We start from the raw sequence: 57,671 nt of genomic DNA on the forward strand, positions 1-57,671 counted from the left end.
TTGGAGAACATTGCAGATCTCTGGAACAACGCTCTCGCTAAAATCGAGAAAAAGATCAGCAAGCCAAGTTTCGATACATGGCTCAAATCAACGAAGGCACATTCCTTGCAGGGAGACGTCCTTACGATTACAGCCCCGAATGAGTTTGCCCGTGACTGGCTGGAGGAACGCTATTCCCAGTTAATCAGCGGTATTTTGTATGAAATCACTGGTGAAGAGCTTTCTGTAAAATTTATCATTCCCCAGAACCAGAACGAAGAAGATCTCGACATTCCATTGCCGCCAAAAAGAGTGAAGAAAGACGATGATATTCCTGATTTGCCTGTCAGCATGCTCAACCCGAAGTATACATTTGATACTTTTGTCATTGGTTCGGGCAACCGTTTCGCACACGCAGCTTCGCTTGCAGTAGCTGAAGCGCCGGCAAAAGCCTATAATCCTTTATTCATTTATGGGGGCGTAGGACTTGGTAAGACCCACTTGATGCATGCCATCGGACATTATGTCCAGGATCATAATCCGAATGCGAAAGTGGTTTATTTGTCATCCGAAAAATTCACGAATGAATTCATCAATTCCATCAGGGACAATAAAGCGGGAGATTTCCGCAATAAATACCGCAATGTCGATGTCCTGCTCATTGATGATATTCAATTTTTGGCTGGAAAAGAACAAACACAGGAAGAGTTTTTCCATACATTCAATACATTGCATGAGGAAAGCAAGCAGATTGTCATCTCCAGTGACCGTCCGCCAAAAGAAATTCCGACGCTTGAAGACAGGCTGAGATCCCGCTTTGAATGGGGATTGATTACGGATATCACTCCGCCAGATCTCGAGACCAGGATTGCGATTCTCCGTAAAAAGGCTAAAGCAGAAGGCCTAGATATTCCGAATGAGGTTATGCTTTATATCGCGAACCAAATCGACTCCAACATCCGCGAGCTTGAGGGAGCATTGATCCGTGTCGTCGCTTATTCTTCATTGATTAACAAGGATATCAATGCGGACCTTGCTGCTGAAGCGCTAAAGGATATAATTCCGAGCTCCAAGCCGAAGGTAATCACGATTCTCGACATCCAGAGGGTCGTAGGCCAGCATTTCAATGTGAAGCTAGAGGACTTTAAAGCGAAGAAAAGGACAAAATCTGTCGCATTCCCTAGGCAAATTGCTATGTACTTATCTAGAGAACTGACTGACTTCTCTCTGCCTAAAATTGGCGAAGAATTTGGAGGGCGTGACCACACAACGGTCATCCATGCCCATGAAAAAATTTCAAAGATGATTGCAGTTGATTCAAGTCTGCAAAAGCAGCTAAAAGAAATAAATGAGCAATTAAGGGTTTAGGAAAGTGTGAATAACTCTCCATTGGTTACGCACAGTCTGTCCACATGTGGATAGACTGTCTTTCCTTTGAAAAAATCCACTTATCCACAAATCCACAGGCCCTACTAGTACTTCTACTATTTTTTAAAACATATTAGTATATGCAATACAGAAAAAAAATATTCCTAACTGGAGGCTAAAAAATGAGATTTATTATCCAGCGCGATTCATTGCTTCAAAGCGTCCAAGACGTAATGAAGGCAGTGACGAGCAGAACAACAATCCCTATTTTGACAGGTATTAAGATTGTTGCGAATGAAGAGGGAGTAACTCTTACAGGCAGCGATTCTGATATTTCCATCGAATCATTCATTCCGAAAGAAGAAGCTGGGGATGAAATCGTCGAAATCAAACAACCAGGATCTATTGTTTTGCAGGCGCGTTTCTTTAGTGAAATCGTTAAGAAGCTTCCTACAGATTCAGTAGAAATCGAAGTCCACAATAATCTGCAGACCATTATTCGTTCTGGTAAATCAGAATTTAACCTAAATGGCCTGGATGCTGAGGAATATCCACATCTTCCGCAAATTTCGGAAGAGCATGTTTTTAAAATTCCTACAGACTTATTAAAAGGCCTGATTCGCCAGACTGTCTTTTCAGTGTCCACCTCAGAAACACGCCCAATCTTGACAGGTGTAAACTGGAAGGTCGAAAACAATGAATTAATCTGTATTGCTACAGATAGCCACAGGCTTGCATTACGAAAAGCGAAGCTCGAAGCAGAGAACACTGGAAGCTATAATGTGGTCATCCCGGGTAAAAGCTTGACAGAATTGAGCAAGATTCTAGATGACAGCTCAGAATCAGTGGATATTGTCATTACAGAAAACCAAGTATTGTTCAAAGCAAAGCACTTATTGTTCTTCTCAAGACTGCTGGAAGGAAATTATCCTGACACTGGAAGATTGATCCCGACTGAGAGCAAAACAGATGTAGTCGTTAACACGAAAGAATTCCTTCATGCAATCGACCGTGCATCTTTGCTTGCCAGAGAAGGAAGAAACAATGTGGTTAAGTTTTCTACAATCGAAGGCGGCGCTATCGAGGTTTCCTCCAACACGCCGGAAATCGGTACTGTTGTCGAAGAAATCCAAAGCCAATCAATCGATGGCGAGGATCTGAAAATTTCATTCAGCGCAAAATATATGATGGATGCCTTAAAAGCATTGGAAGGAACAGAGATCCAAATCAGCTTTACAGGCGCAATGAGACCATTCGTCATCCGACCGCTCCACGACGACTCCATCCTGCAGCTGATTCTGCCGGTACGAACTTACTAAAATCCATACTGCCACCAGTTTTATTGCTGGTGGTTTTTTTTATAAAAGGACAAGGGAAAGTCGATTTCAGAGTTGTCTAGCTACAGCGCCTAGACCCTCGAGACGCTTGTCTAGTTTCGCCTCCTAGAAACTTTGAAACTTCAACTCCGCCGGCAGAAGCAAAAACACTTCTTTGTCGGAGTCTCCAGTTTCTGCGTTTCTGGGCAGTCGGCTATACTTTTATTTCGGTCCGCCCAATGAAGTCAAAGAGCGACTTCACTGGTCGGCCCTCCAACGCTTGTCGGGTCTAATCGAGGCGCTTCCGCTTTTCTAATAAGAAAATTTGTTTCTATGGAAAAAATTTAGTAAAATAAAGTATTAAGTCCTTTTGGAAGAAAAGGGTGAGAAACGTGAATGAGGAAATAAAAATTGATACTGAATATATTACGCTTGGCCAATTCCTGAAACTTGCTGATGTAATCCAATCAGGCGGAATGGCAAAGTGGTTTTTAAGTGAACATGATGTTTTTATCAATGGTGAACAAGATCAGCGAAGAGGAAGGAAGCTTCGTTCCGGCGATCAGGTATCAATTCCTGGTTTAGGCGAGTTCAGCATAACGCAATAATCCAGAGGATGAACTGTTCATGTATATAGAGGAACTGCAATTAAGGAATTACCGCAATTACCAGGGATTAGAGGCGGCATTTGAAAATAAGGTAAATGTCATCCTCGGGGAGAATGCTCAGGGGAAAACGAATGTCATGGAGTCCATCTACGTGCTGGCAATGGCAAAATCGCACCGTACCTCCAATGATAAAGATTTAATTCGCTGGGATGAGGAATATGCTAAAATAGAGGGACGGATTAAAAAAAGCAACGGTTCATTGCCCATGCAGCTTGTCATTTCAAAAAAAGGCAAGAAGGCGAAGGTCAATCATCTTGAACAGCGGAAGCTAAGCCAGTATGTCGGCAATATGAATGTCGTCATGTTTGCTCCTGAGGATCTTAATCTTGTAAAAGGGAGCCCTCAAGTAAGACGACGATTTGTCGATATGGAAATTGGACAGGTATCGGCGATTTATTTGCATGACATGGGCCAGTACAACAAAATCCTTCAGCAGCGGAATCATTATCTCAAGCAGATGCAGATCAAAAAGGCTTCAGACCATACAATGCTCGATATTCTGACTGAACAATTTATCCAGGCAGCTGCAAGGATCAACGTGAAGCGGTTTGAATTCCTGAATTTGCTCGAACAGTGGGCATTGCCGATACACCAGGGAATATCGAGAGGGCTTGAGGATTTAAAAATAGTCTATAAACCCTCAGCAGAGGTATCAGAAGATGATGATTTGTCGAAAATGATAGCAGTGTATGAAGAAAAATTTGCTAAAATGAAGATGAGAGAAATTGACCGGGGGACCACTATGTTCGGGCCGCACCGGGATGATCTGCAATTTTTCGTGAATGGCCGTGATGTCCAGACATTCGGATCACAGGGTCAGCAGCGGACGACAGCACTTTCGGTGAAGCTGGCGGAAATTGAATTGATCAATTCAGAAATTGGCGAATATCCAATCCTGCTGCTTGATGATGTCCTGTCTGAGTTAGATGATTATCGCCAATCCCATTTATTAAATACCATCCAGGGGAAAGTTCAAACCTTCGTCACGACCACTAGTGTGGATGGGATTGACCATCAGACATTAAGAGAAGCTGCCACTTACAAAGTGAAAACCGGCGAAATGTCAAGAATCCAATGAGGTGGACTACATGTATTTGCATGTTGGTGAAGAAGTCCTAGTCAGGACAAAAGATATTATAGCGATATTAGATATTGAAAGCGCCAGTTCTTCTCCATTCATGGAGGAGTTCATAACGCGCCAGGACCAGCAGATTATCCATTTGGCCAAGGGAACGGTCAAATCAATCGTGGTAACAGGAAATCATATATATTATTCCCCACTTGCATCAGGAACATTAAAGAAACGCTCCCAAAAATTATCCGTTCAGGAATTTTAATAGATCGGCATCTTCGCAAAAAATGTCGAAAAACAACGATATATGCGAAAATAGCTAATAGATATTTTTTCAAAAAGTTGAGTCAAAATGAAAGTGTAGGTGATCGATATGGCTATGGAGGAACAATCCATGCAAGGACAAGCGTACGATGAAAACCAGATACAAGTGCTTGAGGGCCTGGAAGCTGTACGCAAACGTCCAGGGATGTATATCGGATCAACGAGTGGAAAAGGCTTGCACCATCTTGTATGGGAAATCGTTGATAATAGTATAGATGAAGCACTTGCCGGCTATTGTGACGAGATCAATGTCATTATCGAAGAGGATAACAGTATTACAGTTCAGGATAATGGCCGTGGAATCCCTGTCGGTATCCACGAAAAAATGGGAAGGCCAGCAGTCGAGGTCATCATGACAGTACTTCACGCCGGAGGGAAATTCGGCGGCGGAGGCTATAAGGTTTCCGGAGGCCTCCACGGTGTTGGTGCATCCGTTGTTAATGCCCTGTCTACGTATCTTGAAGTATTTGTCCATCGTGATGGCAAAGTCCATTATCAAAAGTTCGAACGAGGCGCTGTTGGTGACCCGTTGAAGGTCATTGACGAAACGGACCGTACAGGAACAACTGTCCACTTCAAGCCTGACCCAGAGATTTTCACCGAGACATTGGAATATGACTATGATACACTCGCAAACCGTCTGCGTGAGCTTGCCTTCCTGAACAGAGCAATCAAGATCACGATTGAGGATAAGCGCGGCGAAGGCAAAAAGAATGAGTATTATTACGAGGGTGGAATTAAATCCTATGTTGAGCATTTAAACCGTACTAGGGAAGTCCTTCACGAAGAACCGATTTATATTGAGGGTGAAAAAGAAGGCATCACAGTAGAGGTAGCTCTTCAATATAACGATAGCTTCACTGGCAACATTTACTCATTCGCTAACAATATCCACACTTATGAGGGTGGTACGCATGAGTTTGGCTTCAAAACAGCTTTGACTCGTGTAATTAACGATTATGCCCGTAAGCATGGAATCTTCAAGGAAAGTGATTCAAATCTCTCAGGTGAAGATGTACGTGAAGGCTTGACGGCTATCGTTTCGGTCAAGCATCCGGATCCACAGTTCGAGGGCCAGACAAAAACAAAGCTCGGAAATTCTGAGGTTCGTACGGTAACTGACACACTATTTTCCGACCACTTTGAAAAATTCATGCTCGAAAATCCGAATGTTGCGAGAAAGATTGTCGACAAAGGACTGATGGCAGCAAGAGCAAGACTTGCGGCGAAAAAGGCACGCGAACTGACAAGGAGAAAGAGTGCACTTGAAATTTCAAGCTTGCCGGGAAAACTGGCTGACTGTTCTTCAAAGGACCCATCCATCAGTGAAATCTATGTCGTTGAGGGTGACTCTGCGGGCGGATCTGCCAAGCAGGGCCGTGACCGCCACTTCCAGGCGATCCTGCCATTACGCGGTAAAATCCTGAACGTTGAAAAATCACGCCTGGATAAAATTTTATCCAATAATGAGGTAAGAGCGATCATTACGGCGATCGGCACAGGAATTGGCGAAGACTTCGACCTTTCAAAAGCTCGATACCAAAAAATCGTAATCATGACCGACGCCGATGTCGACGGCGCTCATATCCGTACTTTATTATTGACGTTTTTCTACCGTTATATGAGAAAGATCCTTGAAGCAGGGTACATTTATATTGCCCAGCCGCCTTTATACAAGATCCAGCAAGGTAAGAAAGTCGAGTATGCTTATAACGACAAGCAGCTTGAAGAGATTCTCGCGGAACTTCCACAGCAGCCGAAGCCAGGCATCCAGCGTTACAAGGGTCTTGGTGAGATGAATCCAGAGCAGCTATGGGAGACAACGATGAATCCTGAAACAAGGACACTGCTCCAGGTAAGCCTTGAAGATGCAATCGAATCGGATGAAACCTTTGAAATCCTGATGGGTGATAAGGTAGAGCCTCGACGCAATTTCATCGAGCAGAATGCGCTTTATGTAAAGAACCTGGATATTTAATAATATATGCTCAGGATAGAAGGTTCTGCCTCTATCCTGCTTTTTCTGAAATGGCCAAGGGGCCGCGCAAAGCGCTTTGCCCCTGTATGGCCGTGCTGAAAAGAGTTCCTAAAGGAGGTCTCTCTTAAATGGCTGAAACACCAAATCCACGTGTAAAAGAGATTAATATTAGCCAGGAAATGCGATCATCCTTCCTGGATTATGCGATGAGTGTTATCGTCGCACGTGCGCTTCCAGATGTCCGTGACGGCTTGAAGCCGGTACACAGAAGGATTCTGTACGCGATGCATGACCTTGGCATGCATTCAGATAAGGCCTACAAAAAATCGGCGAGGATCGTCGGTGAAGTTATCGGTAAGTATCACCCTCACGGTGACTCTGCTGTATACGACACAATGGTCCGTATGGCTCAGGATTTTAACTATCGTTATATGCTTGTTGATGGACATGGAAACTTTGGTTCTGTCGATGGCGACGCGGCTGCTGCGATGCGTTATACAGAAGCTCGTATGTCGAAAATCTCGATGGAGCTTCTGCGCGACATCAATAAAGATACAATTGATTATCAGGACAACTATGACGGTTCTGAAAGAGAACCCATTGTCATGCCTTCAAGGTTCCCGAACCTGCTCGTCAACGGTACGTCCGGTATCGCTGTCGGAATGGCGACAAACATCCCTCCTCACCAGCTTGGCGAGGTGATAGATGGGGTATTGGCAATCAGTAAGGATCCTGACATGACCATCATGGAATTGATGGAGATCATCACAGGACCTGACTTCCCGACAGCAGGATTGATATTAGGCCGCAGCGGCATCCGCAAGGCTTATGAGACTGGCCGCGGTTCAATTACCCTGCGTGCGAAGGTTGAAATCGAACAGAAATCAAACGGCAAGGAAGTCATCATTGTTAGAGAACTGCCTTACCAGGTTAACAAAGCCAAGCTGATTGAAAAAATCGCTGAATTAGTCCGCGACAAGAGGCTTGACGGCATCACAGACCTGCGAGATGAATCTGACCGGAAGGGTATGAGGATTGTAATTGAAGTTCGCAAGGATGCGAATGCCAATGTCCTTTTAAATAACCTTTATAAACAAACTGCATTGCAGACAAGCTTTGGTATCAACCTTCTCGCTTTAGTCGATGGACAGCCGAAGGTCCTTAACCTCAAACAATGTCTGACCTACTATCTCGATCATCAGGTAGTCGTCATTAGACGCCGCACAGAGTTTGAACTTAGGAAGGCTGAAGCACGTGCCCACATTCTCGAAGGTCTGCGAATCGCACTTGATAACCTTGATGCGGTCATTAGCCTGATCAGAAGCTCACGCACCACGGATATCGCAAGAGAAGGATTGATGACGCAGTTCAAGCTGTCCGAAAAACAAGCACAGGCAATCCTTGACATGCGTCTGCAGAGGCTTACTGGCTTGGAACGCGAAAAGATCGAAGAAGAGTTCCAAAACCTTATGCAGCTGATTTCTGAATTAAAAGCGATCCTTGCTGATAATGAAAAAGTGCTGGAAATCATCCGCGAAGAACTTACTGAAATCAAGGAGCGCTTCAACGATGAGCGCCGTACGGAAATCGTATCGGGCGGATTGGAAATGATCGAGGATGAAGACTTGATTCCTCGTGAAAATATCGTCATTACCCTGACACATAACGGCTACGTTAAGCGCCTGCCTGTATCCACATACAGAGCACAGCGTCGCGGGGGCCGAGGAATCCAGGGTATGGGAACGAATGAAGATGATTTTGTAGAACACCTGATCACTACTTCAACACACGATACGATTCTTTTCTTTACAAACAAGGGTAAGGTGTATCGTTCGAAGGGTTACGAAATCCCTGAATTCAGCCGTACAGCGAAGGGAATTCCAATTATCAACCTATTGGAAATCGAGAAAGGCGAGTGGGTCAACGCCATCATTCCTGTTTCAGAATTCGTGGATGACTGGTTCCTGTTCTTCACAACGAAAGAAGGGATCTCAAAACGTTCACCGCTTTCATCATTTGCGAATATCCGAAACAATGGACTAATTGCCCTGAACTTGCGTGAAGGCGATGAATTGATCTCAGTCCGGATGACAGATGGCAGCAAGGAAATGATCATCGGCACGAAGAATGGCTTATTGATTCGTTTCCCTGAAACCGATGTCCGCTCTATGGGACGTACTGCCACAGGTGTTAAAGGTATTACCCTATCTGATGATGATGAAGTTGTCGGCATGGAAGTCCTTGAAGAAACTACTGAAATCCTTGTTGTAACGAAGAACGGATACGGAAAAAGAACCCCTTCTGAAGAATACAGAAGGCAAGGCCGAGGCGGTAAAGGAATCAAGACATGTAACATCACTGATAAAAACGGCGACCTTGTGACGATGAAAGTCGTGACTGGAGAAGAAGACCTCATGCTGATCACAACAGGCGGTGTCCTGATTCGTATCCCGGTAAGTTCAATCTCCATGACAGGCCGTAATACACAGGGGGTAAAACTGATCAGCCTCAACAAAGCAGAAAACGAATATGTTGCGACAGTTGCGAAAGTCGATAAGGAAGAAGAAAAGCCTGAAGACGCCGAACTGGATGAAAATGCTGAAGGCACAGTTGATCCTGAAGAAGTTGCCAGTGAAGGAACAGAAACGCCTGAACAGCCAACTGAAGCGGATGAAGATTAAACTTTTGAGAGGAACACAAAATTGTGTTCCTCTTTTTTGGTAAAATAAAGTAAAATAAATTGTAAGAAAATTAAAATTCTGGGGTGGAAAGCCTTGCGCGTACTAGTAGACAACCTTAAAGAGGGCTGTATCCTTACTGATGATGTTCTTAGTAAAACGAATAGACCTATCATGAATAAAAAAACAGTATTATCAGATCATCTAATAGGAATCCTGAAAGTTTTTCTGGTTAAAGAAGTAGATGTGGAGAAAACATTAGTGAATGGTTTGCCTTTTCATGCACCTTCGACTGGCAGCGATAAGAAAGCGGGCTTGAAGTCTAATGAGGATGGAGAGACTTTTATCGATCAGTTTTTACAGGCCAGACAGAAATTCAGGAAAGAGTTTACCTCCTGGCAATCAGGAATGCAGATAGATATTGCTAAACTGAGAACGATTATTGTTCCTTTGATTGAGCAGGCAGAGATGACTTCTTCGGATATATTCAATCTTCATCATTATTCAACCAAGGTTGAATACATATATGATCATCCATTGGCCGTAGGGATCATCAGTGCTTTCATCGCCAAAAAGCTGAATTACAGCAAAGGGGATATCACCCAGATTGCACTGGCTGGATGTTTATCGGATTGTGGAATGGCGAAAATCAGTCCATCACTTCTTAATAAAAGCTCGACTTTAACTGTAGATGAATTTGAAGAGATTAAAAAGCATCCTACATACAGCTATCAGATGGTAAAAAACAGTCCATTGCTAAAGGACGCTTCAAAGATTGCCATTCTTCATCATCATGAAAGAATGGATGGGAGCGGCTATCCATTTGGTGAAAAGGCAAATAGGATTCATCCTTTTGCAAAAATCCTTGCTGTAGCTGATTCTTTCCATGCGATGACTTCGGAAAGGATTTATAAGCCAAAACACTCTCCATTCAAAGTAATTGAGATGATCAATGAGGAGCTATTTGGCGAATTCGACATTACCGCCCTGAAAGCATTGAGTTCTGCAATCATGAATTATTCTGTTGGAACAAAAATCCGTCTATCTGATGGACAGGCAGCAGAAATCATTTTTGTAGAAGAAAAGAATCCGGCAAGACCGCTGGTTAAGTTGCTTGAGTCAGAACAGATCCTTGCTTTGGAAAAGAACAGGTACTTGCATATCGAGGAAATCATTTAGTAAGCTGGCGTTCTATGCCGGCTTTTGTTTTTTAATAGAGAGCATGCCGATGTCTTTTGGGATCTGAAAAAGATATATGACTAAAAAACTATTTAGTTTTAAGAAAGTGGCTAAAAAGTATTGCATTAAAATAATTTGCCTGATATAATCTTCAAAGTCAGTAACGAGACAGCAACTTTCAAATCAATAGTTTTTGAAAAAAGTTATTGACTTATACAGTTAGTAAATGTTATATTATTAAAGTCGCTTCGGGGCGACAATGCAAGAGTTGCTCTTTGAAAACTAAACAAACAAGCGTCAACAAACAATAAATTTTCATGGCTTCTATTATAGAAGAACATGAGCCAACGTTTTAACTTATGAGCTAAACTCATAACTCTTTTTTGGAGAGTTTGATCCTGGCTCAGGACGAACGCTGGCGGCGTGCCTAATACATGCAAGTCGAGCGGATCTTCATTAGCTTGCTTTTGAAGATCAGCGGCGGACGGGTGAGTAACACGTGGGCAACCTGCCTGTAAGACTGGGATAACTTCGGGAAACCGGAGCTAATACCGGATAATCCTTTCCCTCACATGAGGGAAAGCTGAAAGACGGTTTCGGCTGTCACTTACAGATGGGCCCGCGGCGCATTAGCTAGTTGGTGAGGTAACGGCTCACCAAGGCAACGATGCGTAGCCGACCTGAGAGGGTGATCGGCCACACTGGGACTGAGACACGGCCCAGACTCCTACGGGAGGCAGCAGTAGGGAATCTTCCGCAATGGACGAAAGTCTGACGGAGCAACGCCGCGTGAACGATGAAGGCTTTCGGGTCGTAAAGTTCTGTTGTTAGGGAAGAACAAGTACCGGAGTAACTGCCGGTACCTTGACGGTACCTAACCAGAAAGCCACGGCTAACTACGTGCCAGCAGCCGCGGTAATACGTAGGTGGCAAGCGTTGTCCGGAATTATTGGGCGTAAAGCGCGCGCAGGCGGTTCCTTAAGTCTGATGTGAAAGCCCCCGGCTCAACCGGGGAGGGTCATTGGAAACTGGGGAACTTGAGTGCAGAAGAGGAGAGCGGAATTCCACGTGTAGCGGTGAAATGCGTAGAGATGTGGAGGAACACCAGTGGCGAAGGCGGCTCTCTGGTCTGTAACTGACGCTGAGGCGCGAAAGCGTGGGGAGCGAACAGGATTAGATACCCTGGTAGTCCACGCCGTAAACGATGAGTGCTAAGTGTTAGAGGGTTTCCGCCCTTTAGTGCTGCAGCAAACGCATTAAGCACTCCGCCTGGGGAGTACGGCCGCAAGGCTGAAACTCAAAGGAATTGACGGGGGCCCGCACAAGCGGTGGAGCATGTGGTTTAATTCGAAGCAACGCGAAGAACCTTACCAGGTCTTGACATCCTCTGACAACCCTAGAGATAGGGCGTTCCCCTTCGGGGGACAGAGTGACAGGTGGTGCATGGTTGTCGTCAGCTCGTGTCGTGAGATGTTGGGTTAAGTCCCGCAACGAGCGCAACCCTTGATCTTAGTTGCCAGCATTCAGTTGGGCACTCTAAGGTGACTGCCGGTGACAAACCGGAGGAAGGTGGGGATGACGTCAAATCATCATGCCCCTTATGACCTGGGCTACACACGTGCTACAATGGATGGAACAAAGGGCCGCAAAACCGCGAGGTCGAGCCAATCCCATAAATCCATTCTCAGTTCGGATTGCAGGCTGCAACTCGCCTGCATGAAGCCGGAATCGCTAGTAATCGCGGATCAGCATGCCGCGGTGAATACGTTCCCGGGCCTTGTACACACCGCCCGTCACACCACGAGAGTTTGTAACACCCGAAGTCGGTGGGGTAACCTTTTGGAGCCAGCCGCCTAAGGTGGGACAGATGATTGGGGTGAAGTCGTAACAAGGTAGCCGTATCGGAAGGTGCGGCTGGATCACCTCCTTTCTAAGGATATTGCCGTAATGGCAATCGGAATGCGAATCTTTCGATTCGTACTTGTTGATTAGCTTGTTTGTTTAGTTTTGAGGGAGCGATTCCTCTATATATGATATATGGGCCTATAGCTCAGCTGGTTAGAGCGCACGCCTGATAAGCGTGAGGTCGGTGGTTCGAGTCCACTTAGGCCCACCATATATCTTTCATAACGGGGCCTTAGCTCAGCTGGGAGAGCGCCTGCCTTGCACGCAGGAGGTCAGCGGTTCGATCCCGCTAGGCTCCACCATGTCGCTTTTAGAGCGCATGTTTTTTGTTCCTTGAAAACTAGATAATCGTAAGTAAGAAGAACCAAGAAAAAACCGAGTGATCGCCATTTTAGTTTTTCTCTCTATTTAATAGAGAAATGACCTTTTAGGTTAAGTTAGAAAGGGCGCACGGTGGATGCCTTGGCACTAGGAGCCGATGAAGGACGGGACTAACACCGATATGCTTCGGGGAGCTGTAAGTAAGCTTTGATCCGGAGATTTCCGAATGGGGAAACCCACTGTTCGTAATGGAACAGTATCTTTGCCTGAATACATAGGGCATTGAAGGCAGACCCGGGGAACTGAAACATCTAAGTACCCGGAGGAAGAGAAAGCAAACGCGATTCCCTGAGTAGCGGCGAGCGAAACGGGACATAGCCCAAACCAAGAGGCTTGCCTCTTGGGGTTGTAGGACACTCAACATGGAGTTACAAAGGAACGGGGTAGATGAAGTGGTCTGGAAAGGCCCGTCAGAGAAGGTAAAAACCCTGTAGTTGAAACTTCGTTCCCTCCTGAGTGGATCCTGAGTACGGCGGGACACGAGAAATCCCGTCGGAAGCTGGGAGGACCATCTCCCAAGGCTAAATACTCCCTAGTGACCGATAGTGAACCAGTACCGTGAGGGAAAGGTGAAAAGCACCCCGGAAGGGGAGTGAAAGAGATCCTGAAACCGTGTGCCTACAAGTAGTCAGAGCCCGTTCATGGGTGATGGCGTGCCTTTTGTAGAATGAACCGGCGAGTTACGATTACATGCAAGGTTAAGTTGATGAGACGGAGCCGCAGCGAAAGCGAGTCTGAATAGGGCGAATGAGTATGTGGTCGTAGACCCGAAACCAGGTGATCTACCCATGTCCAGGGTGAAGGTTGGGTAACACCAACTGGAGGCCCGAACCCACGCACGTTGAAAAGTGCGGGGATGAGGTGTGGGTAGCGGAGAAATTCCAATCGAACTTGGAGATAGCTGGTTCTCTCCGAAATAGCTTTAGGGCTAGCCTCACGTTGTAAGAGTCTTGGAGGTAGAGCACTGTTTGGACTAGGGGCCCTCATCGGGTTACCGAATTCAGACAAACTCCGAATGCCAAAGACTTATCCGTGGGAGTCAGACTGCGAGTGATAAGATCCGTAGTCAAAAGGGAAACAGCCCAGACCACCAGCTAAGGTCCCAAAGTATACGTTAAGTGGAAAAGGATGTGGAGTTGCTTAGACAACCAGGATGTTGGCTTAGAAGCAGCCACCATTTAAAGAGTGCGTAATAGCTCACTGGTCGAGTGACTCTGCGCCGAAAATGTACCGGGGCTAAACGTATCACCGAAGCTGTGGATTGACATCTTAGATGTCAGTGGTAGGAGAGCGTTCTAAGGGCGTTGAAGTCAGACCGTAAGGACTGGTGGAGCGCTTAGAAGTGAGAATGCCGGTATGAGTAGCGAAAGATGGGTGAGAATCCCATCCACCGAATGCCTAAGGTTTCCTGAGGAAGGCTCGTCCTCTCAGGGTTAGTCGGGACCTAAGCCGAGGCCGAAAGGCGTAGGCGATGGACAACAGGTTGATATTCCTGTACCACCTCTTTATCGTTTGAGCAATGGGGGGACGCAGGAGGATAGGGTAAGCGCGCTGTTGGATATGCGCGTCTAAGCAGTTAGGCTGCAAGTGAGGCAAATCCCGCTTGCGTGAAGGCTGAGCTGTGACAGCGAGGGAAATATAGTACCGAAGTTCCTGATTCCACACTGCCAAGAAAAGCCTCTAGCGAGATAAAAGGTGCCCGTACCGCAAACCGACACAGGTAGGCGAGGAGAGAATCCTAAGGTGAGCGAGAGAACTCTCGTTAAGGAACTCGGCAAAATGACCCCGTAACTTCGGGAGAAGGGGTGCTCATTTGGGTGAATAGCCCGGATGAGCCGCAGTGAATAGGCCCAGGCGACTGTTTAGCAAAAACACAGGTCTCTGCGAAGCCGCAAGGCGAAGTATAGGGGCTGACGCCTGCCCGGTGCTGGAAGGTTAAGAGGAGGGGTTAGCTCACGCGAAGCTCTGAATCGAAGCCCCAGTAAACGGCGGCCGTAACTATAACGGTCCTAAGGTAGCGAAATTCCTTGTCGGGTAAGTTCCGACCCGCACGAAAGGCGTAACGATCTGGGCACTGTCTCAACGAGAGACTCGGTGAAATTATAGTACCTGTGAAGATGCAGGTTACCCGCGACAGGACGGAAAGACCCCGTGGAGCTTTACTGTAGCCTGATATTGAATTTTGGTACAGCTTGTACAGGATAGGTAGGAGCCTGAGAAACCGGAGCGCCAGCTTCGGTGGAGGCGTCGGTGGGATACTACCCTGGCTGTATTGAAATTCTAACCCACGCCCCTGATCGGGGCGGGAGACAGTGTCAGGTGGGCAGTTTGACTGGGGCGGTCGCCTCCTAAAGAGTAACGGAGGCGCCCAAAGGTTCCCTCAGAATGGTTGGAAATCATTCGCAGAGTGTAAAGGCACAAGGGAGCTTGACTGCGAGACCTACAAGTCGAGCAGGGACGAAAGTCGGGCTTAGTGATCCGGTGGTTCCGCATGGAAGGGCCATCGCTCAACGGATAAAAGCTACCCCGGGGATAACAGGCTTATCTCCCCCAAGAGTCCACATCGACGGGGAGGTTTGGCACCTCGATGTCGGCTCATCGCATCCTGGGGCTGTAGTCGGTCCCAAGGGTTGGGCTGTTCGCCCATTAAAGCGGTACGCGAGCTGGGTTCAGAACGTCGTGAGACAGTTCGGTCCCTATCCGTCGTGGGCGCAGGAAATTTGAGAGGAGCTGTCCTTAGTACGAGAGGACCGGGATGGACGCACCGCTGGTGTACCAGTTGTCTTGCCAAAGGCATCGCTGGGTAGCTATGTGCGGACGGGATAAGTGCTGAAAGCATCTAAGCATGAAGCCCCCCTCAAGATGAGATTTCCCATAGCGCAAGCTAGTAAGAACCCTGAAAGATGATCAGGTTGATAGGTCAGAGGTGGAAGCGCGGTGACGTGTGGAGCTGACTGATACTAATCGTTCGAGGACTTAACCAAAATGATTACTCGTTCTTCTTGAATTCTTCTTACACATTATCTAGTTTTGAGGGAATAAAACCTCAAACCAAATAGTCTGGTGGCGATGGCGAGAAGGTCACACCCGTTCCCATACCGAACACGGAAGTTAAGCTTCTCAGCGCCGATGGTAGTTGGGGGTTTCCCCCTGTGAGAGTAGGACGCCGCCGGGCACACGAAAGAACAGCTGTAATGGCTGTTCCTTTTTTGTATGCAAATTTATAAAAGGTGTTGGAAATGTAGCAGCAAGTGAATATATTTAGTCTGACTTCGGACAAGTTTACAGGTAATGAATGAAAAGATGTCTGAATCAGATGCAACTTCAGACAGGTTTGCAGGAAAAGATCAAAAAGTTGTCTGAACCTGAGGCAACTTCAGACAGGTTTGCAGGAAAAGATCAAAAAGTTGTCTGAACTGGAGTCAACTTCAGACAGGTTTGGAGGAAAAAGCCGAAAAGTTGTCTGAACCTGGTGCAACTTCGGACAGGTTTGAAGGAAAAACACGAAAAGTTGTCTGAACCTGAAGCAACTTCAGACAGGTTTGGAGAAAGAAGTCAAAAAGCTGTCTGAACCTGAGTCAACTTCAGACAGGTTTGCAGGAAAAGATCGAAAAGCTGTCTGAATCTGGTGCAACTTCGGACAGGTTTGAAGGAAAAACACGAAAAGTTGTCTGAAACTTAAGCAACTTCAGACAGGTTTGGTGGAAAAGCACAAAAAGCTGTCTGAACCTGATGCAACTTCAGACAGGTTTTCAGGAAAAGATCGAAAAGTTGTCTGAACCTGATGCAACTTCAGACAGGTTTGAAGGAAAATTCGAAAAGCTGTCTAAACCTAAGCCATCTTCAGACAGGTTTGGAGGAAAAGCACAAAAAGCTGTCTGAACTTAAGGCAACTTTAGACAGGTTTCCAAGAAAAAATGAAAAGTTGTCAAAAGCATACTCCTCTTATTAGCCACATAACAAAGACCCCCTGAATTAATCAGAAGGTCTTATTATATGTTATTTCTTTTTCTTCCCAAGGGATTGCAATTGATCCATTACCTTCGCGCGTGACTTTTGGTCTTTTAGCAAGTATGCTGAACCTAGAGCTACAGCTGTCATCATTAGTTTTTTTCTATCCATATTAAAACCTCCTCGGTTATGCAAAGTTGATATAAGTGAAATTCCCGATATCGGCTTACCTAAACATATCTATCATCAGCTGTAATGCGTGTAGAAGTTCCAACCCTTGAGGTTATTACTTATTCATTAGGTACTGGTAAATTAAGTAAGGTCCTTTTCTTAATGTTGATTTTAAAAAGGACTGGATCAATGGATAGTCTTCATTGGGCATCATTTTGATTAACTCACTCCACCATTCTGTTTCATAGCGTGCAATCATTCCGAGATTATATAACAGTAAGTAGTGCAGCAGCAGTTCTGGAAATAGAAATAAGTCACCTTTATTTAAGGGAAATACATAATGCTGCTCTTCCAGATTGTATTTTAACGGAAGGGGTTCTTGTGTTTCCTTTAAGTTTGCTTCAAACCTGATTCGATTAGGGTCCTCTACAAAAGAGACAGGAATAGAGGATTTGGCCTGATAGAACTCCTTAAAGCGGTTCTCGGTCATATGAAAATGGTCGATTATGGTTTTAGACAGTGAAAAACTTGAGTCACTTGCTTTAACTACTTCAAATATTTGCTTGCCTCTTAAGTCAGAAAAGATGCCGGATAATTCCGGAATCAGTTCCATTACGTCACCCATTGTTGCTTTTTCACCTTCCAATTGTTTCATGTGGAACATTTTTTCTGCCATAAGTGAGAATAGCCCATTCTTTTGAAACTTCACTTCATCGTCTGTGAAGCTGTACTGTTGTTTTTTTCGTTTTCTTGTGGAGACGCCGTGAGCAAGAACGGAAGTGGTTTCAGGGTAATCAGGTTCGACTGTCAGGATGCATGCTTTTATTAGATGGACAAGTCCGTAAAAGAGCAGGATTGGCTGAATGGCCAGCGGAGACTTTTCTGCCTGTTCATAGTAAAGCTTCCCATGTTCGAGATAATACATGAAGGGATAACAGTTTTCGAAGCTTTTCATGTCAGGCTGGTCGATGTTGATTTTACGATAACATTTTTTCAGGTAGGCTTGTGAATACTCTGCTGAAAAGAAGAGTGTGTAACTGTTCCATTCCTTATAAAGCATAGACACATGAAAAACCTCCAAGTTATTTGAAAAATCGGACAAATAATAACCTTCTTGACAGTATTTTAACCAATTGATAACCTACAAATAATATTTTCTTAAAGGGGGTCATTTACTATGTGGGAAAGTAAATTTGCAAAAGAAGGATTAACGTTTGATGATGTGCTGTTGGTACCGGCCAAATCTGAGGTGCTGCCAAAGGATGTGAGCCTGAAGGTCAGCCTGACGGAGACTTTGAGGTTGAATATACCGATCATCAGTGCCGGCATGGATACTGTAACAGAATCTGAACTGGCCATTTCGATTGCCAGGCAGGGCGGACTTGGTATCATACATAAAAACATGTCCATAGAACAGCAGGCGGACCAGGTCGATAAAGTAAAGCGTTCTGAAAGTGGAGTCATTACTGATCCATTCTTTTTAACTCCTGAGCATCAAGTATTTGATGCTGAACATCTAATGGGTAAATACCGCATTTCAGGTGTCCCAATTGTTAATAATGAAGAAGAACAAAAGCTTGTTGGAATCATTACGAACCGTGATATGCGTTTTATCCAGGATTACTCTATTAAAATCGAAGAAGTTATGACGAAAAATGACTTGGTGACTGCTTCTGTGGGAACTACCCTTGAAGAAGCAGAGAAGATCCTTCAGCGCCATAAGATTGAAAAACTCCCACTAGTAAATGACGAAGGCGTACTGAAAGGGCTCATTACCATAAAAGATATTGAAAAAGTAATTGAGTTCCCGAACTCTTCTAAGGATTCGCAAGGCCGCTTGCTGTGCGGTGCTGCAGTCGGTGTTACAGCTGATACGATGAAACGTGTTGAGATGCTGGTAAAATCACATGTAGATGTCATCGTTGTCGATACTGCCCACGGACACTCGAGAGGGGTTATTGAAACGGTAAGGCAAATTCGTGAAAGCTACCCGGAACTGAATATTATTGCGGGGAACGTTGCGACTGCAGAAGCGACAAGAGAATTGATCGAAGCAGGTGCGGATATTGTCAAGGTCGGCATCGGGCCGGGTTCTATCTGTACGACGAGAGTTGTAGCAGGTGTAGGGGTTCCGCAAATTACTGCAGTATATGATTGTGCAACAGAAGCACGGAAGCACGGAAAGGCAATCATTGCAGATGGCGGGATCAAATATTCCGGGGATATCGTTAAGGCTCTTGCTGCCGGAGGGCATGCTGTCATGCTCGGCAGCTTGCTGGCGGGTGTCAGCGAAAGTCCGGGAGAAACTGAAATCTATCAGGGAAGACGCTTCAAAGTATACCGTGGAATGGGCTCTGTCGGAGCAATGGAAAAGGGATCTAAAGATCGTTACTTCCAGGAAGATAATAAGAAGTTCGTTCCTGAAGGTATAGAAGGCCGAATCCCATATAAAGGACCGCTTACAGATACAATCTATCAACTTGTTGGCGGCATTCGCTCAGGTATGGGATATTGCGGCACAGCTAATCTTGAGGAACTAAGGGAGAATGCCCAATTCATCAAGATGACAGGAGCGGGTCTGAGAGAGAGCCATCCGCATGATGTCCAGATCACGAAGGAAGCACCGAACTACTCCATGAGCTAATTTATAAAATGGAATCCAGCAGGAACTACGACTTTCTACCTGTATATCAGTCGTTTTTTCCTGATTTTACAATAGACAGAGTGACTATTCTCTGTCTATTTTTTTCATTTTTTTTATGGTAAACTATACGGGTGTGATTTTTTAGGGTCAACAAAAATGTAAGTTTCATAGATATTTTATAAAAATTTTGGAGGGAAAGTCGTCTTGAATCGTAAACAAAAACAGCTTTCAATGTTCTTTGCAGCATTCATTTTAACGATCACAACTATGTTTTCCGGATTTTCAATGGAGGCTGAAGCAGCAGAGGGACAGCTAGGCATCGATGCCGAAGCAGCCATGCTGATTGATGCAGATACGGGAAGAGTTTTATATGAGAAAAATTCAGATGTTGTCCTGGGCGTAGCTTCCATGGCAAAAATGATGACCGAATATATGGTTCTCGAAGCGGTAAAAGAAGGAAAGCTGAAATGGGACCAAAAGGTAAAGATCAATGAGTACGTCCATAAATTATCAGCTGCCCCTGGCCTTTCGAATGTAGGATTAACTCAAGGTGAAGATTATACGGTACAAGAATTGTATGAAGCAATGGCAATCCACTCTGGAAATGCAGCAACCGTCGCGCTTGCTGAGGTCCTTTCTGGAACAGAAAAGAACCATGTTGAAAAAATGAACAAAAAAGCTGCTGAGCTTGGTTTGAAGGATTATAAATTTGTTAACTCATCAGGGTTGAACAATAGCGATCTTTTAGGGCAACATCCTGCCGGCAGTCCGGAAGAAGAGAATGTCATGTCTGCACGCTCATTGGCCACACTTGCCTTCCGATTATTAAACGATTACCCGGAAGTGTTGGATACAGCAAGCATGCCTTCCTTGAAGTTCCGTGACGGACGTGAGTATAAAAACTTTAACTGGATGCTTCCAGGCCTAGTTTACCAATATGATGGTGTAGACGGTTTAAAAACTGGTTCGACTGATTTTGCTGGCTATGGCTTTACGGCTACTGCGATGAGAAATGATCAAAGATTCATTTCGGTAATCATGAAGGCAGATTCCAAGGACAGCCGTTTTTCTGAAACGCGTAAGATCCTTGACTTTGCTTTCAGTAATTTTACAGAAGAAGAGCTTGTGAAAAAGAATCACCAGGTAAAAGGTAAGAAAAACCTTCCGGTAACAAAAGGGAAGGAAGACAGTGTGAAGATCCAGTCTAAAGAGTCCATTACGATGACCATCAGGAATGGTGAAAAGGATCAATATGAACCAGTACTTGTATTGGATAAAAAGAAACTGAATGAAAATGGCGAATTGACTGCTCCTATCAAGAAGGGTGAGCAAGTCGGCTATATGACTGTTAAGTCCAAGAAGGATGAAAACATCAGCTTCTTATCTGAAGAAGGACAAAAGCAAGTCCAAGTACCAGTTGTTGCGGCTGAGAGTGTTGAAAAAGCGAACTGGTTCGTGCTTATGATGCGCGGAGTCGGCGGATTCTTTGGAGACCTTTTTGGCGGAATTGCTGATACTGTAAAAGGTTGGTTTTAATTAATAGTGAAAGGTTTCCTGTCTTGACAGGAAACCTTTTTTATTGTTTATTTTCAATAGGGGGTAGCTGTAATTCCGACTAATGAAGTCTGAATATCCAGTTATTTGCAATTGCTTACATAGTAACCCTTTTACAGGGACAAGGGGGAAAAAGAATGAAGACAGGTACTGATCGTGTTAAACGTGGTATGGCAGAGATGCAAAAAGGCGGCGTCATCATGGACGTTGTCAATGCTGAGCAGGCAAAGATTGCCGAAGAGGCCGGTGCAGTTGCAGTAATGGCATTGGAACGTGTCCCTTCGGATATCCGCGCAGCTGGCGGAGTGGCTAGAATGGCTGATCCAAGGATCGTTGAAGAGGTAATGGGTGCTGTCACAATTCCCGTTATGGCAAAAGCACGAATTGGCCATATCGTAGAAGCCCGCGTCCTCGAAGCTATGGGTGTTGATTATATAGATGAGAGTGAAGTCCTGACTCCGGCAGATGAAGAATTTCACCTGAATAAGAGAGATTATACAGTTCCTTTTGTATGCGGATGCCGTGACCTTGGTGAGGCAGCAAGAAGAATCGGCGAGGGAGCTTCGATGCTTCGTACAAAGGGAGAGCCAGGTACAGGAAATATTGTAGAAGCTGTCCGCCATATCCGCAAGGTAAATGCGCAGGTGCGTAAAGTAGTGGCAATGGATATGGATGAACTAATGACTGAAGCCAAGCTTCTGGGAGCCCCATATGAGCTTCTGCTGGAAATCAAGCAGCTCGGACGCCTTCCGGTTGTCAACTTTGCTGCAGGCGGTGTTGCTACTCCGGCAGACGCAGCATTAATGATGCAGCTGGGTGCTGACGGTGTGTTTGTAGGGTCTGGTATCTTCAAATCTGATAATCCTGCTAAGTTTGCAAAGGCAATTGTCGAAGCAACTACTCATTATCAGGATTATGAACTGATTGCGAGCATTTCGAAAGGCCTTGGCATCCCGATGAAGGGCATGGATATTTCATCATTGGCACCAGAAGCCCGTATGCAGGACCGCGGCTGGTAAGGGGATGCCTATGATAAAGATTGGAGTACTTGGCCTTCAAGGGGCTGTACGAGAGCATATATGGGCAATTGAGGCATCTGGAGCTGAAGGGGTTGTCATTAAGCGTCCCGATCAGCTGGCAGAAGTCGATGGCCTGATCATTCCTGGGGGAGAAAGCACCACGATCCGCCGTCTGATCGATCAATATGTCTTTATGGAAGAGTTAAAGAAATTCGCAGCCGATGGCAAACCAATGTTCGGAACATGTGCTGGCTTGATTTTATTAGCGAATGATCTGGTTGGGTACGATGCACCACATCTCGGTGTCATGGATGTAAAAGTAGAACGCAACTCATTCGGCCGCCAGCGAGAAAGCTTTGAAGCTGACATCAATATTGCTGGAGTGGCGGATAATTTCTCAGCAGTATTCATCCGGGCACCTCATATTGTGGAAGCTGGAGAAAATGTAGAGGTGCTGGCGAAGCATAATGGCAGAATTGTTGCTGCTCGTGATGGACAGTTCCTTGGCTGTTCTTTTCATCCGGAGTTAACGGATGATTATCGACTCATGAGCTACTTTGTGAAAATGGTCGAAGAGACAAAGAGTAAAAATTTTGCATAAACAGCTTGCATGGAGAACATAATTGTAGTAAATTATGAATTAAAATTCGATAGTAAAAAAGCGATGAGAGGGAATAGTAGCTTGTGTCCATTCCAAAGAGAGCCGGTGGTTGGTGAGAACCGGTGTCTGGAGCAAAGGAATCCGCCCTCGAGCAGAGTATGGAACGCCATTAATGGCCAGTAAATACTTTCGGTAAAAACCGTTATTTTATGAGTGGAAAGCATTTAATTGCTTTCAACTAGGGTGGCAACGCGGGTTAACTCTCGTCCCTTTTTGGGGACGGGAGTTTTTTATTTTATCAAAGGCTTTTTTACTTCAGGTAAAAGGGAGGAAATCGCAGTGTTAGACGTAAAATATTTAAGAGCAAATTTTGAAGAAGTTAAACAAAAACTGCAGCACCGTGGCGAAGACATGACCGACTTCGGCAAGTTTGAGGACCTGGATGTGAGACGCAGGGAGTTGATACTGGACGCTGAACAGCTGAAGAGCAGAAGGAATGAAGTATCCCAGCAGGTTGCGCAGTTGAAGCGTGAAAAGCAGGACGCTGACCACCTGATCGCTGAGATGCGTGAGGTAGGAGACAAAATCAAGGTTCTGGATGACCAGCTTCGTGAGGTAGAAGAAGAGCTAGAAAACCTGATGCTCAGCATTCCGAATATCCCTCATGAAAGTGTTCCAATCGGAGAAACAGAAGATGACAATGTAGAAGTTCGCAAATGGGGAGAAATCCGTGATTTTGAATTCGAAGCAAAGCCGCACTGGGATGTTGCAGACCACTTGAAAATTCTTGATTTTGAACGCGCTGGAAAAGTAACTGGCAGCCGTTTTGTCTTTTACAAGGGATTGGGAGCACGCCTTGAGCGAGCGTTGATTAGTTTCATGCTTGACCTTCATGTTGACGAGCATGGCTACAAAGAAGTTCTGCCTCCTTATATGGTCAATCGTGCCAGCATGACAGGGACAGGACAACTTCCTAAGTTTGAAGAGGATGCATTCCGAATCGAGAGCGAAGATTACTTCCTGATTCCGACTGCAGAGGTACCTGTTACGAATATGCACCGTGATGAGATCCTGACTGCAGATGAGCTTCCGGTCAATTATGCAGCATACAGCGCATGTTTCCGTTCTGAGGCAGGTTCTGCGGGACGCGATACGCGCGGTTTGATCCGTCAGCACCAGTTTAACAAGGTTGAATTAGTTAAGTTTGTTAAGCCTGAAGATTCTTATGAGGAACTTGAAAAGCTGACTGGACATGCTGAGAAAGTGCTTCAATTGCTTGGACTTCCTTACCGCGTGTTAAGCATGTGCTCTGCAGACCTCGGCTTCACAGCTGCTAAGAAATATGATATTGAAGTCTGGATCCCAAGCTACGGCATCTACAGGGAAATTTCTTCTTGCAGTAACTTTGAAGGATTCCAGGCAAGACGTGCGAATATCCGTTTCCGCCGCGAAGCAAAGGCGAAGCCAGAGCATGTGCATACACTGAATGGATCAGGCCTTGCGATCGGCCGCACAGTTGCCGCCATCCTCGAGAACTACCAGCAGGCTGACGGCAGTGTCATCATTCCTGAAGTATTGCGTCCATACATGGGCAACAGGGAAGTTATTGCTCCAGAATAATGGTCCTTTATAGGGGAATTTGAACTATCAGAACTTCTTTTTCGGACAGGATGTACTCCTGTCCGAAAAAACTTTTAAAGAAGTGTTGACTCGTTTTTAAATACATGATATTATATTTCTTGTCTCGGAGGTATACCCAAGTCTGGCTGAAGGGATCGGTCTTGAAAACCGACAGGCGGGTAACACCGCGCGGGGGTTCGAATCCCTCTACCTCCTCCATAAATTTTAATATTAAAGCATTAACGCATAAAAACAATTTGGAGATTGTGTAGAAAAACCCGTTACTATGTAGCGGGTTTTTTTATATGTATATTAATTTCTCTTGAATCAGTCGAGCCACGGCTTGTGGAATGATGTTACAAATGGTAACTAATAAGCAACATTTAAAATTTAGAAACGCTGTTGATTGGAGTGGAAGGCGTGTAGACTCCTCCGAAAATGCTAACGCATTTCCATCGTGCGTGGGCAGGTTCCAGGAAGCTTAATCAATGTCCTGCGGGATCAGCTGGACAGGTGAGACCCCGCAGACGCCAACGGCGACGAGGAGGCTCACCGCCAGCCCCGTGGAAAGCGAAGCGCCTGGAACGGAAATCAACAGCCCTGTTCACCCTCCAATCAAAAAAACCGCCAATCGGCGGTTTTATTTTTTCAATAATTGAGTTTGCTTGATATGTGTCGCGATTTTCTCAACGATTGGTTCGATTGATTCAGGATTATTAAACAAGTCGTAATCATTGATGTTCAGACGAAGGACTGGGCATGCGTTGAAGTTATTGATCCAGTTTTCATAGCGGCCGTGCATTTCTTCCCAATAGGTGATTGGTGTCTGCTGTTCCATTGGACGTCCTCTTAGCTTAATGCGCTCAAGAATATCATCTAGTGACCCTTCAAGGTAGATCAGTAAATCTGGATGCGGGAAGTATGGTGTCATGACCATTGCTTCGAACAGGCTCTTGTATGTTTCGTAATCCACAGGAGACATTGTGCCTTTTTCATAATGCATTTTTGCGAAGATGCCTGTATCTTCATAGATGGAACGGTCCTGGATAAAGCCGCCGCCGTATTCAAAAATCCTCTTCTGCTCCTTGAAGCGCTCAGCAAGGAAGTAGATTTGCAGGTGGAAGCTCCAGCGTTCGAAATCGGCATAGAACTTATCAAGGTATGGGTTGGTATCTACTTTTTCAAAGGATGTACGGAACCGAAGGGCATCCGCCAGGGCATTCGTCATAGTCGATTTGCCGACTCCAACTGTTCCGGCAATCGTTATGACCGCATTAGCCGGGATGTCATATTTTGTTCTTAGATTCATGGTTGTACGCTCCTTTTTCTTAATGATGCGGTTAGCTGGTCGATGATCAGCTGGAGATCTTCTTCATTTTTAACAAAATCCAGATCGTCGCCGCTGAAACGGAGGACTGGGATTTCAGGGTGGTCTTTTTCGAACTGAAGCATTGCTTGTTCATAATCTAGGGATAATTGCTCTAAATATAATGGACTGATGTTTTTTTCGACTTCGCGGCCGCGCATTTTGATCCGCTTCAGCAATGTATCGAGACTTGCATTCAAGTAAATGATGACATTTGGCTTAGGCATATCTTTTGTCAGGATTTGATAAATATCTAGGTATTTTTTATATTCCTGTTCATTCAATGTGCGCTGGGCGAAAATGAGGTTTTTCATGATATGATAATCAGCTACGACTGATTTGTCTTTGCTGAGGTAATGTTCATTAATATCTCCAAGCTGCTTATATCGATTGCAGAGGAAAAACATTTCTGTCTGGAAACTCCATTCTTCTATGTTATCGTAGAACTTCCCCAAAAATGGATTTTCATCGACAATTTCCTTTAAAAGTGCAAATTGAAACCGTTCGGAAATGGCGCGGGCAAGTGACGTTTTCCCGATCCCGATTGGTCCTTCAACCGTTATAAAAGGTGTTCCTTCCACAACATGTCCTCCCTCTCTGTTGTATCTATCTCTTTTTTACATTTCTGTCAGTTAAATCACGCAAAGTCCATTTTATCACACCATAGTATGGTATGGGTATGGAATATTAGGAGGCAATTTTAGCAAAAAAGAAGACAGCCGCAGAAATACTGCGCCTGTCATATATTATCGGAATTTGTAAAATTATTTTAACAGAAAATTTTATCTTTTTACGACGTTAAAATTATCCTGGATGAGAAGCCAGTTTTGCGGGAAGGAAAGTCCAAGCTTCCAGTAGCTCATTCCTCTCAAGTTCAATTCTTTGATGAGGTCGAATTTCGCCTGGATGGATCGGGCGTCCTCAAACCAGACTTCATGCTGTTTTCCATCTTGTGCTGTATATCTGAAGGTTGGCGCTTGAGATCTTGTATTGTACTGAATCGCTACATTATTATCGGCTGCAATCTGGATTGCCTGCTGAGGACTGACGGCCCTTGCGATTGTCCCCTGGACAAATGGGAGAGTCCAGTCATATCCATAAAGATTCTGGCCCATCATGACTTTTTGCGATGGCATTTCACTAATAGCATACTCTAAAACCTCACGAACAGGGCCAATTGGCGATACTGCCTGCGCAGGTCCGCCGCTGTATCCCCATTCATATGTCATGATGACCACGAAATCAACAATTTCTCCATGTGCTTTGTAGTCGTGTGCGGTATACCAGGGCCCTGTCTGTTCTGCACTCGTTTTTGGGGCGAGAGCAGTCGAGATGAACCAGCCTTCCTGTTTAAAACGGTCCCTTGCTTTGCGCAGGAAGGTGTTATAGGCTTCACGGTCTTCTGGACGAAGGAATTCAAAATCAAAATGGATATCGCGGAATCCGTACTTTTTTGCCGTCGTGACTATATTATTCAGGAATCTGTTCTGGACAGGAATATCATTCAGGATAATCCGCCCTAGCTCATCGCTGAACTGGTCGTTTTCCTGATTGGTGATCACCATCATCAATATATTATTGTTCGCCTCGGCAATCGCCGGGAAATTGTTCAGCAGCGGCTCCTTCAACGACCCATCGCGCAAAGCCTGGAAGCTGAATGGCGCAAGGTAGGTCAAATAAGGGGCAGCTTCCCGGGCAGCAGTTTCCAGTGCAGGTGCCACTGTGTTCCCGCGGGGTTCTACATATGCATTGAATTCTGCATTTGTTTTCGGCCGCTGTGGAATATATAAGCGGAATCCGACTGACAATGGCTGGTTGACCGAGATGCCGTTGATTCTAGCGAGTTCCTGCGGAGTGGTTCCGTACCTTCTCGAAATCGCCCATAAGGTGTCGCCTGGCTGGACAAAATAAAAGCTTCCGACAATCGGGATGACCATCGCCTGGCCTACGACTAGATTATTCGGGTTGGGCAGTTCGTTCGCCTCGGTTATATCCGTAACAGAAGACCCGTAAAGTTGAGCGATCTGTGTCAATGTCTGACCTTGCTGTACCACGTGAATTTGCATTTTCTTCCCTCCCTGGCATTTTTAGCGCTACAACCATTGTATGAAGGAAGAAAATGCAGTATGTTATAAATCAAGTTCGATTGATGGCATTGTTTCGGCTGAAAGGACGTTTTTCATCATTGTCAGTGCGTATTTATTATCCTCGTCATAATTGGAGGCAATGAAGTCCTCTGGTATGATCAGGTTGTATTCGCGCATGTAGGCATCATTCGCGGTGAAAAGGACGCAAATATTGCCAGCAATCCCTGACAGGACCAAGGTACCTACCTTCAATTGCTGAAGAAGGGTGTGAAGCGCAGTTCCATAAAAAGCGGAGTGCTTCGGCTTGATTAAGAAATAGTCCTGATTCTTCTCAGGAGCAATCTTTTTAATGATTTCACTGCTTGTTTCATTTGAGCAGTGATCCATGATTTTTTCAAAATCAGCCTGCCATAGATTATAATGGTCATTAATATAGATAACGGGCATGTCTTTTTCATTGAAAGATTTCTTTAACTTTAAAATGGGATCAATGATTTTTTCAGTATTTTTTGCAAGGTCTTCCCCTGCGTCAAAGTTAAAATCATTGATCATATCGATGATCAATAGAGCAGTCTTTGCCATGAATAATCCTCTCCTTATCCTTTATATTTTTACCGGCGGGGGATTATTAAACCACTTGGAAATATAAAACACTTTAATGGAGGAAAAGATGGAATATACTCCAGATGAACGATATATGTTAGAAGCAATTGAAGAAGCGAAAAAAGCAGGCCAGATAGATGAAGTGCCAATCGGTGCGGTCATCGTCCTGGATGGGGAAATCATTGCCCGTGCCCATAATCTCCGCGAAACGAAGCAAAGTTCTATTGCCCATGCAGAGGTGCTGGCGATTGACAAGGCGTGCCAGAAGCTCGGAACATGGAGGCTGGAGGATGCCATTCTCTATGTAACACTGGAGCCATGCCCGATGTGTGCCGGAGCGATCATGCTTTCCCGCGTGAAAAAAGTGGTCTATGGGGCAAAGGACCCTAAAGGCGGCTGCGCTGGTACCTTCATGAATATCCTCCAGGACGAACGCTTCAACCATCAAAGTGAGGTTGTGACTGGCGTGCTGGAAGCAGAATGCGGAGCACTGTTATCCGATTTTTTCAGGAATCTGCGGGAAAAGAAAAAGTTGAAAAAGAAGCAGGCGAAAGACGAATTGGAACAACAGACAGGAATTGACAGGGGATAAGCATTGCATTTTGGGCCGTGAGTTAGTATACTATGTATGTGTCCTTGAGACACACCTAAATAAGGTTTCAATTTTGCCGTGCTAGTCGGGGAGGTAGCGGTGCCCTGTACCCGCAATCCGCTCTAGCGGGGATGAATCCCTTCCTGAGGCTGATTTACTGTAGGGTCTGCCTTAAGCAAGTGGTGTTGACGCCCGGGTCCTGCGCAATGGGAATCCATGAACCATGTCAGGTCCGGAAGGAAGCAGCATTAAGTGGACGCTCCCATGTGCCGCAGGGTTGCCTGGGCCGAGCTAACTGCTTAAGTAACGCTTATGGTATTCAGTCGACGGAAGGTGCGCGGCAGTTAAATATGATACATTCAACTCATCTCTTTAGCGGAGATGAGTTTTTTGTCATTTTAAAAAGCGTAAAAACTTCCATTGGTAAAAGTGAAATTGAAAGTTATTTGCGTTATAATAGATAAGATAATAAAAGGAAGGGAGCGGTGTCATTGGCCTACCAAGCTTTATATCGTGTCTGGCGTCCACAGCAATTCATTGATGTGGTCGGACAGGAACATGTCACAACGACACTGCAAAACGCTCTGCTTCAACAAAAAATATCACATGCCTATCTATTTTCCGGCCCCAGGGGGACTGGGAAAACGAGTGCTGCGAAAATTTTGGCAAAAGCGGTTAACTGTGAAAAAGCTCCAACGGCCGAGCCTTGCAATGAATGCGATGCCTGCCGTGGAATAACGGATGGATCGATTCCTGATGTAATTGAAATCGACGCCGCTTCCAATAACGGTGTCGAGGAAATCCGGGATATCCGAGATAAGGTTAAGTATGCGCCGAACGTCGTGAAGTATAAAGTATACATCATTGATGAAGTGCATATGCTTTCCATCGGAGCATTCAACGCCTTGCTGAAAACCCTTGAAGAGCCTCCAAAGCATGTCATCTTTATCCTCGCAACGACTGAGCCCCATAAGATTCCACTCACAATCATTTCACGATGCCAGCGATTTGATTTTAAGAGGATCACTGCTCAGGCAATCGTTGGCAGGATGAAGCAAGTTGTTGAGGAATCTGGAGTGGATTGCGATGAAAAAGCCTTGCAGATCATTTCCAGGGCTGCAGAAGGCGGAATGCGTGATGCCTTAAGTCTGCTTGATCAGGCAATTTCATTCAGCCAGGATCGAGTTACGATTGAAGATGCCCTCACGGTAACAGGTACCGTATCACAGAACTTCCTGAACCAGCTGGCCAGGGCGGTTCACGAACGAAATGCGGCCGCTGGACTGGAAGCATTAGAAGAATTGCTTTTGCAAGGGAAGGATCCAGCAAGGTTCATAGAGGATCTGATTTTCTTTTACCGTGATATGCTCCTGTACAAGGCAGCACCGGCATTAGAGGAATCTATGGAACGAGTCATGCTCGACGACGATTTCCAGGAACTGGCCAATCAGGTCGAGCCGGCACAAATCTATGAACTGATCGAGGTCTTGAATAAAGCACAGCAAGAGATGCGCTGGACAAACCATCCCCGTATCTTCCTTGAGGTGGCTATTGTAAAACTCTGTCAGCTGGAAAATCAAAATCCGTCAAGCAATGTACAAGTTGAACCTTTACTGAGAAGGATTGAGCAGCTCGAGGAAAAACTGGCACAATTCCAGCAGAATCCTGGAATGGCATCAAGTGAACCGGCTGCTGCTGCTAAAAAAGCGCCACGTCCAAACCGTAAAGGCTTCCAGGCACCGACCGGAAAGATTAACGAGGTACTGAAAAGCGCTACCAAGACAAATCTTCATACAATCAAAGGGCGCTGGGGAGATCTGCTCGAAATGCTTGCTGCGAACCAAATGCGTTCCCAGGCTGCTTTGTTGAATGAAGCAGAACCTGTGGCTGCATCGGATGAAGCAGTAGTGATAAAATTCAAATATGAAATCCACTGTCAGATGGCAATGGAAAACACCAGATTCACTGAAACTGTCAGCGGTGCGATGAATGACTACACCGGAAAAAGGATGCAGGTAATTGGTGTGCCGGAAGACCAGTGGCTTAAAATAAGGGAAAACTTTATCAGCCAGAGAGGCGACGGAGCATCAGAGGGCGAAGCTGCTGCAGCAGAAGACCCGCTGATCGCTGAAGCTAAAAAACTATTTGGCGATGAATTAATACAAATACAAGACTAGTACTGGAGGACGTTAATATGATGCGTGGAATGGGTAATATGCAAAACATGATGAAGCAAATGCAAAAAATGCAAAAGAAAATGGAAGAGGCTCAAGTCCAGCTGGGAGAAGAGAAAATTGAAGGTACTGCTGGCGGCGGCATGGTAACTGTCATCGTGACTGGCCACAAGGAAATTATCGACGTTCAAATCAAGCCTGAAGTTGTAGACCCTGATGATGTAGAAATGCTGCAGGATCTAGTGCTTGCTGCAACGAATGATGCATTGAAAAAAGCAGAAGAACTTTCAAGTAAAACAATGGGACAATTCACAAAAGGGATGAACCTTCCTGGGGGAATGTTCTAGGAGGAATATAACAGAATGCATTATCCTGAACCAATATCAAAGCTGATCGACAGCTTTATGAAATTGCCAGGTATCGGCCCGAAAACGGCCGCTCGTCTGGCTTTTTTCGTATTAAGCATGAAGGAAGAAACCGTTTTGGATTTCGCTAAGGCATTGGTCAACGCTAAGCGCAACCTGACTTACTGCTCTGTCTGCGGCCATATAACTGACCAGGATCCTTGCTATATTTGTGAAGACCAGCGTCGCGACCGCAGCGTGATTTGTGTTGTACAAGATCCAAAGGACGTTATTGCGATGGAAAAAATGAAGGAATTCAATGGTCTCTATCATGTGCTTCATGGTGCGATATCTCCTATGGATGGAATTGGACCCGAAGATATAAACATACCAGACCTATTGAAGAGGCTGCAGGATGAAACTGTCCAGGAAGTCATACTGGCCACGAACCCTAATATAGAAGGGGAAGCAACAGCTATGTACATCTCAAGGCTGCTGAAGCCGTCAGGGATCAAGATTACCAGGATTGCGCACGGACTGCCGGTCGGCGGAGATCTTGAATACGCGGATGAAGTCACGCTCTCTAAAGCGCTGGAAGGCCGCAGGGAAGTATAACTCCATATATAAAGAAGAAACTCTACTGGAGGAAAGTCATGTTATTTCGTAAAAAGAAATGGCTTAGAAAAGAATTCGACCATAAACTATTGGCACAGCTGGACAGCATGAAGAGGAACTGGAATAATCAAAAGCTATTGGTTGAAAGAAGCTTCGATCCATCAGAAGAGTTTATCACTGAAGCAAAAATTGCCGAAGCCAAGTACTTCTTTCTTTTTAAAGAAGCGAAGCACAGGAAAATCACCATCAAGAAGAAGTGATGTTTTTTCCATACAATAAGGTCTTATTTTGATAACTTGTACATAAAAATGTACAAGACATTGAAGTAAGGGGGAAGAGTATGGATCCTATAGTTGTCATATCGGTCCTTGGCGGATTGATTTTCTTGCTGCTCATAATCGGTGCACCGACAAAACCACTTCGATTTATTGGCCAGAGTGCTGTGAAGATCTTAATCGGAGCCATCTTTTTATTTTTTCTTAACGCCTTCGGAACCAGCTTCGGAATTTATGTTCCAATCAATATTGCAACCGCAGCAGTGTCAGGGCTATTAGGAATACCCGGTGTGTTTGCGCTGGTTGCCATTCAGACGTGGATTATATAAAACAGGAACGCCGCTTTTGAAGCGGCGTTTTATTTTTGTAGGCTCTTTCCGTAAACTTTGCTGCTTTTCTGCCCTTATTGCGCAAAGTTAACTCGGAAGCATTTTTGAAAAGGGCTCGAAACCTTTGTGGTACGTATGATTGTATGTATTCGCAAAGCGATAATTAAAGCTATAACAAAGTTTTTGTAAAAAGCTATTGACCAAACAAGAAGAAGTTGATATTATATTAAACGTTGCTGTTGAACAGCAGTTAATAACTTTTTAAAAAAGTGTTGACGAAACAACGGCAGCATGATATATTATTTAAGTCGCCTACGGGTGACAAATGAAATTGCTCTTTGAAAACTAAACAAACAAGCGTCAACAAACAATAAATGATCATGTTTCTTCTATAAGAACATGAGCCAACGTTTTAACTTATGAGCTAAACTCATAACTCTTTTTTGGAGAGTTTGATCCTGGCTCAGGACGAACGCTGGCGGCGTGCCTAATACATGCAAGTCGAGCGGATCTTTATTAGCTTGCTTTTGAAGATCAGCGGCGGACGGGTGAGTAACACGTGGGCAACCTGCCTGTAAGACTGGGATAACTTCGGGAAACCGGAGCTAATACCGGATAATCCTTTCCCTCACATGAGGGAAAGCTGAAAGACGGTTTCGGCTGTCACTTACAGATGGGCCCGCGGCGCATTAGCTAGTTGGTGAGGTAACGGCTCACCAAGGCAACGATGCGTAGCCGACCTGAGAGGGTGATCGGCCACACTGGGACTGAGACACGGCCCAGACTCCTACGGGAGGCAGCAGTAGGGAATCTTCCGCAATGGACGAAAGTCTGACGGAGCAACGCCGCGTGAACGATGAAGGCTTTCGGGTCGTAAAGTTCTGTTGTTAGGGAAGAACAAGTACCGGAGTAACTGCCGGTACCTTGACGGTACCTAACCAGAAAGCCACGGCTAACTACGTGCCAGCAGCCGCGGTAATACGTAGGTGGCAAGCGTTGTCCGGAATTATTGGGCGTAAAGCGCGCGCAGGCGGTTCCTTAAGTCTGATGTGAAAGCCCCCGGCTCAACCGGGGAGGGTCATTGGAAACTGGGGAACTTGAGTGCAGAAGAGGAGAGCGGAATTCCACGTGTAGCGGTGAAATGCGTAGAGATGTGGAGGAACACCAGTGGCGAAGGCGGCTCTCTGGTCTGTAACTGACGCTGAGGCGCGAAAGCGTGGGGAGCGAACAGGATTAGATACCCTGGTAGTCCACGCCGTAAACGATGAGTGCTAAGTGTTAGAGGGTTTCCGCCCTTTAGTGCTGCAGCAAACGCATTAAGCACTCCGCCTGGGGAGTACGGCCGCAAGGCTGAAACTCAAAGGAATTGACGGGGGCCCGCACAAGCGGTGGAGCATGTGGTTTAATTCGAAGCAACGCGAAGAACCTTACCAGGTCTTGACATCCTCTGACAACCCTAGAGATAGGGCGTTCCCCTTCGGGGGACAGAGTGACAGGTGGTGCATGGTTGTCGTCAGCTCGTGTCGTGAGATGTTGGGTTAAGTCCCGCAACGAGCGCAACCCTTGATCTTAGTTGCCAGCATTCAGTTGGGCACTCTAAGGTGACTGCCGGTGACAAACCGGAGGAAGGTGGGGATGACGTCAAATCATCATGCCCCTTATGACCTGGGCTACACACGTGCTACAATGGATGGAACAAAGGGCCGCAAAACCGCGAGGTCGAGCCAATCCCATAAATCCATTCTCAGTTCGGATTGCAGGCTGCAACTCGCCTGCATGAAGCCGGAATCGCTAGTAATCGCGGATCAGCATGCCGCGGTGAATACGTTCCCGGGCCTTGTACACACCGCCCGTCACACCACGAGAGTTTGTAACACCCGAAGTCGGTGGGGTAACCTTTTGGAGCCAGCCGCCTAAGGTGGGACAGATGATTGGGGTGAAGTCGTAACAAGGTAGCCGTATCGGAAGGTGCGGCTGGATCACCTCCTTTCTAAGGATATTGCCGTAATGGCAATCGGAATGCGAATCTTTCGATTCGTACTTGTTGATTAGCTTGTTTGTTTAGTTTTGAGGGAGCGATTCCTCTATATATGATATATGGGCCTATAGCTCAGCTGGTTAGAGCGCACGCCTGATAAGCGTGAGGTCGGTGGTTCGAGTCCACTTAGGCCCACCATATATCTTTCATAACGGGGCCTTAGCTCAGCTGGGAGAGCGCCTGCCTTGCACGCAGGAGGTCAGCGGTTCGATCCCGCTAGGCTCCACCATGTCGCTTTTAGAGCGCATGTTTTTTGTTCCTTGAAAACTAGATAATCGTAAGTAAGAAGAACCAAGAAAAAACCGAGTGATCGCCATTTTAGTTTTTCTCTCTATTTAATAGAGAAATGACCTTTTAGGTTAAGTTAGAAAGGGCGCACGGTGGATGCCTTGGCACTAGGAGCCGATGAAGGACGGGACTAACACCGATATGCTTCGGGGAGCTGTAAGTAAGCTTTGATCCGGAGATTTCCGAATGGGGAAACCCACTGTTCGTAATGGAACAGTATCTTTGCCTGAATACATAGGGCATTGAAGGCAGACCCGGGGAACTGAAACATCTAAGTACCCGGAGGAAGAGAAAGCAAACGCGATTCCCTGAGTAGCGGCGAGCGAAACGGGACATAGCCCAAACCAAGAGGCTTGCCTCTTGGGGTTGTAGGACACTCAACATGGAGTTACAAAGGAACGGGGTAGATGAAGTGGTCTGGAAAGGCCCGTCAGAGAAGGTAAAAACCCTGTAGTTGAAACTTCGTTCCCTCCTGAGTGGATCCTGAGTACGGCGGGACACGAGAAATCCCGTCGGAAGCTGGGAGGACCATCTCCCAAGGCTAAATACTCCCTAGTGACCGATAGTGAACCAGTACCGTGAGGGAAAGGTGAAAAGCACCCCGGAAGGGGAGTGAAAGAGATCCTGAAACCGTGTGCCTACAAGTAGTCAGAGCCCGTTCATGGGTGATGGCGTGCCTTTTGTAGAATGAACCGGCGAGTTACGATTACATGCAAGGTTAAGTTGATGAGACGGAGCCGCAGCGAAAGCGAGTCTGAATAGGGCGAATGAGTATGTGGTCGTAGACCCGAAACCAGGTGATCTACCCATGTCCAGGGTGAAGGTTGGGTAACACCAACTGGAGGCCCGAACCCACGCACGTTGAAAAGTGCGGGGATGAGGTGTGGGTAGCGGAGAAATTCCAATCGAACTTGGAGATAGCTGGTTCTCTCCGAAATAGCTTTAGGGCTAGCCTCACGTTGTAAGAGTCTTGGAGGTAGAGCACTGTTTGGACTAGGGGCCCTCATCGGGTTACCGAATTCAGACAAACTCCGAATGCCAAAGACTTATCCGTGGGAGTCAGACTGCGAGTGATAAGATCCGTAGTCAAAAGGGAAACAGCCCAGACCACCAGCTAAGGTCCCAAAGTATACGTTAAGTGGAAAAGGATGTGGAGTTGCTTAGACAACCAGGATGTTGGCTTAGAAGCAGCCACCATTTAAAGAGTGCGTAATAGCTCACTGGTCGAGTGACTCTGCGCCGAAAATGTACCGGGGCTAAACGTATCACCGAAGCTGTGGATTGACATCTTAGATGTCAGTGGTAGGAGAGCGTTCTAAGGGCGTTGAAGTCAGACCGTAAGGACTGGTGGAGCGCTTAGAAGTGAGAATGCCGGTATGAGTAGCGAAAGATGGGTGAGAATCCCATCCACCGAATGCCTAAGGTTTCCTGAGGAAGGCTCGTCCTCTCAGGGTTAGTCGGGACCTAAGCCGAGGCCGAAAGGCGTAGGCGATGGACAACAGGTTGATATTCCTGTACCACCTCTTTATCGTTTGAGCAATGGGGGGACGCAGGAGGATAGGGTAAGCGCGCTGTTGGATATGCGCGTCTAAGCAGTTAGGCTGCAAGTGAGGCAAATCCCGCTTGCGTGAAGGCTGAGCTGTGACAGCGAGGGAAATATAGTACCGAAGTTCCTGATTCCACACTGCCAAGAAAAGCCTCTAGCGAGATAAAAGGTGCCCGTACCGCAAACCGACACAGGTAGGCGAGGAGAGAATCCTAAGGTGAGCGAGAGAACTCTCGTTAAGGAACTCGGCAAAATGACCCCGTAACTTCGGGAGAAGGGGTGCTCATTTGGGTGAATAGCCCGGATGAGCCGCAGTGAATAGGCCCAGGCGACTGTTTAGCAAAAACACAGGTCTCTGCGAAGCCGCAAGGCGAAGTATAGGGGCTGACGCCTGCCCGGTGCTGGAAGGTTAAGAGGAGGGGTTAGCTCACGCGAAGCTCTGAATCGAAGCCCCAGTAAACGGCGGCCGTAACTATAACGGTCCTAAGGTAGCGAAATTCCTTGTCGGGTAAGTTCCGACCCGCACGAAAGGCGTAACGATCTGGGCACTGTCTCAACGAGAGACTCGGTGAAATTATAGTACCTGTGAAGATGCAGGTTACCCGCGACAGGACGGAAAGACCCCGTGGAGCTTTACTGTAGCCTGATATTGAATTTTGGTACAGCTTGTACAGGATAGGTAGGAGCCTGAGAAACCGGAGCGCCAGCTTCGGTGGAGGCGTCGGTGGGATACTACCCTGGCTGTATTGAAATTCTAACCCACGCCCCTGATCGGGGCGGGAGACAGTGTCAGGTGGGCAGTTTGACTGGGGCGGTCGCCTCCTAAAGAGTAACGGAGGCGCCCAAAGGTTCCCTCAGAATGGTTGGAAATCATTCGCAGAGTGTAAAGGCACAAGGGAGCTTGACTGCGAGACCTACAAGTCGAGCAGGGACGAAAGTCGGGCTTAGTGATCCGGTGGTTCCGCATGGAAGGGCCATCGCTCAACGGATAAAAGCTACCCCGGGGATAACAGGCTTATCTCCCCCAAGAGTCCACATCGACGGGGAGGTTTGGCACCTCGATGTCGGCTCATCGCATCCTGGGGCTGTAGTCGGTCCCAAGGGTTGGGCTGTTCGCCCATTAAAGCGGTACGCGAGCTGGGTTCAGAACGTCGTGAGACAGTTCGGTCCCTATCCGTCGTGGGCGCAGGAAATTTGAGAGGAGCTGTCCTTAGTACGAGAGGACCGGGATGGACGCACCGCTGGTGTACCAGTTGTCTTGCCAAAGGCATCGCTGGGTAGCTATGTGCGGACGGGATAAGTGCTGAAAGCATCTAAGCATGAAGCCCCCCTCAAGATGAGATTTCCCATAGCGCAAGCTAGTAAGAACCCTGAAAGATGATCAGGTTGATAGGTCAGAGGTGGAAGCGCGGTGACGTGTGGAGCTGACTGATACTAATCGTTCGAGGACTTAACCAAAATGATTACTCGTTCTTCTTGTTTTCTTCTTACAAACATTATCTAGTTTTGAGGGAATAAAACCTCAAACCAAATAGTCTGGTGGCGATGGCGAGAAGGTCACACCCGTTCCCATACCGAACACGGAAGTTAAGCTTCTCAGCGCCGATGGTAGTTGGGGGTTTCCCCCTGTGAGAGTAGGACGCCGCCGGGCACACGAAAGAACAGCTGTAATGGCTGTTCCTTTTTTGTATGCAAATTTATAAAAGGTGTTGGAAATGTAGCAGCAAGTGAATATATTTAGTCTGACTTCGGACAAGTTTACAGGTAATGAATGAAAAGATGTCTGAATCAGATGCAACTTCAGACAGGTTTGCAGGAAAAGATCAAAAAGATGTCTGAACCTGAGCCAACTTCAGACAGGTTTGGAGGAAAAGCACAAAAAGTTGTCTGAACCTGAGGCAACTTCGGACAGGTTTGGTGGAAGAGCACAAAAAGCTGTCTGAACTTAAAGCAACTTCAGACAGGTTTGGGAGAGAAACACAAAAAGTTGACTCAACATGATATAGCATCGGACAAGACCAGACGGAAAAAACACAGAAAAGTTATCCCAACCTCAATATGTATCTATCACACCTAACTAAACTTTTCATCAGTCGTCTTATAAACCTAATTTCCTGTTCTGAACCATCTAAAATTCAACAACCTTTACTTCTCAAATAATAAACCAACCTAAATTGTTATAAGACATACAAGGAAACCGAATGTCAATCATAAAATATAAAACAACTAAACTTTCTAAAATATTATTCGGAAAATTGTATACAAAAAAAAGCTCCTGGCAACAATAGGTGTACGGAGGTGGAGAATTTGGGTTCGCTTTTAGCTAAGAATCAGATCGAGGAAAACTGTGTGATTTGCGAACAGACGAAAAGTGCTGGCATACACCTGTATACTTCTTTTATATGTACAGACTGTGAGAGCATCATGATCAAGACAGATACGAGTGATCCTAAATATAAATATTATGTAGAAAAGCTAAGGAAAGTAACAAAGCCTGGCATTTACAGTTAAAAGCTCATTTCGAGCTTTTATTTTTTTTGCTGAAAAACAGTGTTAGAATAGATAGGTGTGAATTTATAGATATAGGTGAGATTATGGATCAATCCAAAACACCCTTGTACTCTCAATTGGTTAAGCATTCAAACGAAAGCCCTCTGTCGTTCCATGTACCAGGCCACAAAAATGGGGCTTTTTTTCCCGAAGAGGGACAACCCTTCTTCCAGCAAATTTTGAAATTGGATGCAACCGAAATAACAGGATTGGATGACCTTCATTCGCCTGAGGGAGTTATTTTTGAAGCTGAGGCATTACTTAGCGAATTATATAGAACTGATAAAAGCTTTTTTTTAATAAATGGATCAACTGTCGGGAATCTTGCGATGATCATGGCGGCATTCAATGAAGATGATGTGGTGCTGGTCCAGCGTAATTCCCATAAATCCATCATGAATGCTATAAGACTCGCAAAAGCAAAACCGGTATTCATAAGCCCGGAATATAACGAAGAATTCAGAGTGGCTGCCGGGTTAAGTATTGATGGGGTTAAATCAGCCATTAGCCAGTATCCGAAGGCAAAGGCACTTATTTTAACCTATCCCAATTATTACGGACTGACTTATGATCTTAGGAGCATTATAGACCTGGCACATGAGCACAGCATTCCTGTATTGGTGGATGAGGCTCATGGTGTACATTTTATCGCAGGGGATTTTTTTCCGGAGTCTGCTGTTGAACTTGGGGCCGATATTGTCGTACAGTCTGCTCATAAGACATTGCCGGCGATGACAATGGGAGCCTTTCTGCATTTTCAGTCGAACTTGGTATCACTCAACAAGCTAAAGTTCTATTTACAGGCCCTGCAGTCAAGCAGTCCTTCCTATCCGCTGATGGCATCGCTGGATTTGGCACGGAGCTATCTGGGTACTTATAAACAGGAAGACTTGTCGTATTTGAAATCAGAACTGCAGGAATTTAAGGGAAAACTAGAGAAGTTGGAATCCATTCGGGTCTTGCCAGGGGATGATCCATTAAAGCTAACCATTCAATCCTCGTCTGGCTTCGAGCTGCAATCCAGGCTTGAATCAAAAGGGATCTATACGGAATTGGCTGACCCTTATAATGTGCTGCTCGTTCTTCCATTGCTGAAGGATGGCATGGAGCATCGCTTGCTGGAAGCTGCTGAAAAGATTGCTGAGGCAGTAAGCACGATGCCGATTGAGAAAAATAAATCTGAGTCCAAGGTCAATCAAAAAAGTGTTTCAACTTTGGAAGTCAGTTATAAAGAGATGGAGAATCAGCAGACAGAATATGTCCTGTTGCAGGATTCGGCAGGCAGGGTTTGTGCTGAACCAATCATTCCATATCCGCCGGGAATACCACTTTGTCTTCCTGGTGAAGTTGTGACGGAAGAAGATATAGAAACAATCGATTTATTAAAAGCAAAACAAGCAAAAATCCAGGGCGGAGAATATTTGCATGCTGGTAAAATAAAAGTGTTTAAGAGTTGGGGGCTTTAAAATTGGCAAAAGGAATATTTATTACGATTGAAGGTCCGGATGGTTCTGGAAAGACGACAATCCTTCAGATGCTTGCTCAAAATCTTGAAAAAGAAGGGTACGCCGTGGTGGCTACTCGTGAGCCTGGCGGCATCGAGATTGCTGAACAAATCAGGGAAGTTATTCTGGATCCGGAGAATACTGCAATGGACCCGCGAACAGAAGCACTTCTATATGCTGCGGCGAGAAGACAGCATCTTGCAGAGAAGGTGAAGCCTGCTCTCGAAGAAGGAAAAATCGTCCTATGTGATCGTTTTGTTGATAGTTCTCTTGCCTACCAGGGACATGCTCGTGGTTTAGGCATTGATGAAGTTTACTCAATCAACGAATTCGCGATTGAAAACATGATGCCTGCGTTGACTTTATACTTTGATGTCGCACCAGAGATCGGCTTGGAAAGGATCAATAAAAACAAAGGCCGTGAAGTCAACCGACTGGACCTGGAAAACCTCGATTTCCACCAAAAGGTGAGAGAAGGCTATTTGATCCTGGCTGAAAGGTTCCCAAAACGAATCGTTAAAGTGGATGCTTCTAAGGAACTCGATACAGTCTACGGACAAGCAGAAGCTGAAATTAAAATGCTCATAAATACGTTTTTCTCGAACAAGTCTTGATTAACCTCAGGCTTGTTTTTATTATGATTGGCGAATAAAGAGTTATTTTAGCGAATAGGTGTATATCAACTGGAAGCCAATGGAATTTTACGTTTAAATCATGTCTTGTCACCTGAATCCTGTTATAATGAGAATATAAAAGTTACGGAGTAAAACCTTTTCGTTCAGCTTGCTGCTGTGTGGAGCAAGTCTATAAAAAATTCTAGGGGGATAATGAATGAAGTTAATATTAGCTGTGGTCCAGGACCAGGATAGCAACCGTCTATCCAATGCATTAGTAGACCATAATTTCCGCGCAACAAAGATGGCCAGTACGGGCGGATTCCTGAAGTCCGGAAATACCACTTTTATCATAGGTACAGAAGACATCAGGGTAGATAAGGCATTGGAAGTCATCAGGGATAACTGTAAGTCGCGTGACCAGCTGGTAGCACCTGTCTCTCCGATGGGAGGGAATGCAGATTCATATGTTCCTTACCCTGTGGAAGTCGAGGTTGGCGGAGCGACTGTATTCGTATTGCCTGTTGAACAGTTTCATCAATTTTAACGGGAAATGCCCGGAGGTTTAGCAAGAGATGAAGATTAATCAGGATATGCGCCTTAACATAGATAAAGTCCGACAGGATCAAAAACAACAGCCTGGAGGCGGAATCAGGTTCAATGAAATGGTGGAGAAACAAGAACATAAATTGCAGCTCGGACAGATGCAGCAATTAATGAAGGAAGTCGAGTCTGCCGGAGAAAGGCTTGCGCGGTCAAGGACATTCAAGGACTTGGCCAAGTTCAAGACACTGGTAAAGCAATTCGTAAAAGAAGCGGTCAGCTTTGGAATGGAGCTAAAGCATTCGCATAGCTGGAATCAATATGGCGAAGGCAGGTCATTGAAACTTGTAGAGACTATTGATGAAAAGCTCGTACAGATGACAGAAGAGTTGATGGATAATAAAGATGAACAGATTGATATCCTTGGCAAAGTAGGGGAAATCAAAGGTCTGTTGATTAATTTATATACGTAAGTGAGTGATCGCATTGGCAAAGACGTGGGACGAGCTGGAGAGACTTCAGCCGAATGTTTTGAAGATGATTAAAAACAGCATCCAGAAAAATCGAATCGCCCATGCGTATTTATTTGAAGGAATGAGGGGCACTGGCAAAAAGGAGATTAGTATTCTTCTTGCCAAGAGTATCAATTGCCAGGCGCCTGTTGATGGCTATAAACCTTGTGAAAGCTGCTTGAACTGTAAAAGGATCAACCATGGCAACCATCCGGACATCCATCTTGTCGAGCCCGATGGCCTGTCGATAAAGAAAGGGCAAATTCAGCAGCTGCAGGAGGAGTTTTCGAAAACCGGTGTAGAGTCAAAGAATAAGCTATACACGATTGTCCATGCTGATCGGATGACGACAAATGCGGCAAACAGTTTGCTGAAATTCCTTGAGGAACCGCATGTGGGTACTGTAGCCGTGTTGATCACCGAGCAGGCCCAGCAAATGCTGCCGACAATTTTATCGAGATGCCAGCTGATCAATTTCACGCCGTTATCTCCTAAAAATATGGCAGAACAACTGATTGCCAATGGGATCCAACCGCAAATGGCACCCCTGTTGGCACAGCTAACCAATAATTTGGAAGAAGCTTTAGAGATAAGTCATGATGATTGGTTTGCACAAGCACAAAAAATAGTGTTAAAATTATATGAAGTGCCGAAAAAGAATTCCCTTGAAGCTATGGTCGCGCTCCAAGAGAACTGGTTTACGCACTTTAAAGAGAAAGAACAAATCGATCGTGGTTTGGATTTATTACTTCTTATTTTTAAGGATTTACTATACATTCAGCTTGGCAAGAAAGACCAGGTTGTATATCTAAACGAAAGCTCACGTTTAGAACAATTTGCATTACAGACATCCGGACGGCGTCTTACCGAACAAATGGCAGCCATTCTGGAGGCGAAGAGGAAGCTGCATGCCAATATGAATCCCCAGCTGCTCATGGAAGAGCTGGTGTTAAAATTGCAGGAGGGATCTACACTTGTATGATGTAGTAGGTGTCCGCTTCAAGAAAGCGGGAAAGATTTATTATTTTGATCCCGGCGATCTCTCAATTCAAAAGGACGAATTCGTCATTGTCGAAACTGTAAGGGGCGTTGAGTACGGAAGAGTCGTAACTCCCCGTAAACAGGTCGGCGAAAAGGATGTAGTCCTGCCTCTGAAAAAGGTAGTCAGAATTGCAGATCAGAAGGATCGACTTATTGTCGAGGAGAACAAAACAGCTGCAAAGGAAGCGTATGATGTTTGCAGTGAAAAAGTGAGTGAGCATCAGCTGGATATGAAACTGGTTGATGTTGAATATACATTTGACCGCAATAAAGTCATTTTCTACTTCACGGCTGACGGCCGCGTCGATTTCCGGGAACTGGTCAAGGACTTGGCCTCGATTTTTCGGACAAGGATTGAACTGCGCCAGATTGGCGTAAGAGATGAAGCGAAAATGCTTGGCGGGATAGGACCATGCGGCAGAATGCTTTGCTGCTCCACGTTCCTCGGAGACTTTGATCCAGTTTCAATCAAGATGGCCAAGGATCAAAACCTCTCGCTTAACCCAACAAAGATTTCCGGCCTTTGCGGCAGGCTCATGTGCTGTTTGAAATATGAGAACGACGAATATGAAACAGCGAAAGAGCAGCTGCCTGACCTGGGTGAAACGATTGTTACACCTGAGGGTACAGGAAAGGTTGTCGGATTGAACATCCTGGAACGAGTCATGAAAGTTGATATACCAGGCCAGGAACGCGTGCTGGAATATACACTTGAGGAAATACAGGAAGCAGGAGCTGTATCGTTGCAATCATCCACAGATTAATGAGGTGGAACAGGTGGATAAAAAAGATATCTTTGACTCAGTAAGTAATATGGAATCGCAGATTGGTGATTTATACCGTCAGCTTGGTGAGTTAAAACAGCATTTGGCAGAGGTTCTGGAAGAGAACAATGCATTAAAGCTGGAAAATGAGCATATAAGACGCCGTCTGGATCAAACCATTGGTAAAAAAGATCCAAACATTAAGAAGAGCAGTAAGGGAAACAGCAATCAGGCACAGGGGGATAAAAATGTAGTCGACATCGGTGAAGGCTACGACAACCTTGCCCGCCTGTACCAGGAAGGCTTCCATATCTGCAACCTGCATTTCGGAAGCCCCCGCAAAGAGGATTGCTTATTCTGCCTATCCTTTCTTAATAAAAAATAATTGGCAGCCTTCCTTAATTGGGAAGGCTATTTTTATAATGTTAAACGCCAATGGTCGTCACGGCCAGGACATGAACATATGCGTATGGAGGAAGTGTTCTATAATGGTTAATTTACGGGAAGATGAACGATTGGATTATTTGCTGGCAGAGGATTTAAGGATTATCCAGAGCCCGAATGTATTTTCGTTTTCATTGGATGCTGTATTGCTTGCTAGATTTGTCTGGGTGCCAATCCAAAAAGGCAAGATTGTCGACTTGTGCAGCGGCAACGGGGTCATTCCATTGTTTTTAAGCGCAAGGACAAAGGGAACAATCATCGGGGTAGAGATCCAGGAGCGATTGTACGATATGGCAGTCCGCAGTATTGAATATAATAATCTAGACGATCGGTTACATATGATCCATGGTGATCTCAAGGATGCGCCTAAAGATCTAGGCTATGAGAAGTATGATGTCGTAACATGCAATCCTCCTTATTTCCTTACACCTTCAAAGGAAGAAATAAATATGAACGAACACCTTGCAATTGCGCGCCACGAAATCCTCTGCACACTAGAGGATGCGATTAAAGCATCAAGCCAGCTTGTAAAACAGGGCGGCAAGGTTGCCTTTGTCCACCGCCCGGGCAGATTGATCGATATCATCGAAATCATGAGGAAATACCGGCTTGAGCCTAAGCGGATTCAGTTTGTTTATCCTAAGGCCGGGAAGGAAGCAAATACCCTTTTGATAGAGGCAATCAAGGATGGAAGTCCTGACCTTAAAATTCTTGAGCCTTTGACGGTCTATGATGAAAATAATGAGTATACCCCGGTGATCAAAGAAATGTTATATGGAAGCAAAAAAGCAAACAGAAACGGGTGATTTACATGCAACAGCAGAAAAGCTTTGAACGAGAGCATGAAAAAGGGATTCTTTACCTCGTGCCGACTCCTATCGGGAACCTTGAGGACATGACATTCAGGGCAATCAGGATTATGAAGGAAGCCGATTGGATTGCAGCGGAGGATACGAGGAATACGAAAAAGCTATGTAATTATTTTGAGATTGAAACGCCCGTTACCAGCTATCATGAACATAATAAAGAAAGCAGCGGATATAAATTGATTGAACGGATTAAAGAGGGAGCAAAAGTCGCACTTGTCAGCGATGCGGGAATGCCGACCATCTCTGATCCAGGCACGGAGCTGGTGGCCGAGGCAATCGCCGAGGGACTGACTGTCGTACCGCTCCCAGGTGCGAACGCGGCTTTGACAGCTTTGATTGCCTCTGGCATTCTTCCTCAGCCGTTCTACTATTATGGATTTCTCCAAAGGAGCAAAAAGGATAAGAAAAAGGAACTTGAAATGCTGGCAAAGCAGACTGCAACCATCGTTCTCTATGAATCTCCCCACCGTTTAAAGGAAACACTGTCGCTGATGCTTGAGGGACTAGGCGATCGGAAAATAGTCCTTTGCCGTGAATTGACGAAGAAATACGAGGAGTTCATAAGGGGAACGGTTGCTGAAGCATTGGCATGGGCAGAGAAAGAAGAAGTCCGCGGGGAATTTGTATTGATCATTGAAGGGGCCTCTCCCGATTCAATTTATGAAGAAGAAAATCAATGGTGGGAAAGATTAAGCATTGAAGAACATGTAGAACATTATATATCCAAAGAACAAATGAACTCTAAGGATGCAATCAAGCAAACTGCAAAAGATAGGGGTATGCAAAAGAGAGAGGTTTACCAGGCGTATCATATTAAAGAATAGTGCGGAAGCAGAACATATAAAAAAGGCCGTGGATTTGTCCACGGCCTTGAGTATTAGAATTAAGCTTTTACAGGTTCGAAGCTTCCCTGGATTTCTTGAAGAAGCTGTTCAGCACCTTCACGGCTAAGGATCAGCTTGCCGCCTGCCAATGTGATGTTGTTATCAGATACTTCACCAGTGATGTGGCAAGTCATGTTAGGCTTGTACTTCTTAAGAATGATGCGGTCATCATCAACATAAATTTCCAAAGCATCCTTTTCTGCGATGCCAAGAGTCCTTCTAAGTTCGATTGGAATTACCACACGGCCAAGCTCATCAACTTTACGAACGATACCAGTAGATTTCATTTTTTAATCTCCTCTCATTTCCCCATCTATTAAGTTCGTCATTTTTCGACATTTTTCTCTTATTGGTTTTATAATACCAAGGATTCCAATAACCGTCAATTATTTTATTTTTCTTCTATTAACAAATTTTAACACAATACGAAAACCTTTTCATATCAAGGGTTATGGATGAAAAAGACGAGAAGGAATAAGGAATGGCGCAGTTACCTCGAAAGGAGGATAATGAAAAAATATTATTGGGGGAATAGTATTCAACGCATAATTCGACAAAATTCTACAATTTCATTCGACAAAATGTCACAACTTCGACAAACTCTTAATGGAATGTACATTATTTTATTATCAGGTATATTCTATTTGTGGATTTGGTTATGATTTTATTATGTGAATATCAATCTTTTATTTTAAAAATCGATTAATATGCTCCTGCCCAATAAATAAGGCAGGGCTTTTTTGATAACGACGCGTCCACAATGAATCTCACTGACAAAATACGTAAACTTTATAGGGAGAATGTCCGTAGTGGACAAAATTTTTAAAGAAACACTGATTTTCTTGATTGATTATAAAGAGAATGTCGAAACCATAGATAATGCTCCTTTGTTTTACACTAAAGTGTTATGAATCCAAGGGCATTAGCTGTTATAATAACTACTATTAGAATGAACTAGCAGTTTTAGTTAAGGAGGATCTTCATGGAAGAGAAATTGAAAACCTTTTATCTTACAACCCCGATTTATTATCCGAGCGGCAATTTACATATTGGCCATGCTTATACGACAGTAGCAGGCGATGCAATGGCACGCTATAAAAGACTGCGCGGCTATGACGTCATGTATTTGACAGGAACTGATGAGCACGGTCAAAAAATCCAGCGCAATGCCGAGGCAAAAGGCATCACTCCGCAGCAATATGTGGATGAAATCGTCGAAGGCATCCAGGAGCTTTGGGGCAAGCTCGATATTTCCTATAATGATTTTATCCGTACGACCCAGGATCGCCACAAGCAGATTGTCGAGAAAATTTTTGCCCAGCTGCTGGAACAAGGTGATATCTATCTTGATCAATATGAAGGATGGTATTGTACTCCATGTGAATCCTTCTATACAGACAGACAGCTTGAAGACGGCAATTGCCCGGACTGCGGCCGTCCTGTCGAAAAAGTGAAGGAAGAGTCGTATTTCTTCAAAATGAGCAAATACGCAGACAGACTGCTGAAGTATTATGAAGAGAATCCTGAGTTCATCCAACCAGAATCACGTAAAAATGAAATGATTAACAACTTCATCAAGCCTGGACTTGAAGATTTGGCCGTTTCACGTACAACGTTTGACTGGGGTGTAAAAGTCCCTGGCGACCCTAAGCATGTTATTTATGTGTGGATCGATGCGTTGTCGAACTATATTACAGCTCTTGGCTATGGAACAGATGATGACTCCAAGTACTTGAATTACTGGCCGGCAGATGTCCACCTTGTCGGAAAAGAAATTGTCCGCTTCCATACCATTTACTGGCCAATCATGCTAATGGCGCTTGACCTGCCGCTTCCTAAGAAGGTTTTTGCACATGGCTGGCTTTTAATGAAGGATGGGAAAATGTCGAAATCCAAGGGGAATGTAGTTGACCCAGTGACACTGATTGACCGCTATGGTCTTGATGCGCTTCGCTACTACCTGCTCCGTGAAGTTCCATTTGGTTCTGATGGAGTATTCACTCCTGAAGGTTTTGTCGAAAGGATCAACTTTGACCTTGCGAATGACCTTGGAAACCTGTTGAACAGAACCGTCGCGATGATCAATAAGTATTTCGACGGCGAGATTCCAGCTTACAATGGCTCTGAAGGGGAATATGAAGAGCAGCTGCTTGAAATGAATAAAGAGACGGTCCGAAAGTATGAAGAGGCAATGGAGAAGATGGAATTTTCCGTGGCGCTTACTTCTGTATGGCAATTGATCAGCCGCTGCAATAAATTCATCGATGAAACACAGCCTTGGGTACTGGCAAAGGATGAAGAAAAGAAGGCTGAGCTTTCTAGTGTAATGGTCCACCTTGCTGAGTCATTGAGAAGAGTGGCTGTACTATTAAAGCCATTCCTTACAAGGACTCCGGATAAAATCTTCGCCCAGCTGAATGTCGCTTCTGAAGCACTGCAGTCTTGGGAAAGCCTTGAAGAGTTTGGCCAGATTCCAGCCGGAACGAAGGTCGTTCAGGGAGAACCAATCTTTCCTCGCCTTGAATTGAAGGATGAAGTAGAATTCATCAAGGAAAAAATGCAAGGTTCTGCCCCTGCTGCGGCACCTGTGGAAGAAGAGAAACCGGAACCTCAGGATGAAATCACAATTGATGACTTCATGAAGGTTGAGCTTCGGGTAGCAAAGGTTGTTCATGCAGAGCCTGTTAAAAAGGCGGATAAACTGCTTAAGCTTCAACTGGACCTTGGTTATGAAAAGCGTCAGGTTGTTTCCGGCATCGCGAAATACTATAAACCGGAAGACCTTGTTGGCAAAAAGGTAATCTGTGTGACAAACTTGAAGCCGGTCAAACTTCGCGGGGAGCTTTCCGAGGGAATGATCCTTGCGGGTGAAAAGGATGGTGTCATGTCATTGGCAACAGTTGATGACTCACTATCAGTAGGTGCGAAAGTAAAATAAAATCATTTAGACCTGGAAATGTTTCATGTGTAACATTTTCAGGTTTTTTGTGTTAAAAAGGCCATTTTTTTAGAAGAGTGATTTATGATAGGAAAGAGAGTCAGTTAGCAAGAAAAGTGCTGCGCTCTTGATTAGCCCTTGACAACCGCTCTTAATAACATCAAGCATTCCCGACACTTGTCGGGTTTTTATGAAACCGAATTCAAAAATTTGACCTGGACATTGAAAAAAAGTTATGATATCGACACAACTTTATCACAATAATAAGAACATCACAGTGATTCTATTTTCCTTAATGCCAGGAATCACTAGAATGAAACTGCAGGGCAATGCTGCAAAGGAGTTTTAACATGCTTTTTGATACACATGTACACTTAAATGCAGAACAATTCAATGATGATCTCCAGGAGGTTATTGATCGGGCGCTTGATGAGGGTGTGACGAACATGGTTGTTGTCGGGTTCGATGAGGCAACGATCAAGAAAGCGATTGAACTTGCTGAAGGCTATGATTTTATCTATGCAAGTGTAGGATGGCATCCAGTCGATGCGATTGATATGACGCAGGAGCATCTGGACTGGCTGAGAGAACTGTCCAGCCATCCGAAAGTAGTAGCACTCGGGGAAATGGGCCTTGATTATTACTGGGACAAGTCACCAAAGGACATCCAGAAAGAGGTCTTCCGCAAACAAATCAGATTGGCAAAAGAAGTGAATCTTCCTATCATCATACATAATCGTGATGCAACAGCAGACATAGTTGAAATTTTAAAGGAAGAAAACGCCGGGGAAGTAGGCGGAATCATGCATTGCTATAGCGGCAGTGTGGAAACCGCGCTAGAGTGTATCGATATGAATTTTTATATTTCGCTTGGCGGGCCGGTTACGTTCAAAAACGCGAAGAAACCGAAGGAAGTGGCAGAATCGATTCCAATGGATCGACTGTTGGTTGAAACAGATTGCCCTTACCTGACGCCGCATCCATATCGCGGAAAAAGAAATGAACCAGCGTATGTAAAATTGGTGGCCGAACAAATTGCAGAACTGAAGGGGTTAACACTCGAAGAAGTTGCAGGCGAAACAGCCAAAAATGCAAAAAAATTATTCGGCATAAAGTGATAAGGAATGTTGTCGATTTTTCAACAAGGTTGTCCAAACTTTTTCTGTTTCTAAAAAGTTCTACATGTCTCACTGGTGACATAGGATAACCGTGTCGATAACTCTTGCTTTTCTTTTTATGGAGCATCTTGCATAATAGGGACTACGTTTGGGCAAGGGTGTCTGGGTTGACAAGTCGGCAACAATATCTTTATAATCACTCCGAGAAGAGGAGGCGTTTTTCATCGTGATTAATAGTATGAAAAACCTGTTTTCCAAGACTTTGAGTAAAAAGAAACTGGTGATTTTTTCTGCTAGTTTCCTAGTTTTTGCCGCTGCTCTTGGGTTCTTCATGTATGAAGGGACCAAAAAGACAGTTGCATTGACGCTGGATGGCGAAGAAAGAGTCATTAAAACACATGCGAATACTATCCAAGATCTATTTAATGATCTCAAAATCTCACTACGCTCAGAGGATTATTTATCACTGGCGGCAAACACAGAGGTGAAGAACAACCTTTCGATTGTGTGGAAGCCGGCAAAACAGGTAGAGCTAATACAAGATCAGGAAAAGAAAACGTATTGGACAGCAGCCGATACGGTAGAGGACTTCCTGAAAGAACAGAATATCGTTTTAAATGAACACGACAAGTTAAACCTAAACCCAGACGCTAAGTTAAAGCAAGATTTGAAGATTGCCATTCAGAGAGCTTTCCCGCTTAAGCTTGTAGTTGGCGGAAAAGAACAAGATGTATGGTCGACTTCGACTACGGTCGCTGACTTTTTATCACAGCAAGGAATCACACTGAACGAAATGGACCGTGTTGAGCCTGCGTTAAAGCAGAACGTCACAAAAGATGCCGTGATTAATGTTATTCGAGTTGAAAAAGTCACCGATGTAGTGGAAGAACCAATTAGCTATGCAGTCGTTACGAAAAATGACAGCAAACTGGAAAAAGGAAAACAAAAAGTCGTAACAGAAGGCCAGGAAGGTTTGCTTTCCAAGGAATATGAAGTCATTCTTGAAAATGGCAAGGAAGTATCAAGAAAACTGGTCAGTGAAAAGAAACTGAAAGAGAAACAGGATAAAGTCGTGGCAATGGGAACGAAGGTCATCGTAGCTCAAGTTTCCCGTGGCACAAGTGAACCGGCGGGTAAGGAATTTTATGTTACTTCTACAGCGTACACAGCTAACTGTAACGGCTGCTCCGGCTACACGGCTACTGGAATCAATCTGAGGGCGAACCCTAATATCAAGGTCATTGCAGTAGATCCAAGAGTTATTCCTTTAGGTACCAAAGTGTATGTGGAAGGCTATGGCTATGCAATAGCTGCCGATAAAGGATCAGCCATCAAAGGCAATAAGATCGATGTCTTTTTCGCGTCCAAAGCAGATGCATACCGTTGGGGCCGTAAAACCGTCAAAATCAAAATCCTGAATTAATTTATGGATGCAGGGGATTCTTCCTCTGCATTTTTGTTTTTTCATTTTACGTTTAAGGTATAATAAGAAAAGCGTAATCGCTTAAAAACTTTCCACCTATATAGACGATTATATTTCAAAAATGTTTCATTTATTTCAAAGAAAATTTATTTCTTTTTAATTTGCCTGCACTTTTAGATTAAAGAAAAGAATTTTAACCACGAGAAATGTCCAGCTCCAGCGCCTAGCCAGTTTTCATCCCGACTTAACTTCCTTGAGTATCTTGCGAGAAGCGTTAGCTTTGAGCAGCTCGAGTCGCTTCGGTCCGCCCAATGAAGTCAAAGAACGACTTCACCGGTCGGCCCTCCAGCGCTTGTCGGGGCTGATCAAGGCGCTTGCGCTTTCAATTGGAGGAATCATGAAATTAAAAGAAATCATTGTAGTTGAGGGCAAGGATGATACGACGGCGATCAGGCGTGCTGTTGATGCAGATACAATTGAAACGAATGGATCGGCGATCAATGTCGAAACCATTGAACGGATTCGGAATGCCCATGAAAAGCGGGGTGTGATTGTTTTTACCGATCCCGATTTTCCAGGCGAAAAAATCCGCAAGACTATTTCAAAGCAGGTTGCTGGGTGCAAGCACGCATTTATTCCAAAGGAATTGGCTAAGCCAAAATCCGGGAGAGGACTTGGTGTTGAGCATGCATCTCCAGAAGTGATCCGTGAAGCGCTGAAGGATGCTCAGGTAATGGATGCAGAGGCAGTCGAAGAGATTACCCAGGAGGACTTGATTGTTGCGGGTCTGATTGGCGGTCCTGGTTCCAGGGAAAGGCGTGAGAAGCTTGGAAGGCTGCTGAAGATCGGATATACAAATGGCAAGCAGCTGCACAAGCGCCTGATGATGTTTCAGGTGAAAAGACAGGATTTCGCCGATGCGCTGGCAGAAATCCTTAAGGAGGAACAAAATGCATAAAGATATTGCAACCCCGGTGAGAACGAAGGAAATACTTGATAAATACGGCTTTTCATTTAAAAAGAGCCTGGGACAGAACTTTTTGATCGATACGAATATCCTGAACCGCATCGTCGACCATGCGGAATTAACCGACCATAGCGGCGCCATTGAAATCGGACCTGGAATCGGTGCATTGACAGAGCAGTTGGCGAAAAGAGCTGAAAAGGTGGTTGCTTTTGAAATTGACCAGCGTTTGCTGCCGATTTTGGAGGATACTCTCTCACCTTACCAAAACGTAAAAGTTATCCATAGTGATGTACTGAAAGCTGATGTTCAAGCTGTGATGACAGAGGAATTTGGGGAACAAAAAGACGTTATGGTGGTGGCCAATCTTCCATATTATGTAACAACACCGATCCTGATGAAGCTGCTTGAGGAAAGGCTGCCAATCAGGGGCATCGTCTGTATGCTCCAAAAGGAAGTGGGCGACAGGATTTCGGCCAAGCCAGGAACGAAGGAATATGGTTCACTGTCCATTGCTGTCCAATATTATACGAAGGCCGAAACCGTGATGATTGTTCCGAAAACGGTCTTTATGCCACAGCCTAACGTAGATTCAGCGGTCATAAGATTAACATTGCATGATGAACCACCTGTTAAGGTGAAGGACGAGAAGTTCTTTTTCCATGTCACAAGATCAAGTTTTGCCCAGCGCCGTAAAACCATCCTGAATAACCTGACCAGCCAGCTGCCAGATGGAAAGCAGAAGAAAGAAAGTATACAAGCAGCGCTCCGGCAGGCAGGAGTAGAAGAGTCACGACGTGGAGAAACTCTCACAATAGAAGAATTCGCGCAATTGAGTAATGCGCTGTATCCATATTTTTATTAAAAAATACAATGCTCTTACAGATGTTCCAAAAGTCCGAGATGTTCGGGCTTTTTTCTTTTTGTAATGATTTATTTCAATGGTGTCCAGAAATCCAGCCCGAATGAACCGCTACATCCAGAAAGCACATGTCTATGGGTATTTGCATATTTTATGTAAGAATACCACTTAGCGCAGCCTGTGTGCGGGGCAATTGGAGTGAGGATGATGAATATTAACCTCATGGATATCGTCGGCAGGGTTTCGCATCAATGCGATATTATGTTCCGGGTTATCGATATCAGAGAGAAACATGGCAAAAAAATCGCGATATTATATGGTGAGGATTTCCGATTGATTGCGGATGCGCCCTATGAAGATCTAATTAAAATCGATCCGAGTATGCGCATGAGGCTGACAAAGGAATTCCGGTCACTTGAAGAACAGTCATATAAGCTATTCAGGCAGGATGTTGATTTACTGCAGCAAAAGCAGGAATATGAGACCACTGAGGGCTACAGCAAGTCATATAACTACTTTCAGATGCCTGGGAAGGTGCTCCATATTGATGGAGATCCGAATTATTTAAAAAAGTGCCTGACCCTTTATGAGAAAGTCGGGGTCCCGGTGTATGGGTTCCATTGCAATGAAAAAGAAATGCCGGACAAAGTCGGAATGCTGATTGATTATTATCGGCCTGATATTTTGGTCATCACCGGGCATGATGCCTATTCAAAGTCTAAAGGGACAATGGATGATATCAATGCTTATCGCCACTCCAAGCATTTTGTCCAGACAGTGAGAGAGGCAAGAAAGAAAATTCCCCATTTGGACCAGCTTGTCATTTTTGCTGGCGCTTGCCAGTCACATTTTGAGTCGTTGATTCACGCTGGTGCCAATTTTGCCAGTTCCCCTTCAAGAGTTAATATCCATGCGCTTGATCCGGTCTATATCGTTGCTAAAATCAGTTTTACGCCGTTCATGGAGCGCATTAACGTGTGGGATGTTCTTCGCAATACCTTAACTGGAGATAAGGGTCTTGGCGGCATCGAAACAAAGGGAGTATTAAGAACAGGAATGCCCTATAATAAAAATTCGTCGGACTGAATAAAATACGGTCCGGCGTTTTTTATTATTTTGGTACATATTTTATCGCATTAAAGGCTACGCTAAAATTGTTGAAATTTAGAGGAAAAAGAAGTCCGAAATATATTGACTTTTAAATTTAAGTACTGTTATAATTTATGTTTTTGTTTGACTAAATAGTGTCAGCGTGTTATACTTTACACAGTGAGGTGGACCGAATGCCAAAAACATTATCGGATATCAAAAAAGCGCTTGATTCAAACCTAGGAAAAAGACTCATGCTAAAGGCCAACGGAGGACGGAGAAAGACGATTGAACGTTCTGGCGTGTTAGCGGAAACTTATCCTTCTGTTTTCGTCATCGAGCTTGACCAGGATGAAAATGCTTTTGAACGTGTTTCGTACAGCTACGCAGATGTTCTAACTGAAACAGTGGAAATTACCTTCTTTGAAGATACAACAGGATCAATAGCTTTGAGCTGATTTTTGGCTCAATGCAGTACAGGCAGTCAACTTTCGGGTTAGCTGCTTTTTATTTTGTCCAATTTTGCTATCAGCAGGATAAATAAGGCGCACATGAAAACTTCTTTTTCAAAAATACTAAGGTTACCGCGGTGGTGAAAGGAGATGGTAGTAATGGGCAGAAGAAGAGGGATTATGTCTGAAAGGTTGAAGGAAGAGCTTGCGAAAGAACTTGGCTTCTATGATGTCGTCCAGAATGAAGGATGGGGCGGCATAAAGGCAAAGGATGCAGGTAACATGGTAAAGCGAGCAATTGAGTTGGCCGAACAGCAGCTTGCGAACCAGAACCGCTGACCCAGATGAAATTTCTTTAGAGACTGCCACACAGCTGTTTTCACAGTTGCCAATAAAATTCAGATCCATCGCGGCGCCGGGGCTTATGCTCCGGCTTTTTTTATGGATAAAAAGCTGTGCAGCTTCCAGGTAACCTCCTGCAATTCTAATTCTTTGTGAATTTACTGTATTCGCCATAATGCAAATGATAAAATAAAGGAATGTTTCTTGCATGGGAGTCTTACTTATTTTACTCAGAGAGTATTGTTTTGAATTAGACAATTGTCCAGCTCCAGCGCCTAGCCAGTTTTCATCCCCGAGAGTGCTTCTTCGAGTATCTTGCGATAAGCGTTAGCTTTGAGCAACTTGAGTCGCTTGTCTAGCTGCGGCTCCTAACTCCTCGAGACGTTTCGGTCCTGCCAATGAAGTCATAGAGCGACTTCACAGTCAGGCCCTCCAACGCTTGTCGGAGTTGGGCAGTCGCCTCCGCTTTTCGAATTGTCTAGTGCACCTCCTAGAAACTCCGAAACTTCAACTCCGCCCCAGAAGCAAAAAGCGCTTCTTTGTCGGAGTCTCCAGTTTCTGCGTTTCTGGACAGTCGGCTATACTTTTTGATTTCGGTCCTGCCAATGAAGTCAAAGAACGACTTCACTGGTCGGCGCTCCAGCGCTTGTCGGGGCTGACCAAGGCGCTTGCGCTTTTCTATTCTTTTTGTGGTAAAATAGGACAAAATGTGGAATTCGTTTAAAGTAGGTGGAAGTTGTGAAGGTTTTAGTGAAGGCGCCGGCAAAAATCAATTTGTCGCTGGATGTTTTGCATAAACGTCCGGATGGTTACCATGAGGTGGAAATGGTCATGACGACGATTGATTTGGCTGATCGCATCGAGCTTAGTTTACTAGAAGAAGACAGGATCGTGATCCATTCCCATAATCGGTTTGTTCCGGATGATCAGCGGAATCTAGCTTACCAGGCAGCGCATCTGTTGAAGGAGAGGTTCCAGGTGAAGCAAGGTGTTCTCATTGGCATTGAGAAGACCATTCCGGTGGCAGCAGGGCTTGCTGGCGGCAGCAGTGACGCAGCGGCGACATTAAGAGGGTTGAATAAGCTATGGAAGCTTGGTCTGTCATTGGACGAGCTGGCAGTGCTGGGTGCTGAAATTGGCTCAGATGTTTCTTTCTGTGTGTACGGAGGAACAGCGCTGGCGACAGGCAGAGGGGAAATAATCGAGGAACTGCCGGCTCCGCCGACGTGCTGGGTTGTATTGGCGAAACCGTTTATCGGTGTATCGACTGCGGAGGTGTATCGCCGCCTTAATGTAGAAAAGATTCAACATCCGCCTACAAAGCAAATGATCTCAGCTATTGAAAATGGAGATTTCCATGGAGTATGCAACAGTGTCGGAAATGTTTTGGAAGATGTGACACTTTCGCTATATCCCGAGGTAGCACAAATAAAGGATCAAATGAAGCGGTTTGGTGCTGATGCTGTCTTGATGAGCGGAAGCGGCCCGACGGTATTCAGCCTTGTAGCACATGATTCGAGAATGCATCGAATTTATAACGGTCTGCGAGGGTTTTGTGACCAGGTATTTGCAGTGAGAATGCTTGGAGAGCGTCATACCCTTGATTAAATCCGTATAATGGTGGTATATTAACCTTAAATATTCGGATTTTGGAGGTTCTTGAATGAAATTTAGACGCAGCGAGCGTTTGATCGATATGACGACTTATTTACTGGAACATCCGCGCCAATTGGTACCGTTAACCTATTTTGCCGAAAAGTATGGTTCAGCAAAGTCCTCAATCAGTGAAGATCTCGGAATCATCAAAGAAACATTTGAACAGCGTGGAATCGGTGTCCTTCAGACTGTGCCAGGCGCTGCCGGCGGAGTCAAGTTCCATGTCCATGTCAGTGAGGAAAAAGCACGGAAGGTAATCGATGAACTGTGTAACGTAATGGCAAGTCCTGACCGATTGCTGCCAGGCGGGTATCTTTACATGAATGATATTCTGGGAAATCCAGCAATTGTGCAGGAAGTCGGAAGGCTGCTCGCTTCTGCTTTTGCTGATAAGGATATTGAAGTTGTCATGACTGTGGCGACAAAGGGGATTCCG

General features: G+C 45.1%; 47 protein-coding genes, 5 tRNA genes, 6 rRNA genes, 1 other RNA gene and 1 other annotated feature (1 of these 60 running past the window's edge). Of the genes, 51 read left to right on the forward strand and 8 right to left on the reverse strand.

Going from position 1 to position 57,671, the window contains the following annotated elements:
* The 13 genes from dnaA (at position 1) to rrf (FOF60_RS00065) (ending at position 16,023) form a co-directional block, all read left to right on the forward strand.
* Positions 1-1,347, forward strand: coding sequence for a chromosomal replication initiator protein DnaA (gene dnaA, locus FOF60_RS00005; protein WP_192472742.1), 1,347 nt, complete (start codon positions 1-3; stop codon positions 1,345-1,347).
* Positions 1,348-1,529: 182 nt separating this feature from the next.
* Positions 1,530-2,666: a DNA polymerase III subunit beta gene (gene dnaN / locus FOF60_RS00010; protein WP_192472743.1), complete on the forward strand. Its 1,137-nt coding sequence runs from the start codon at positions 1,530-1,532 to the stop codon at positions 2,664-2,666.
* Positions 2,667-3,055: 389 nt separating this feature from the next.
* Positions 3,056-3,271, forward strand: a complete 216-nt coding sequence (gene yaaA / locus FOF60_RS00015) for a S4 domain-containing protein YaaA (protein WP_192472744.1) — start codon at positions 3,056-3,058, stop codon at positions 3,269-3,271.
* Between the two features lie 19 nt (positions 3,272-3,290).
* Positions 3,291-4,409 (forward strand): DNA replication/repair protein RecF, encoded by a 1,119-nt coding sequence (gene recF / locus FOF60_RS00020; protein ID WP_192472745.1) that lies wholly within the window; start codon positions 3,291-3,293, stop codon positions 4,407-4,409.
* Positions 4,410-4,419: 10 nt separating this feature from the next.
* Positions 4,420-4,668 carry an extracellular matrix regulator RemB gene (remB, locus tag FOF60_RS00025; RefSeq protein ID WP_192472746.1) on the forward strand — a complete coding sequence of 83 codons (249 nt, stop codon included), beginning with the start codon at positions 4,420-4,422 and terminating at the stop codon, positions 4,666-4,668.
* Between the two features lie 129 nt (positions 4,669-4,797).
* Positions 4,798-6,705 (forward strand): DNA topoisomerase (ATP-hydrolyzing) subunit B, encoded by a 1,908-nt coding sequence (gene gyrB / locus FOF60_RS00030; RefSeq protein ID WP_413632785.1) that lies wholly within the window; start codon positions 4,798-4,800, stop codon positions 6,703-6,705.
* Between the two features lie 128 nt (positions 6,706-6,833).
* Positions 6,834-9,386 carry a DNA gyrase subunit A gene (gyrA, locus tag FOF60_RS00035; protein ID WP_192472747.1) on the forward strand — a complete coding sequence of 851 codons (2,553 nt, stop codon included), beginning with the start codon at positions 6,834-6,836 and terminating at the stop codon, positions 9,384-9,386.
* A 93-nt stretch (positions 9,387-9,479) separates the two neighbouring features.
* Positions 9,480-10,562 carry an HD-GYP domain-containing protein gene (locus tag FOF60_RS00040; protein ID WP_192472748.1) on the forward strand — a complete coding sequence of 361 codons (1,083 nt, stop codon included), beginning with the start codon at positions 9,480-9,482 and terminating at the stop codon, positions 10,560-10,562.
* Between the two features lie 380 nt (positions 10,563-10,942).
* Positions 10,943-12,492: ribosomal RNA gene (locus tag FOF60_RS00045) — 16S ribosomal RNA — on the forward strand.
* A 109-nt stretch (positions 12,493-12,601) separates the two neighbouring features.
* Positions 12,602-12,678: transfer RNA gene (locus FOF60_RS00050), tRNA-Ile, on the forward strand.
* 15 nt (positions 12,679-12,693) lie between these two features.
* A tRNA-Ala gene (locus tag FOF60_RS00055) sits at positions 12,694-12,769 on the forward strand.
* A gap of 128 nt (positions 12,770-12,897) precedes the next feature.
* Positions 12,898-15,832 (forward strand): 23S ribosomal RNA (locus FOF60_RS00060).
* Positions 15,833-15,907: 75 nt separating this feature from the next.
* Positions 15,908-16,023, forward strand: a 5S ribosomal RNA gene (gene rrf, locus FOF60_RS00065).
* The 16S, 23S and 5S rRNA genes sit together here with 2 tRNA genes alongside, the layout of an rRNA operon.
* Positions 16,024-16,847: 824 nt before the next feature.
* Here the strand turns inward: rrf (FOF60_RS00065) and FOF60_RS00070 are convergent.
* Positions 16,848-16,970, reverse strand: coding sequence for a hypothetical protein (locus tag FOF60_RS00070; protein ID WP_264647623.1), 123 nt, complete (start codon positions 16,968-16,970; stop codon positions 16,848-16,850).
* Between the two features lie 115 nt (positions 16,971-17,085).
* Positions 17,086-18,030, reverse strand: a complete 945-nt coding sequence (locus FOF60_RS00075; RefSeq protein ID WP_192473676.1) for a YaaC family protein — start codon at positions 18,028-18,030, stop codon at positions 17,086-17,088.
* 117 nt (positions 18,031-18,147) lie between these two features.
* On the opposite strand from FOF60_RS00075, the gene guaB reads away from it, so the two are divergent.
* The 6 genes from guaB (at position 18,148) to FOF60_RS00105 (ending at position 24,627) form a co-directional block, all read left to right on the forward strand.
* Positions 18,148-19,614: an IMP dehydrogenase gene (guaB, locus tag FOF60_RS00080; RefSeq protein ID WP_192473663.1), complete on the forward strand. Its 1,467-nt coding sequence runs from the start codon at positions 18,148-18,150 to the stop codon at positions 19,612-19,614.
* A gap of 231 nt (positions 19,615-19,845) precedes the next feature.
* Positions 19,846-21,150 carry a serine hydrolase gene (locus FOF60_RS00085; RefSeq protein ID WP_192473677.1) on the forward strand — a complete coding sequence of 435 codons (1,305 nt, stop codon included), beginning with the start codon at positions 19,846-19,848 and terminating at the stop codon, positions 21,148-21,150.
* Between the two features lie 155 nt (positions 21,151-21,305).
* The gene (gene pdxS / locus FOF60_RS00090; protein WP_192473664.1) at positions 21,306-22,187 is read left to right on the forward strand and encodes a pyridoxal 5'-phosphate synthase lyase subunit PdxS; all 882 of its coding nucleotides are present in this window, start codon (positions 21,306-21,308) and stop codon (positions 22,185-22,187) included.
* 10 nt (positions 22,188-22,197) lie between these two features.
* Positions 22,198-22,788, forward strand: coding sequence for a pyridoxal 5'-phosphate synthase glutaminase subunit PdxT (gene pdxT, locus FOF60_RS00095; protein ID WP_192473665.1), 591 nt, complete (start codon positions 22,198-22,200; stop codon positions 22,786-22,788).
* A gap of 54 nt (positions 22,789-22,842) precedes the next feature.
* Positions 22,843-23,062, forward strand: a binding site (T-box leader).
* 65 nt (positions 23,063-23,127) lie between these two features.
* A complete protein-coding gene (gene serS, locus FOF60_RS00100; RefSeq protein ID WP_192473666.1) occupies positions 23,128-24,408 on the forward strand; it encodes a serine--tRNA ligase in 1,281 nt (426 codons plus the stop codon).
* 126 nt (positions 24,409-24,534) lie between these two features.
* Positions 24,535-24,627, forward strand: a tRNA-Ser gene (locus tag FOF60_RS00105).
* Positions 24,628-25,048: 421 nt separating this feature from the next.
* Here FOF60_RS00105 and FOF60_RS00110 read toward each other — a convergent pair.
* The 4 genes from FOF60_RS00110 to FOF60_RS00125 form a co-directional block, all read right to left on the reverse strand.
* Positions 25,049-25,717 (reverse strand): deoxynucleoside kinase, encoded by a 669-nt coding sequence (locus tag FOF60_RS00110; RefSeq protein WP_192473667.1) that lies wholly within the window; start codon positions 25,715-25,717, stop codon positions 25,049-25,051.
* Positions 25,714-26,355, reverse strand: a complete 642-nt coding sequence (locus tag FOF60_RS00115; protein WP_192473668.1) for a deoxynucleoside kinase — start codon at positions 26,353-26,355, stop codon at positions 25,714-25,716. The genes FOF60_RS00110 and FOF60_RS00115 overlap by 4 nt, the downstream gene beginning before the upstream one ends.
* Positions 26,356-26,556: 201 nt before the next feature.
* Positions 26,557-27,840 carry a glycoside hydrolase family 18 protein gene (locus FOF60_RS00120; RefSeq protein ID WP_192473669.1) on the reverse strand — a complete coding sequence of 428 codons (1,284 nt, stop codon included), beginning with the start codon at positions 27,838-27,840 and terminating at the stop codon, positions 26,557-26,559.
* Positions 27,841-27,903: 63 nt separating this feature from the next.
* On the reverse strand, positions 27,904-28,443 hold the full coding sequence (locus FOF60_RS00125; protein ID WP_192473670.1) for a cysteine hydrolase family protein: 540 nt from the start codon (positions 28,441-28,443) through the stop codon (positions 27,904-27,906).
* An 88-nt stretch (positions 28,444-28,531) separates the two neighbouring features.
* Between FOF60_RS00125 and tadA the strand changes: the two genes are divergently transcribed.
* The 22 genes from tadA to rsmI all read left to right on the forward strand — a co-directional run bounded on the left by tadA (position 28,532) and on the right by rsmI (position 46,331).
* Complete coding sequence (gene tadA / locus FOF60_RS00130; RefSeq protein WP_192473671.1) at positions 28,532-29,056, forward strand: tRNA adenosine(34) deaminase TadA; 525 nt, start codon at positions 28,532-28,534, stop codon at positions 29,054-29,056.
* A gap of 76 nt (positions 29,057-29,132) precedes the next feature.
* Positions 29,133-29,397, forward strand: an RNA gene (gene ffs / locus FOF60_RS00135) — signal recognition particle sRNA large type.
* Positions 29,398-29,547: 150 nt separating this feature from the next.
* Positions 29,548-31,233, forward strand: coding sequence for a DNA polymerase III subunit gamma/tau (gene dnaX / locus FOF60_RS00140; protein ID WP_192473672.1), 1,686 nt, complete (start codon positions 29,548-29,550; stop codon positions 31,231-31,233).
* A 17-nt stretch (positions 31,234-31,250) separates the two neighbouring features.
* Positions 31,251-31,577: a YbaB/EbfC family nucleoid-associated protein gene (locus tag FOF60_RS00145; protein ID WP_192473673.1), complete on the forward strand. Its 327-nt coding sequence runs from the start codon at positions 31,251-31,253 to the stop codon at positions 31,575-31,577.
* 15 nt (positions 31,578-31,592) lie between these two features.
* Positions 31,593-32,189 (forward strand): recombination mediator RecR, encoded by a 597-nt coding sequence (gene recR / locus FOF60_RS00150; protein ID WP_192473674.1) that lies wholly within the window; start codon positions 31,593-31,595, stop codon positions 32,187-32,189.
* A gap of 38 nt (positions 32,190-32,227) precedes the next feature.
* Positions 32,228-32,449, forward strand: a complete 222-nt coding sequence (locus tag FOF60_RS00155; RefSeq protein WP_192473675.1) for a YaaL family protein — start codon at positions 32,228-32,230, stop codon at positions 32,447-32,449.
* Between the two features lie 80 nt (positions 32,450-32,529).
* Positions 32,530-32,793, forward strand: coding sequence for a pro-sigmaK processing inhibitor BofA family protein (locus FOF60_RS00160; protein WP_023613342.1), 264 nt, complete (start codon positions 32,530-32,532; stop codon positions 32,791-32,793).
* A gap of 440 nt (positions 32,794-33,233) precedes the next feature.
* Positions 33,234-34,783, forward strand: a 16S ribosomal RNA gene (locus FOF60_RS00165).
* A 109-nt stretch (positions 34,784-34,892) separates the two neighbouring features.
* Positions 34,893-34,969: transfer RNA gene (locus tag FOF60_RS00170), tRNA-Ile, on the forward strand.
* Between the two features lie 15 nt (positions 34,970-34,984).
* Positions 34,985-35,060: transfer RNA gene (locus FOF60_RS00175), tRNA-Ala, on the forward strand.
* A gap of 128 nt (positions 35,061-35,188) precedes the next feature.
* Positions 35,189-38,123: ribosomal RNA gene (locus FOF60_RS00180) — 23S ribosomal RNA — on the forward strand.
* A gap of 77 nt (positions 38,124-38,200) precedes the next feature.
* Positions 38,201-38,316: ribosomal RNA gene (gene rrf, locus FOF60_RS00185) — 5S ribosomal RNA — on the forward strand.
* Between the two features lie 656 nt (positions 38,317-38,972).
* Positions 38,973-39,176, forward strand: coding sequence for a sigma factor G inhibitor Gin (locus tag FOF60_RS00190; protein ID WP_192473639.1), 204 nt, complete (start codon positions 38,973-38,975; stop codon positions 39,174-39,176).
* An 83-nt stretch (positions 39,177-39,259) separates the two neighbouring features.
* Positions 39,260-40,681 carry an aminotransferase class I/II-fold pyridoxal phosphate-dependent enzyme gene (locus FOF60_RS00195; RefSeq protein ID WP_192473638.1) on the forward strand — a complete coding sequence of 474 codons (1,422 nt, stop codon included), beginning with the start codon at positions 39,260-39,262 and terminating at the stop codon, positions 40,679-40,681.
* A gap of 2 nt (positions 40,682-40,683) precedes the next feature.
* A complete protein-coding gene (tmk, locus tag FOF60_RS00200) occupies positions 40,684-41,334 on the forward strand; it encodes a dTMP kinase (RefSeq protein ID WP_192473637.1) in 651 nt (216 codons plus the stop codon).
* A 217-nt stretch (positions 41,335-41,551) separates the two neighbouring features.
* The gene (locus tag FOF60_RS00205) at positions 41,552-41,881 is read left to right on the forward strand and encodes a cyclic-di-AMP receptor (protein WP_079504170.1); all 330 of its coding nucleotides are present in this window, start codon (positions 41,552-41,554) and stop codon (positions 41,879-41,881) included.
* A 28-nt stretch (positions 41,882-41,909) separates the two neighbouring features.
* Positions 41,910-42,350: a YaaR family protein gene (locus tag FOF60_RS00210; protein ID WP_192473636.1), complete on the forward strand. Its 441-nt coding sequence runs from the start codon at positions 41,910-41,912 to the stop codon at positions 42,348-42,350.
* Between the two features lie 13 nt (positions 42,351-42,363).
* Positions 42,364-43,371, forward strand: a complete 1,008-nt coding sequence (gene holB, locus FOF60_RS00215; protein ID WP_192473635.1) for a DNA polymerase III subunit delta' — start codon at positions 42,364-42,366, stop codon at positions 43,369-43,371.
* Positions 43,364-44,194 carry a PSP1 domain-containing protein gene (locus FOF60_RS00220; protein WP_192473634.1) on the forward strand — a complete coding sequence of 277 codons (831 nt, stop codon included), beginning with the start codon at positions 43,364-43,366 and terminating at the stop codon, positions 44,192-44,194. Before holB ends, FOF60_RS00220 begins: the two co-directional genes overlap by 8 nt.
* A 13-nt stretch (positions 44,195-44,207) precedes the next feature.
* A complete protein-coding gene (gene yabA, locus FOF60_RS00225) occupies positions 44,208-44,579 on the forward strand; it encodes a DNA replication initiation control protein YabA (protein ID WP_192473633.1) in 372 nt (123 codons plus the stop codon).
* Between the two features lie 103 nt (positions 44,580-44,682).
* The gene (locus tag FOF60_RS00230; protein ID WP_192473632.1) at positions 44,683-45,444 is read left to right on the forward strand and encodes a tRNA1(Val) (adenine(37)-N6)-methyltransferase; all 762 of its coding nucleotides are present in this window, start codon (positions 44,683-44,685) and stop codon (positions 45,442-45,444) included.
* A gap of 5 nt (positions 45,445-45,449) precedes the next feature.
* Positions 45,450-46,331, forward strand: coding sequence for a 16S rRNA (cytidine(1402)-2'-O)-methyltransferase (gene rsmI / locus FOF60_RS00235; protein ID WP_192473631.1), 882 nt, complete (start codon positions 45,450-45,452; stop codon positions 46,329-46,331).
* Between the two features lie 59 nt (positions 46,332-46,390).
* Here rsmI and FOF60_RS00240 read toward each other — a convergent pair whose 3' ends face one another.
* The gene (locus FOF60_RS00240; protein WP_102264789.1) at positions 46,391-46,678 is read right to left on the reverse strand and encodes a transition state genes transcriptional regulator AbrB; all 288 of its coding nucleotides are present in this window, start codon (positions 46,676-46,678) and stop codon (positions 46,391-46,393) included.
* Positions 46,679-47,373: 695 nt separating this feature from the next.
* Between FOF60_RS00240 and metG the strand changes: the two genes are divergently transcribed.
* The 8 genes from metG (at position 47,374) to FOF60_RS00280 (ending at position 55,576) form a co-directional block, all read left to right on the forward strand.
* Positions 47,374-49,329 carry a methionine--tRNA ligase gene (gene metG, locus FOF60_RS00245; protein WP_192473630.1) on the forward strand — a complete coding sequence of 652 codons (1,956 nt, stop codon included), beginning with the start codon at positions 47,374-47,376 and terminating at the stop codon, positions 49,327-49,329.
* A 350-nt stretch (positions 49,330-49,679) separates the two neighbouring features.
* Positions 49,680-50,447 (forward strand): TatD family hydrolase, encoded by a 768-nt coding sequence (locus FOF60_RS00250; protein ID WP_192473629.1) that lies wholly within the window; start codon positions 49,680-49,682, stop codon positions 50,445-50,447.
* A 238-nt stretch (positions 50,448-50,685) separates the two neighbouring features.
* Positions 50,686-51,870 (forward strand): resuscitation-promoting factor, encoded by a 1,185-nt coding sequence (locus FOF60_RS00255; protein ID WP_192473642.1) that lies wholly within the window; start codon positions 50,686-50,688, stop codon positions 51,868-51,870.
* 397 nt (positions 51,871-52,267) lie between these two features.
* The gene (gene rnmV / locus FOF60_RS00260) at positions 52,268-52,828 is read left to right on the forward strand and encodes a ribonuclease M5 (RefSeq protein WP_192473641.1); all 561 of its coding nucleotides are present in this window, start codon (positions 52,268-52,270) and stop codon (positions 52,826-52,828) included.
* Positions 52,821-53,699: a 16S rRNA (adenine(1518)-N(6)/adenine(1519)-N(6))-dimethyltransferase RsmA gene (rsmA, locus tag FOF60_RS00265; protein ID WP_192473628.1), complete on the forward strand. Its 879-nt coding sequence runs from the start codon at positions 52,821-52,823 to the stop codon at positions 53,697-53,699. Before rnmV ends, rsmA begins: the two co-directional genes overlap by 8 nt.
* A gap of 204 nt (positions 53,700-53,903) precedes the next feature.
* Positions 53,904-54,782 (forward strand): sporulation peptidase YabG, encoded by an 879-nt coding sequence (gene yabG / locus FOF60_RS00270; protein ID WP_192473640.1) that lies wholly within the window; start codon positions 53,904-53,906, stop codon positions 54,780-54,782.
* 197 nt (positions 54,783-54,979) lie between these two features.
* The gene (gene veg, locus FOF60_RS00275) at positions 54,980-55,243 is read left to right on the forward strand and encodes a biofilm formation stimulator Veg (RefSeq protein WP_023613322.1); all 264 of its coding nucleotides are present in this window, start codon (positions 54,980-54,982) and stop codon (positions 55,241-55,243) included.
* A 153-nt stretch (positions 55,244-55,396) separates the two neighbouring features.
* Positions 55,397-55,576: a small, acid-soluble spore protein, alpha/beta type gene (locus FOF60_RS00280; RefSeq protein WP_041967995.1), complete on the forward strand. Its 180-nt coding sequence runs from the start codon at positions 55,397-55,399 to the stop codon at positions 55,574-55,576.
* A 493-nt stretch (positions 55,577-56,069) separates the two neighbouring features.
* Here FOF60_RS00280 and FOF60_RS00285 read toward each other — a convergent pair whose 3' ends face one another.
* On the reverse strand, positions 56,070-56,207 hold the full coding sequence (locus FOF60_RS00285; RefSeq protein ID WP_264647624.1) for a hypothetical protein: 138 nt from the start codon (positions 56,205-56,207) through the stop codon (positions 56,070-56,072).
* Positions 56,208-56,317: 110 nt separating this feature from the next.
* Between FOF60_RS00285 and ispE the strand changes: the two genes are divergently transcribed.
* Together ispE and purR are read left to right on the forward strand one after the other, a co-directional pair.
* Positions 56,318-57,187: a 4-(cytidine 5'-diphospho)-2-C-methyl-D-erythritol kinase gene (ispE, locus tag FOF60_RS00290; protein ID WP_413632786.1), complete on the forward strand. Its 870-nt coding sequence runs from the start codon at positions 56,318-56,320 to the stop codon at positions 57,185-57,187.
* A gap of 55 nt (positions 57,188-57,242) precedes the next feature.
* On the forward strand, positions 57,243-57,671 hold the 5' portion of the coding sequence (purR, locus tag FOF60_RS00295) for a pur operon repressor (protein WP_192473626.1). The gene runs 396 nt beyond the window's last position; 429 of the gene's 825 nt are visible here — the first part of the coding sequence; it begins with the start codon at positions 57,243-57,245; its stop codon lies off the right edge, out of view.

It is taken from the genome of Mesobacillus jeotgali (assembly GCF_014856545.2).
GTDB lineage: Bacteria > Bacillota > Bacilli > Bacillales > Cytobacillaceae > Mesobacillus.

Bases quoted from the DNA above. Each gene is read 5' to 3' on its own strand.
- dnaN (WP_192472743.1), top strand. From the start codon at position 1,530: ATGAGATTTATTATCCAGCGCGATTCATTGCTTCAAAGCGTCCAAGAC.
- recF (WP_192472745.1), top strand. From the start codon at position 3,291: ATGTATATAGAGGAACTGCAATTAAGGAATTACCGCAATTACCAGGGA.
- remB (WP_192472746.1), top strand. From the start codon at position 4,420: ATGTATTTGCATGTTGGTGAAGAAGTCCTAGTCAGGACAAAAGATATT.
- gyrB (WP_413632785.1), top strand. From the start codon at position 4,798: ATGCAAGGACAAGCGTACGATGAAAACCAGATACAAGTGCTTGAGGGC.
- gyrA (WP_192472747.1), top strand. From the start codon at position 6,834: ATGGCTGAAACACCAAATCCACGTGTAAAAGAGATTAATATTAGCCAG.
- FOF60_RS00070 (WP_264647623.1), bottom strand. From the start codon at position 16,970: ATGGATAGAAAAAAACTAATGATGACAGCTGTAGCTCTAGGTTCAGCA.
- FOF60_RS00075 (WP_192473676.1), bottom strand. From the start codon at position 18,030: ATGCTTTATAAGGAATGGAACAGTTACACACTCTTCTTTTCAGCAGAG.
- guaB (WP_192473663.1), top strand. From the start codon at position 18,148: ATGTGGGAAAGTAAATTTGCAAAAGAAGGATTAACGTTTGATGATGTG.
- FOF60_RS00085 (WP_192473677.1), top strand. From the start codon at position 19,846: ATGTTCTTTGCAGCATTCATTTTAACGATCACAACTATGTTTTCCGGA.
- pdxS (WP_192473664.1), top strand. From the start codon at position 21,306: ATGAAGACAGGTACTGATCGTGTTAAACGTGGTATGGCAGAGATGCAA.
- pdxT (WP_192473665.1), top strand. From the start codon at position 22,198: ATGATAAAGATTGGAGTACTTGGCCTTCAAGGGGCTGTACGAGAGCAT.
- FOF60_RS00110 (WP_192473667.1), bottom strand. From the start codon at position 25,717: ATGAATCTAAGAACAAAATATGACATCCCGGCTAATGCGGTCATAACG.
- FOF60_RS00120 (WP_192473669.1), bottom strand. From the start codon at position 27,840: ATGCAAATTCACGTGGTACAGCAAGGTCAGACATTGACACAGATCGCT.
- FOF60_RS00125 (WP_192473670.1), bottom strand. From the start codon at position 28,443: ATGGCAAAGACTGCTCTATTGATCATCGATATGATCAATGATTTTAAC.
- tadA (WP_192473671.1), top strand. From the start codon at position 28,532: ATGGAATATACTCCAGATGAACGATATATGTTAGAAGCAATTGAAGAA.
- FOF60_RS00145 (WP_192473673.1), top strand. From the start codon at position 31,251: ATGATGCGTGGAATGGGTAATATGCAAAACATGATGAAGCAAATGCAA.
- recR (WP_192473674.1), top strand. From the start codon at position 31,593: ATGCATTATCCTGAACCAATATCAAAGCTGATCGACAGCTTTATGAAA.
- FOF60_RS00155 (WP_192473675.1), top strand. From the start codon at position 32,228: ATGTTATTTCGTAAAAAGAAATGGCTTAGAAAAGAATTCGACCATAAA.
- FOF60_RS00160 (WP_023613342.1), top strand. From the start codon at position 32,530: ATGGATCCTATAGTTGTCATATCGGTCCTTGGCGGATTGATTTTCTTG.
- FOF60_RS00195 (WP_192473638.1), top strand. From the start codon at position 39,260: ATGGATCAATCCAAAACACCCTTGTACTCTCAATTGGTTAAGCATTCA.
- FOF60_RS00205 (WP_079504170.1), top strand. From the start codon at position 41,552: ATGAAGTTAATATTAGCTGTGGTCCAGGACCAGGATAGCAACCGTCTA.
- FOF60_RS00210 (WP_192473636.1), top strand. From the start codon at position 41,910: ATGAAGATTAATCAGGATATGCGCCTTAACATAGATAAAGTCCGACAG.
- FOF60_RS00230 (WP_192473632.1), top strand. From the start codon at position 44,683: ATGGTTAATTTACGGGAAGATGAACGATTGGATTATTTGCTGGCAGAG.
- rsmI (WP_192473631.1), top strand. From the start codon at position 45,450: ATGCAACAGCAGAAAAGCTTTGAACGAGAGCATGAAAAAGGGATTCTT.
- FOF60_RS00240 (WP_102264789.1), bottom strand. From the start codon at position 46,678: ATGAAATCTACTGGTATCGTTCGTAAAGTTGATGAGCTTGGCCGTGTG.
- metG (WP_192473630.1), top strand. From the start codon at position 47,374: ATGGAAGAGAAATTGAAAACCTTTTATCTTACAACCCCGATTTATTAT.
- FOF60_RS00250 (WP_192473629.1), top strand. From the start codon at position 49,680: ATGCTTTTTGATACACATGTACACTTAAATGCAGAACAATTCAATGAT.
- FOF60_RS00255 (WP_192473642.1), top strand. From the start codon at position 50,686: ATGAAAAACCTGTTTTCCAAGACTTTGAGTAAAAAGAAACTGGTGATT.
- rnmV (WP_192473641.1), top strand. From the start codon at position 52,268: ATGAAATTAAAAGAAATCATTGTAGTTGAGGGCAAGGATGATACGACG.
- rsmA (WP_192473628.1), top strand. From the start codon at position 52,821: ATGCATAAAGATATTGCAACCCCGGTGAGAACGAAGGAAATACTTGAT.
- yabG (WP_192473640.1), top strand. From the start codon at position 53,904: ATGAATATTAACCTCATGGATATCGTCGGCAGGGTTTCGCATCAATGC.
- veg (WP_023613322.1), top strand. From the start codon at position 54,980: ATGCCAAAAACATTATCGGATATCAAAAAAGCGCTTGATTCAAACCTA.
- FOF60_RS00280 (WP_041967995.1), top strand. From the start codon at position 55,397: ATGGGCAGAAGAAGAGGGATTATGTCTGAAAGGTTGAAGGAAGAGCTT.